This is a genomic window from Methylobacterium sp. J-043, assembly GCF_022829505.1.
Lineage (GTDB): Bacteria > Pseudomonadota > Alphaproteobacteria > Rhizobiales > Beijerinckiaceae > Methylobacterium > Methylobacterium extorquens_A.
The window spans coordinates 227,054-284,048 of sequence record NZ_JAKSYB010000034.1 but is presented as its reverse complement, the minus strand read 5'-3'; the positions used below and the strand labels follow the sequence as shown (position 1 = coordinate 284,048).

At 69.6% G+C, this 56,995-nt stretch carries 48 protein-coding genes and 1 pseudogene (2 of these 49 cut by a window edge); 33 read left to right on the top strand and 16 right to left on the bottom strand.

Annotated features, from left to right (window positions below; genetic code table 11):
• The 7 genes from MKK50_RS08000 to MKK50_RS07970 form a co-directional block, all read right to left on the bottom strand.
• Positions 1-89, bottom strand: partial view of an alpha/beta fold hydrolase gene (locus MKK50_RS08000; RefSeq protein WP_499021583.1) — the 5' end (the start) only. It extends 928 nt beyond the left edge of the window; 89 of the gene's 1,017 nt are visible here — the first part of the coding sequence; the start codon lies at positions 87-89; the stop codon falls past the left edge of the window.
• Between the two features lie 11 nt (positions 90-100).
• Positions 101-790, bottom strand: coding sequence for an urea ABC transporter ATP-binding subunit UrtE (gene urtE / locus MKK50_RS07995; protein WP_499021609.1), 690 nt, complete (start codon positions 788-790; stop codon positions 101-103).
• A 133-nt stretch (positions 791-923) separates the two neighbouring features.
• Positions 924-1,712: an urea ABC transporter ATP-binding protein UrtD gene (gene urtD, locus MKK50_RS07990; protein WP_253370805.1), complete on the bottom strand. Its 789-nt coding sequence runs from the start codon at positions 1,710-1,712 to the stop codon at positions 924-926.
• 10 nt (positions 1,713-1,722) lie between these two features.
• A complete protein-coding gene (urtC, locus tag MKK50_RS07985; protein WP_499021581.1) occupies positions 1,723-2,892 on the bottom strand; it encodes an urea ABC transporter permease subunit UrtC in 1,170 nt (389 codons plus the stop codon).
• A 13-nt stretch (positions 2,893-2,905) separates the two neighbouring features.
• Entirely contained in the window at positions 2,906-3,832 is a 927-nt protein-coding gene (gene urtB / locus MKK50_RS07980; protein ID WP_253370801.1) for an urea ABC transporter permease subunit UrtB, read from the bottom strand.
• A 109-nt stretch (positions 3,833-3,941) separates the two neighbouring features.
• Positions 3,942-5,195, bottom strand: a complete 1,254-nt coding sequence (gene urtA, locus MKK50_RS07975; protein WP_253370799.1) for an urea ABC transporter substrate-binding protein — start codon at positions 5,193-5,195, stop codon at positions 3,942-3,944.
• Positions 5,196-5,539: 344 nt separating this feature from the next.
• Positions 5,540-5,665, bottom strand: coding sequence for a hypothetical protein (locus tag MKK50_RS07970; protein ID WP_499021578.1), 126 nt, complete (start codon positions 5,663-5,665; stop codon positions 5,540-5,542).
• On the opposite strand from MKK50_RS07970, the gene MKK50_RS07965 reads away from it, so the two are divergent.
• Together MKK50_RS07965 and MKK50_RS07960 are read left to right on the top strand one after the other, a co-directional pair.
• Positions 5,655-8,870, top strand: coding sequence for a hybrid sensor histidine kinase/response regulator (locus tag MKK50_RS07965; protein WP_499021575.1), 3,216 nt, complete (start codon positions 5,655-5,657; stop codon positions 8,868-8,870). The genes MKK50_RS07970 and MKK50_RS07965 overlap by 11 nt on opposite strands.
• The gene (locus MKK50_RS07960) at positions 8,863-9,765 is read left to right on the top strand and encodes a response regulator transcription factor (protein WP_253370794.1); all 903 of its coding nucleotides are present in this window, start codon (positions 8,863-8,865) and stop codon (positions 9,763-9,765) included. Before MKK50_RS07965 ends, MKK50_RS07960 begins: the two co-directional genes overlap by 8 nt.
• Positions 9,766-9,825: 60 nt before the next feature.
• Here MKK50_RS07960 and budC read toward each other — a convergent pair whose 3' ends face one another.
• Entirely contained in the window at positions 9,826-10,590 is a 765-nt protein-coding gene (gene budC, locus MKK50_RS07955) for a meso-2,3-butanediol dehydrogenase (RefSeq protein WP_499021572.1), read from the bottom strand.
• Positions 10,591-11,013: 423 nt separating this feature from the next.
• Here budC and MKK50_RS07950 point away from each other — a divergent pair, with 423 nt between their 5' ends.
• The 3 genes from MKK50_RS07950 (at position 11,014) to MKK50_RS07940 (ending at position 14,730) form a co-directional block, all read left to right on the top strand.
• Complete coding sequence (locus MKK50_RS07950) at positions 11,014-11,817, top strand: invasion associated locus B family protein (protein WP_253370790.1); 804 nt, start codon at positions 11,014-11,016, stop codon at positions 11,815-11,817.
• Positions 11,818-12,371: 554 nt separating this feature from the next.
• A complete protein-coding gene (gene cobF, locus MKK50_RS07945; RefSeq protein WP_499021569.1) occupies positions 12,372-13,154 on the top strand; it encodes a precorrin-6A synthase (deacetylating) in 783 nt (260 codons plus the stop codon).
• A gap of 223 nt (positions 13,155-13,377) precedes the next feature.
• Positions 13,378-14,730, top strand: coding sequence for a COG3904 family protein (locus MKK50_RS07940; protein ID WP_499021567.1), 1,353 nt, complete (start codon positions 13,378-13,380; stop codon positions 14,728-14,730).
• 124 nt (positions 14,731-14,854) lie between these two features.
• On the opposite strand, the gene MKK50_RS07935 is transcribed toward MKK50_RS07940, so the two are convergent.
• On the bottom strand, positions 14,855-15,421 hold the full coding sequence (locus MKK50_RS07935; RefSeq protein WP_499021565.1) for a hypothetical protein: 567 nt from the start codon (positions 15,419-15,421) through the stop codon (positions 14,855-14,857).
• A gap of 359 nt (positions 15,422-15,780) precedes the next feature.
• Here MKK50_RS07935 and MKK50_RS07930 point away from each other — a divergent pair, with 359 nt between their 5' ends.
• The 3 genes from MKK50_RS07930 to MKK50_RS07920 all read left to right on the top strand — a co-directional run bounded on the left by MKK50_RS07930 (position 15,781) and on the right by MKK50_RS07920 (position 18,448).
• Entirely contained in the window at positions 15,781-16,461 is a 681-nt protein-coding gene (locus MKK50_RS07930) for a division plane positioning ATPase MipZ (RefSeq protein ID WP_253370782.1), read from the top strand.
• The gene (locus MKK50_RS07925; RefSeq protein WP_253370780.1) at positions 16,445-16,798 is read left to right on the top strand and encodes a ribbon-helix-helix domain-containing protein; all 354 of its coding nucleotides are present in this window, start codon (positions 16,445-16,447) and stop codon (positions 16,796-16,798) included. Before MKK50_RS07930 ends, MKK50_RS07925 begins: the two co-directional genes overlap by 17 nt.
• A 234-nt stretch (positions 16,799-17,032) precedes the next feature.
• Positions 17,033-18,448 carry a septal ring lytic transglycosylase RlpA family protein gene (locus MKK50_RS07920; protein ID WP_499021562.1) on the top strand — a complete coding sequence of 472 codons (1,416 nt, stop codon included), beginning with the start codon at positions 17,033-17,035 and terminating at the stop codon, positions 18,446-18,448.
• A 412-nt stretch (positions 18,449-18,860) separates the two neighbouring features.
• Here MKK50_RS07920 and MKK50_RS07915 read toward each other — a convergent pair whose 3' ends face one another.
• Together MKK50_RS07915 and MKK50_RS07910 are read right to left on the bottom strand one after the other, a co-directional pair.
• Entirely contained in the window at positions 18,861-20,759 is a 1,899-nt protein-coding gene (locus MKK50_RS07915) for an aq_1923 C-terminal domain (protein WP_499021560.1), read from the bottom strand.
• A gap of 298 nt (positions 20,760-21,057) precedes the next feature.
• Positions 21,058-21,384 (bottom strand): HesB/IscA family protein, encoded by a 327-nt coding sequence (locus MKK50_RS07910; RefSeq protein WP_004447459.1) that lies wholly within the window; start codon positions 21,382-21,384, stop codon positions 21,058-21,060.
• A gap of 132 nt (positions 21,385-21,516) precedes the next feature.
• Here MKK50_RS07910 and MKK50_RS07905 point away from each other — a divergent pair, with 132 nt between their 5' ends.
• Positions 21,517-22,764: a deoxyguanosinetriphosphate triphosphohydrolase gene (locus MKK50_RS07905; protein ID WP_499021558.1), complete on the top strand. Its 1,248-nt coding sequence runs from the start codon at positions 21,517-21,519 to the stop codon at positions 22,762-22,764.
• A 27-nt stretch (positions 22,765-22,791) separates the two neighbouring features.
• Here the strand turns inward: MKK50_RS07905 and MKK50_RS07900 are convergent, their stop codons facing one another.
• Complete coding sequence (locus MKK50_RS07900; RefSeq protein ID WP_499021556.1) at positions 22,792-23,319, bottom strand: hypothetical protein; 528 nt, start codon at positions 23,317-23,319, stop codon at positions 22,792-22,794.
• A 145-nt stretch (positions 23,320-23,464) separates the two neighbouring features.
• Here MKK50_RS07900 and MKK50_RS07895 point away from each other — a divergent pair, with 145 nt between their 5' ends.
• From MKK50_RS07895 to MKK50_RS07860, 8 genes are all read left to right on the top strand, one after another.
• On the top strand, positions 23,465-23,926 hold the full coding sequence (locus tag MKK50_RS07895) for an acyl-CoA thioesterase (protein WP_499021555.1): 462 nt from the start codon (positions 23,465-23,467) through the stop codon (positions 23,924-23,926).
• Between the two features lie 95 nt (positions 23,927-24,021).
• Entirely contained in the window at positions 24,022-25,791 is a 1,770-nt protein-coding gene (gene argS, locus MKK50_RS07890) for an arginine--tRNA ligase (protein WP_499021554.1), read from the top strand.
• A 29-nt stretch (positions 25,792-25,820) separates the two neighbouring features.
• Positions 25,821-27,254 (top strand): SPOR domain-containing protein, encoded by a 1,434-nt coding sequence (locus tag MKK50_RS07885; protein WP_499021552.1) that lies wholly within the window; start codon positions 25,821-25,823, stop codon positions 27,252-27,254.
• A 207-nt stretch (positions 27,255-27,461) separates the two neighbouring features.
• Positions 27,462-28,490: a beta-N-acetylhexosaminidase gene (nagZ, locus tag MKK50_RS07880; RefSeq protein ID WP_499021551.1), complete on the top strand. Its 1,029-nt coding sequence runs from the start codon at positions 27,462-27,464 to the stop codon at positions 28,488-28,490.
• A gap of 266 nt (positions 28,491-28,756) precedes the next feature.
• Positions 28,757-29,044, top strand: coding sequence for a twin-arginine translocase TatA/TatE family subunit (locus MKK50_RS07875; RefSeq protein ID WP_012254652.1), 288 nt, complete (start codon positions 28,757-28,759; stop codon positions 29,042-29,044).
• A gap of 132 nt (positions 29,045-29,176) precedes the next feature.
• Entirely contained in the window at positions 29,177-29,656 is a 480-nt protein-coding gene (gene tatB, locus MKK50_RS07870; protein ID WP_499021549.1) for a Sec-independent protein translocase protein TatB, read from the top strand.
• Complete coding sequence (gene tatC / locus MKK50_RS07865; RefSeq protein WP_253370761.1) at positions 29,653-30,453, top strand: twin-arginine translocase subunit TatC; 801 nt, start codon at positions 29,653-29,655, stop codon at positions 30,451-30,453. Before tatB ends, tatC begins: the two co-directional genes overlap by 4 nt.
• 127 nt (positions 30,454-30,580) lie before the next feature.
• Positions 30,581-31,291, top strand: coding sequence for a metal ABC transporter permease (locus tag MKK50_RS07860; protein ID WP_499021547.1), 711 nt, complete (start codon positions 30,581-30,583; stop codon positions 31,289-31,291).
• Between the two features lie 7 nt (positions 31,292-31,298).
• On the opposite strand, the gene MKK50_RS07855 is transcribed toward MKK50_RS07860, so the two are convergent.
• A complete protein-coding gene (locus tag MKK50_RS07855; RefSeq protein ID WP_499021545.1) occupies positions 31,299-32,474 on the bottom strand; it encodes an MFS transporter in 1,176 nt (391 codons plus the stop codon).
• Between the two features lie 420 nt (positions 32,475-32,894).
• Between MKK50_RS07855 and msuE the strand changes: the two genes are divergently transcribed.
• The 10 genes and pseudogenes from msuE (at position 32,895) to MKK50_RS07805 (ending at position 42,222) form a co-directional block, all read left to right on the top strand.
• A complete protein-coding gene (gene msuE, locus MKK50_RS07850) occupies positions 32,895-33,464 on the top strand; it encodes an FMN reductase (protein WP_499021544.1) in 570 nt (189 codons plus the stop codon).
• Position 33,465: 1 nt separating this feature from the next.
• Positions 33,466-34,450, top strand: a pseudogene (locus MKK50_RS07845) (aliphatic sulfonate ABC transporter substrate-binding protein).
• 8 nt (positions 34,451-34,458) lie between these two features.
• Entirely contained in the window at positions 34,459-35,307 is an 849-nt protein-coding gene (locus tag MKK50_RS07840) for an ABC transporter permease subunit (RefSeq protein ID WP_499021543.1), read from the top strand.
• 20 nt (positions 35,308-35,327) lie between these two features.
• On the top strand, positions 35,328-36,098 hold the full coding sequence (locus MKK50_RS07835; RefSeq protein ID WP_499021541.1) for an ATP-binding cassette domain-containing protein: 771 nt from the start codon (positions 35,328-35,330) through the stop codon (positions 36,096-36,098).
• Positions 36,099-36,129: 31 nt separating this feature from the next.
• Complete coding sequence (gene ssuD, locus MKK50_RS07830; protein WP_253370748.1) at positions 36,130-37,317, top strand: FMNH2-dependent alkanesulfonate monooxygenase; 1,188 nt, start codon at positions 36,130-36,132, stop codon at positions 37,315-37,317.
• Positions 37,318-37,334: 17 nt separating this feature from the next.
• Positions 37,335-38,312 (top strand): sulfonate ABC transporter substrate-binding protein, encoded by a 978-nt coding sequence (locus MKK50_RS07825; protein ID WP_499021540.1) that lies wholly within the window; start codon positions 37,335-37,337, stop codon positions 38,310-38,312.
• Positions 38,313-38,373: 61 nt separating this feature from the next.
• Positions 38,374-39,336, top strand: coding sequence for an aliphatic sulfonate ABC transporter substrate-binding protein (locus tag MKK50_RS07820; protein ID WP_499021538.1), 963 nt, complete (start codon positions 38,374-38,376; stop codon positions 39,334-39,336).
• A 42-nt stretch (positions 39,337-39,378) separates the two neighbouring features.
• A complete protein-coding gene (locus tag MKK50_RS07815; protein WP_253370743.1) occupies positions 39,379-40,761 on the top strand; it encodes an FAD/NAD(P)-binding protein in 1,383 nt (460 codons plus the stop codon).
• 331 nt (positions 40,762-41,092) lie between these two features.
• Positions 41,093-41,302 carry a hypothetical protein gene (locus MKK50_RS07810; protein ID WP_253370741.1) on the top strand — a complete coding sequence of 70 codons (210 nt, stop codon included), beginning with the start codon at positions 41,093-41,095 and terminating at the stop codon, positions 41,300-41,302.
• Between the two features lie 236 nt (positions 41,303-41,538).
• On the top strand, positions 41,539-42,222 hold the full coding sequence (locus MKK50_RS07805; protein ID WP_499021535.1) for a DUF2147 domain-containing protein: 684 nt from the start codon (positions 41,539-41,541) through the stop codon (positions 42,220-42,222).
• Between the two features lie 74 nt (positions 42,223-42,296).
• Here MKK50_RS07805 and MKK50_RS07800 read toward each other — a convergent pair whose 3' ends face one another.
• Positions 42,297-43,457 carry a zinc-binding metallopeptidase family protein gene (locus tag MKK50_RS07800; protein WP_253370737.1) on the bottom strand — a complete coding sequence of 387 codons (1,161 nt, stop codon included), beginning with the start codon at positions 43,455-43,457 and terminating at the stop codon, positions 42,297-42,299.
• Between the two features lie 188 nt (positions 43,458-43,645).
• Between MKK50_RS07800 and MKK50_RS07795 the strand changes: the two genes are divergently transcribed.
• From MKK50_RS07795 to MKK50_RS07785, 3 genes are read left to right on the top strand one after another with little or no spacing between them, the layout of a single operon-like run.
• On the top strand, positions 43,646-46,996 hold the full coding sequence (locus MKK50_RS07795) for a transglutaminase family protein (protein ID WP_499021534.1): 3,351 nt from the start codon (positions 43,646-43,648) through the stop codon (positions 46,994-46,996).
• Complete coding sequence (locus tag MKK50_RS07790; protein WP_499021532.1) at positions 46,993-49,611, top strand: circularly permuted type 2 ATP-grasp protein; 2,619 nt, start codon at positions 46,993-46,995, stop codon at positions 49,609-49,611. The genes MKK50_RS07795 and MKK50_RS07790 overlap by 4 nt, the downstream gene beginning before the upstream one ends.
• Complete coding sequence (locus tag MKK50_RS07785) at positions 49,608-50,504, top strand: transglutaminase family protein (RefSeq protein WP_499021531.1); 897 nt, start codon at positions 49,608-49,610, stop codon at positions 50,502-50,504. The genes MKK50_RS07790 and MKK50_RS07785 overlap by 4 nt, the downstream gene beginning before the upstream one ends.
• A 9-nt stretch (positions 50,505-50,513) precedes the next feature.
• On the opposite strand, the gene MKK50_RS07780 is transcribed toward MKK50_RS07785, so the two are convergent.
• Positions 50,514-51,680, bottom strand: coding sequence for a multidrug effflux MFS transporter (locus MKK50_RS07780; protein ID WP_499021606.1), 1,167 nt, complete (start codon positions 51,678-51,680; stop codon positions 50,514-50,516).
• A gap of 313 nt (positions 51,681-51,993) precedes the next feature.
• Positions 51,994-52,599: a hypothetical protein gene (locus MKK50_RS07775; RefSeq protein WP_499021529.1), complete on the bottom strand. Its 606-nt coding sequence runs from the start codon at positions 52,597-52,599 to the stop codon at positions 51,994-51,996.
• A gap of 236 nt (positions 52,600-52,835) precedes the next feature.
• Between MKK50_RS07775 and MKK50_RS07770 the strand changes: the two genes are divergently transcribed.
• The 3 genes from MKK50_RS07770 to MKK50_RS07760 form a co-directional block, all read left to right on the top strand.
• Positions 52,836-54,641, top strand: a complete 1,806-nt coding sequence (locus MKK50_RS07770; protein WP_499021527.1) for a serine hydrolase — start codon at positions 52,836-52,838, stop codon at positions 54,639-54,641.
• Between the two features lie 201 nt (positions 54,642-54,842).
• Positions 54,843-56,366, top strand: coding sequence for an aldehyde dehydrogenase (adh, locus tag MKK50_RS07765; RefSeq protein WP_499021526.1), 1,524 nt, complete (start codon positions 54,843-54,845; stop codon positions 56,364-56,366).
• 471 nt (positions 56,367-56,837) lie between these two features.
• A protein-coding gene (locus tag MKK50_RS07760; protein ID WP_499021525.1) for a methyl-accepting chemotaxis protein crosses the window boundary here: on the top strand, positions 56,838-56,995 show its start. It continues 1,519 nt past the right edge of the window; only the first 158 of its 1,677 coding nucleotides appear in the window; the start codon lies at positions 56,838-56,840; the stop codon falls past the right edge of the window.

The window sequence follows — 56,995 nt, the reverse complement described above, 5'->3', positions numbered from 1 at the left end:
TAGGTCTTGAAGGCGAGCCGAGCTCCGCGGATCGTCTGCTTCGACTGCAGGACGACGTCGCCGAGTTCGAAGGTCTCGTAATCGGCCATCGCAACACTCCTCAGACCGAGAGGAACCGGGCGACCTGCGCCTCGTCGATGTCGGCGCGCAAACTCTCGTGGACGATCGAGCCGTTCTCGATCACGAGAACCCGGTCGGCCACGTCCATGGCAAAGCTTAGCACCTGCTCGGAGACGACGATCGACAGACCGCGCTCGTCGCGAATCTTCTTCAGCGTACGCCCCATCTCGCGAATGATCGAGGGTTGAATGCCCTCGGTCGGCTCGTCGAGGAGCAGAACCTTCGGATTGCTGGCAAGCGCCCTCGCGATGGCGAGCTGCTGCTGCTGGCCGCCCGACAGGTTGCCGCCGCGCCGGCCCTTCATCTCCAGGAGCACCGGGAACATCGTGTAGAGATCCTGCGGCACCTTGCGCGAGCCGGTGACGGTGAGCCCCGTCTCGATGTTCTCCTGCACCGTCATGGTGGAGAAGATCATCCGGCCCTGCGGCACGTAAGCCAGACCCTTGGCCACGCGGGCATGGCTCTTCAGGGCGGTGACGTCGGTGCCGTCCACGGCGATCGTGCCGGACTTCGTCGACACGATCCCCATCAGCGTCTTCATGAGCGTGGATTTGCCCATGCCGTTGCGGCCCATCACGGCGACGATCTCGCCGGGCGCGACGTCGAGGTCGATGCCGTGCAGCACCTCGCTCTGGCCGTAGGCCGCGTGGAGATCCGAGATCGCGAGCATCGGTGCGGTGCCGGGCACGACCGGCGGCACAAGCGAGGAGGGAGAAGTCTGGAGCATGATCCGTTCGCCCTTAAAGCATCATCCCGAAAGGTGGTTGCCGGCTTTCGGAAGGAGATGATGCAAAAGCAATACTTTAGTGACCGAGATAGACTTCGATGACCTTCGGGTCGTTCTTGACCCGATCCATCGACCCTTCCGAGAGCACCTTGCCCTGGTGGAGCACGGTGACGCGGTGGGCGATGTCCTCGACGAACTTCATGTCGTGCTCGATCACGAGCACCGAGCGGCCCTTGATGATCTGGTTCAGGAGTTCAGCGGTCTTGATGCGCTCGCCGACGCTCATGCCGGCCACCGGCTCGTCGAGCATCAGCAGTTCCGGGTCCTGGATCAGCAACATGCCGATCTCCAGCCACTGCTTCTGGCCGTGGCTCAGGAACTCGGCTCGCTCGTCGAGCTGATCCTTCAGGAAGATCGTCTGGGCGATCTCGTGGATGCGGTCGCGCACCTCGGCGTCGCGCTTGAAGGTCAGCGCCCCGAACACCGAACGGCCGCGGGGGAACGAGATCTCGAGATTCTCGAACACCGTCAGGTCGTCGTAGATCGAGGGCGTCTGGAACTTGCGGCCGACACCGGCCTGGACGATCGCGCTTTCGGAGAGCTTCGTCAGTTCCTGGCCCTTGTACTTGATCGAGCCGGAGCTGGCCCGCGTCCGCCCGCAGATCAGGTCGAGCACCGTGGTCTTGCCGGCGCCGTTGGGGCCGATGATGACCCGGATCTCGTCCGGATCGACGTAGAACGAGACGTCGTTGACCGCCTTGAACCCGTCGAAGGAGACGGTGAGCGCTTCGACCGCCAGCAGGAAGTCCTTCTCATCGGCGGGCGTGCCGATGGGGGCGGAGGAGGGGAGGATGGCCGCGTTCATGGGTGTTTCCTCACTCGGCCGGGGTGCCGTGGGGCAGGACGGGGCCGGCGACGGGGGCCAGACCCTTGGCCTTGCGGAACAGGCGGGGTTCGATGTGCTCGCGCCAGATGCCGGCGAGACCGTTGGGGAAGATCAGCACCACGGCGATGAACAGGGCACCGAGGCCGAACAGCCAGAGGTCGGGGAAGCTCTCGGAGAACGAGGTCTTGGCCCAGTTGACGAGCAGCGTCCCCCAAACCGCGCCGAATAGCGACAGGCGCCCGCCGACCGCGGTGTAGATCACCATCTCGACCGAGGGCACGATGCCGACGAAGGAGGGGGACATGAACCCGACCTGCAGGGTGAACATCGCCCCGCCGATCGCCGCGAAAGCCGCCGCGAGGCAGTAGGCGAACACCTTGAAGCCCGCCACCGAGTAGCCCGAGAACCGGACCCGGTCCTCCTTCTCGCGCATGGCCACGAGAATGCGCCCGAGCTTCGACTTCTTCACGTACTGCGCCATCAGGATACAGCCGATCAGCAGGCCGCCGTTGACGAAGTAGAGGATGAACTTCGCGCTATCCTGGCGGATGTCCCAGCCGTGGAGGGTACGCAGATCGGTGATGCCGTTGATGCCCCCCGTATAGCCCTGCTGGCCGACGATCAGGATCGTCAGGATCGCGGCGATGGCTTGGGTGATGATGGCGAAGTAGGTGCCGCCGACGCGGCGCTTGAACATCGCCACCGAGATGAGGAAAGCGAAGGCCACCGGCACCGCGACGACGAGGAGCAGCGTCAGCGGCAGACTCTGGAACGGGTGCCAGAACCAGGGAAGCTCCGTGATCTGGTTCCAATCCATGAAGTCGGGAATGCCCGGCGTCGACTGGATCTTCGTGTTCTCGACGCTGGACGCCTCCAGCTTCAAGTACATCGCCATGCAGTAGCCACCGAGCCCGAAGAACACGCCCTGGCCGAGCGACAGGATGCCGGCATAGCCCCAGCAGATGACGAGGCCGAGGGCGACGAAGGCGTAGGTGAGATACTTGCCGACGAGGTTGAGGCGGAAGCCGTCGAGCACGAGCGGCAGGACCACCAGGATCACGCCGGCCAGCAGCGCGAGGCTGACCCACTCGACCGGCTTCATGAAGGGGTTGTCGTTGACGGTGACCGCCTTCGACAGAGACTGAACTGGGCTCGTCATTGGGGCGCGCTCCTCAGCGACGGACCTTGAGGGTGAACAGGCCCTGCGGCCGCAGCATCAGGATTCCCACCACCGCGAGCAGGGTGAGCACCTTGGCCATCGAGCCGGAGAGGAAGAATTCGAGGGTGGATTGGGTCTGTGAGATCGAGAAGGCCGAGGCGATGGTGCCGAGCAGGCTTGCCGCGCCCCCGAAAACCACGATCAGGAAGGTGTCGACGATGTAGAGCTGGCCCGAGGTCGGCCCGGTCGAGCCGATCATGGTGAAGGCCGAGCCGGCGATGCCGGCGATGCCGCAACCGAGGCCGAAGGTAGTGCGATCGACCTTCTCGGTATCGATGCCGACGGCACCCGCCATCGGGCGGTTGCTCATCACCGCGCGGATCTGCGCGCCGAAGCGCGAGCGGTACATGATCACCGCGACACCCACGGTGATGACGGTGGTGACCGCGATCACGAACAGGCCGTTGATCTGCACCTCGATGGAATCGGTGACGGGGATCGAGCCCATCATCCACGAAGGCAGTTCGACGCCGACCTCGCGCGGGCCGAAGATTGTGCGGTAGGCCTGCTGCAGGATCAGCGAGAGGCCCCAGGTCGCGAGAAGCGTGTCGAGCGGGCGCTTGTAGAGGTGGCGGATCAGCGCCCATTCCACCAGCATCCCCATCGCCCCGGACGCCAGGAAGGCCAGCGCCATGGCGACGAAGAAGTACGCGCCGAACAGCGAGGGCAGGTAGGTCTGGAAGAAGCTCGAGCAGAGATAGGTGACGTAGGCGCCCAGGATCATGAACTCGCCGTGGGCCATGTTGATGACGCCCATCTGGCCGAAGATGATCGCCAGACCGAGCGCCATCAGCACGTAGACGGAAAACAGGATCAGACCTGCGAAGCCCTGCATCACGAAGATCGAGCTGAGGTCTGCGAGCGAATAGTCGCCGAACATGGCTTGTGACTCCGGCGGAATTTTCTGGGAGAGCGCAGCAAGTGTCGGGCCACGCCCGTCATGTCGCGGATGTCCCCTCCCGCGAGGGAGGGGACCGGAGCGCCCGCGACTACTGGTAGCCCTTCGGGAAGGGGTTCGGCTCGATCAGCTCGGGGCTCTCGTAGACCACCTCGAACTGGCCGCTCGGCAGGGCCTTGGCGACGCGGGTCTTCGACCAGAGGTGATGGTTCGGGTGGATCTTCACGTAGCCTTCCGGCGCCTCCTTGAACTCAATGTCGGCGGACGCCGCGGCGACCTTGTCAACATCGAAGGAACCGGCCTTCTCCACCGCCATCTTCCACAGGAACGGGCCGAGATAGGCGGCCTGGGTCACGTCGCCGATGACGGTCTTGTCGCCCCACATCTTCTTGAAGGCGGCGACGAACTTCTCGTTGTTCGGGTTCTTCAGCGATTGGAAGTACTTCATGCAGGAATAGGCGCCGGCGATGTTGTCGCCGCCGATGCCGTCGATCTCGTCCTCGGTGACCGAGATCGTCAGCAGGGTCTGCTTGTTGAGATCGATGCCCGCCGCCTTGAGCTGCTTGTAGAACGCAACGTTCGAGCCGCCGACGACGTCGGCGAAGATCACGTCCGGCTTCTTGAGCTTGATCTTGTTGATGACCGAGTTGAACTGGGTGTGGCCGAGGGGGAAATATTCCTCGCCGGCAACCGTGCCCTTGAGGACGTTCTCGATGTGCTTGCGGGCGATCTTGTTCGAGGTGCGCGGCCAGATGTAGTCCGAGCCGACCATGAAGAACGACTTCGCGCCCTTCTCCTTGGCCACCCAATCGAGCGAGGCGAGGATCTGCTGCGTCGCCTCCTGGCCGGTGTAGATCACGTTCTTGGACTGCTCCAGACCCTCGTAGAAGGTCGGATAGTACAGGAGGCCGTTGTATTGCTCGAAGACCGGCAGCGCGGCCTTGCGCGAGGCCGAGGTCCAGCAGCCCATCACCGCGGCGCAATGATCGTTGACGAGGAGCTTCTTGGCCTTCTCGGCAAAGGTCGGCCAGTCGGAGGCGCCGTCCTCCTGGATCACCTTGATCTTGCGGCCGAGCACGCCGCCCATCTCGTTGATCTGGGCGATGGCGAGTTTCTCGGCCTGGATCGAGCCGGTCTCGGAGATCGCCATGGTGCCGGTGGCCGAGTGCAGGATGCCGACCGTGACCTCGCTATCGGTCACCGCGAGCCCGGTCGTGTTGACGGCCGAGGTCGGTGCGGCGGCAAACGCCATCCGCGGCATCATCGCCAGCGCGGGAAGCCCCGCGAGACCCATGAGAAGCTTGCGCCGCAGGGCCGAGTCCGGGCCCTTCTTGTCGTCCGCCATCGTGCCTCAACCCCTGTATCTTGTCTCGGCACGGCTCTGCCGGTCGGCGGCCGTGCTCGAACAGGGTGGAGGCTAGGCTTGATGGCGGGTCACGGCCCATACGCTGTTTTGCGTATGTCAGCGCGGCAGACCGGGCCGTAGCGTGCCGCTCTCGATTCCGTGAGCGCCGATCGTTAGGGTTCTCTTGTGCAGTGCCGTGACGGACGGTTGGACAGGTTCTTGGCCGGCACATCCGTTGCAAGCTGGTGATCCGCCCATCGTGAGGACGGCCCCCTGAGCGCCCGGTCCATCATCCCGATCCGTCGGGACTACAACCGCCTCGTCGCCGACGAGACGCTGGAAGACTATGCCCTGCGCTTCACCGCGAAGAAGGCGCGGCGCTGGTCGTCCTTCCGCATCGCGCAGACGGCGCTCGGCTCGCTCTCGTTCCTGGCGCTGGAAGCCATCGGCGGCACGCTGGTGCTCGCCACGGGCTTCACCAATACGTTCGCCGCCGTGCTCGTCGTCGGGCTCATCATCTTCGCCACCGCCGCGCCGATCACCATCTACGCCGCCCGCTACGGGGTCGATATCGACCTCCTCACCCGCGGCGCGGGCTTCGGCTATCTCGGCTCGACGATCACTTCGCTGATCTATGCCGGCTTCACCTTCCTGTTCTTCGCCATCGAAGCGGCGATCATGGCGCTGGCGCTGCAGCTCTGCTTCGGCCTGCCGCTCTGGATCGGCTACATCGTCAGCGCGGGGGCGGTGATCCCGCTGGTGATCTACGGCATCCGCCTCATCAGCCGTTTCCAGCTTTGGACGCAGCCGCTCTGGATCGGCCTCAACCTGCTGCCGCTCGTCTGCATCTGGCTCTCGGGGCCGGTGCCGTTCGAAGCCTTCACCGGCTATCCCGGCCTGGAAGCCGCGGGCGCGGGCTTCGATCTGCGCCTGTTCGGGCTCGCTTCCGGCATCCTGCTGGCACTGCTGGCGCAGGTCGGCGAGCAGGTGGACTTCTTGCGGTTCATGCCGCCGCCCCAAGGGAAGGGCGATTGGCGCTGGTGGATCGGGGTGCTCTCGGCGGGTGCGGGCTGGATCGTGCCCGGCATGCTCAAGATCCTGCTCGGCGCCTTCCTCACGGTGCTGGCGCTGGGCCACGGCATCTCGCCGGAGCGCGCCGCCGAGCCGACGCAGATGTACGCCGTCGCCTTCGGCTACGTCTCGGGTTCGCCCGGCGTCGCCCTGGCGCTGACCGGCCTGTTCGTGGTGATCTCGCAGCTCAAGATCAACGTGACCAACGCCTATGCCGGCTCGATCGCGTGGTCGAACTTCTTCTCGCGCCTCACCCACAGCCATCCGGGCCGAGTGGTGTGGCTCGTGTTCAACGTCGCCATCGCGCTCTTGCTGATGGAACTCGGCATCGACAAGACCATCGAGAGCACGCTGCCGCTCTATGCCTGCGTGGTCTCGGCCTGGGTCGGGGCGCTTGCCGCCGATCTCGCGGTCAACAAGCCGCTCGGGCTGTCGCCGCCGGGCATCGAGTTCAAGCGGGCGCATCTCTACGCCATCAACCCCGTCGGCACCGGGGCGATGGTGCTCTCGCTCATCGCCGGCTGCCTCGTCCATGCCGGCCTGTTCGGCGACGCGATTCAGCCCTTCGCGCCGATGCTGGCGCTCGCCACCGCCTTCGCCGCCGCACCCGCCATCGCGCTCGCGACCGGGGGCAAGCGCTACCTCGCCCGCGACCCACAGACCGCCTGGGATCGGGAGGAGATCACCTGCCGGGTCTGCGAGCACCCGTTCGAGGCCGAGGACATGGCCCAGTGCCCGGCCTATTCCGGGCCGATCTGCTCGCTGTGCTGCTCGCTCGATGCCCGCTGCGGCGACCTGTGCAAGGCGCACGGGCGGCTGGAGGTGCAGGCCCACGACGCGCTCTCCCGCGTGCTGCCCGCCCGCACCGCAGCCTGGATCGGCGCGCCGCTCGGCCGCTACCTCGCGCTGATGATGACCCTGATCACGGTGATCGGGCTGATCCTCGTCATCGTCCATGCGGGTGCGGCCGCCGCGCATCCGGAGCATGGCGAAACCCTGCGCGCGGCGCTCACTAGCCTGTTCTTCATCCTGATCGTCATTCTCGGCGTGGTCGCGTGGCTGTTCGTGCTGGCCCAGGAGAGCCGCCGTGTCGCGCAGGAGGAGACCGCGCGCCAGACCGCCCTCTACGAGGCCGAGATCGCCGCCCACAAGGTCACCGACGCCAAGCTGCAGCAGGCCAAGGAGACGGCGGAGGCCGCCAACCTCGCCAAGAGCCGCTACGTCGTCGGCATCAGCCACGAGTTGCGCACGCCGCTCAACGCCGTTCTCGGCTACGCGCAGTTGCTGGAGGGCGACCCCAGCATTCCGGAACCCCGCCGAAACGGCATCCGGGTGATCCGCCGCAGCGCCCAGCATCTTTCCGGACTGATCGACGGCCTGCTCGACATCTCGCGGATGGAGGCCGGCCGGCTCCAAACCCACCGCAACGAGATCCGGCTTGCCGACTTCCTCGCCCAGATCGTCGACATGGTGCGGCTGCAGGCCGAGGGCGCGGGGCTGCGTTTCCGCTTCACCCGGCCCGAGATTCTGCCGGCGGTGGTGGCGACGGACGAGAAGCGCCTGCGCCAGATCCTGCTCAACCTCCTCTCCAACGCCATCAAGTTCACGCCCGAGGGCGAGGTCGCCCTGGAGATGACCTATCGCGGGCAGGTCGCCGTCTTCACGATCCGCGACACCGGCCTCGGCATTCCGGAGGCCGATCTCGGCCGGATCTTCGAGCCGTTCGAGCGAGGCTCGATGCCCGCCGCCCGCGCGGCGCCCGGCACCGGGCTCGGGCTGACCATCGCGGGTCTGCTGGCGCAGGTGATGGGCGGCGAGATCACCGTCGAGAGCCGGGTCGGGGCCGGCACCTGCTTCCGGGTGCGGTTGATGCTGGCCTCGGTGAACCGCCCCGTGCCCGCCGCGATGCCGCCCCCCGCCGCCTGGGCACGCCCGGCCCCGACGGAGGCCGGCCGCCTCGTTCTCGTCGCCGACGACGATCCCGCCCACCGCGCGCTGATGCGCGAGATCCTCGAACCTCTCGGCTTCACGGTCGCCGAGGCGCCGGACGGCCCGGCCTGTCTTGCCTTGGCGAAGGCGCGCGAGCCGGCGCTGATCCTGCTCGACATCGCCATGCCGGGCATGAGCGGCTGGGAAGTGGCGCGAACGTTGCGCGAGACCGGCTTTGCCGCCCGGATCGCGATGATGTCGGCCAACGTCCACGAGATTAGCCCGAGCCGCGGAGCGGATGCGCCGCATGACGACATCATCGCCAAGCCGTTCGACATGCAGGACCTTCTGGAGAGGATCACGGGGCTTCTGGGTACCGCCCGCCCGATGCCCGGCCCCGCCCCGGAAACCCGCCCGATCATGGGGGCCGAGTGTCCGGCCGACGCCGCGAAGGACGGCGCGGCGCGCGGCGGAGCCGTGCCGGCCGAGCACGTCGCCGCCCTGCTGCGCCTCGGCCGCATCGGCCATGTGCGCGGCATCGAGGCCAAGCTCACCGAGTTGGAGACCGACGCCGCCGTGCCGCCCGCCTTCATCGCGCAGATGCGCGGGCTGGTGACGGCCTACGACATGCGCCGCTATGTCGGCGTTCTGGAGGGGCTGGCCCGCGATGCCTGACACGCGGCGCGACATCGTCCTCGTCGTCGACGATTCCCCCGATACGCTGAGCTTCCTCACCGAGGCGATCGAGCGCTCCGGCGCCACGGTACTGGTCGCGGTGGGCGGCGACCTCGCCCTCGACCTCGTGGAGGAGATCACCCCCGACATCATTCTGCTCGACGCGGTGATGCCGGGCATGGACGGGTTCGAGACCTGCCGCCGGCTCAAGGCCAAGGGACATCTCGCCCACGTTCCCGTGATCTTCATGACCGGGCTGTCGGAGACCGAGCACATCGTGAAGGGCCTCGGCGCGGGCGGGACCGACTACGTCACCAAGCCCATCGCCCCCGACGAGATTCTGGCGCGCATCCGCGTCCATCTCGCGAGCGCGCGGGCGGCCCAGAGCGCCCGGGCGGCGCTCGACACCGCCGGGCGCACCCTGTTCGCGGTGGATGCCGCGGGCGCGGTCCTGTGGTGTACGCCACAGGCCGCCCAGGTGCTTGCCGCGCTGGGGGCCAGCGAGCCGCTGAGCCTTCCCCCGAGCGGGCGCGACTGGCTCGCCAAATGCCTTGCCGGCGCCGCCGCGCCCCTTGCGCTCACCGATGCGCAGGGGCGCATCCATACCTTGAGCTTCATCGGCCGCACCGGGCCGGAGATCCTGCTGCGCCTCTCCGGCGATCCCGCCGCCGCCGGGCTGGAACGGCTGCGCGAGCGCCTACCGATCACCGGCCGCGAGGCGGAGGTGCTGCTCTGGCTCTCCCGCGGCAAGTCGAGCCGCGACATCGGCGAGATTTTAGGGTTGAGCCCCCGCACGGTGACGAAGCACCTGGAAGGCATCTACGCCAAGCTCGGCGTCGAGAACCGCACCGCCGCCTCGGCGGTCGCGGCGCGGCATCTGCGCGATCTGGATTGATCCGGCGCAGCACCGCCGTCGTCGCGAGGCGGCGCCGAAGCGATCCGTCGATAGGCGCCCTCAGCTCAAAGCCGGCTGGCCGTTCGAGGCCGATAGGCCGCCATCGACCGGCAGGTTCACCCCGGTGATGAAGTGCGCGTCCTCGCTCGCCAGAAAGGCGATGGCGCCGGAGATGTCGTCGGGCTGCGCGCCCCGGCCCATCGGGATGCGTTCCTCGAACTTGGCCACGAGCTCGGGCTGGTCCTGCATCCCGGCGGTGAACGGCGTGTAGACGAGGCTCGGATTGACCGCATTCACCCGCACGCCGCTCTTCGCCTCATCGAGCGCGACGGCGCGGGTGAAATTCGTCACCGCCCCCTTGGCCGCGCAGTAGAAGCTGTGGTTCCAATCGCCACCGAGCCCCGAGACCGACGAGACGTTGACGATGCAGCCGCGGGCCTCGCGCAGGTGCGGCAGGGCGAAGCGCGTCATGTAGAAGACGCCGTAGAGATCGGTCTCGATCACCGTCGAGAAGTCGCCGATGTCACCCTCGTCCACCCGGCCGAGATGATCCTTGCCGGCGTTGTTGATCAGCACGTCGAGCCGTCCGAACCGGGCCATCGCCGCCTCGATCACGCCCCGGCACGCGTCGGCCTTCGAGAGGTCGGCGGTCTCCGTGTGCACGTCCGCCGCCTCGATCTCGGCCGCGACGCGGCGCAGGCCGTCCGCGTTCCGGTCCGCGAGCACGAGGCTCGCCCCCTCCCGGCCGAAGCGGCGCGCGGCGGCCTCGCCGATTCCGGAGGCGGCCCCCGTGACGAGAACCACCTTGTTCGAAAACCGGCCCATGCGGCCTCCCGTGCTGTAGGCGAGGCGGCTGGCCTCGCCCGAAGCCCGGTCAACCGTCCCCGCCGGGGCGGGTTCCTGACAGTCCGGCAGGGCCCGAACACGACATCTCGATGCGTAAAACCAGTCAAACCGCCCCGCGATCTTCACGCGATCCGGGCCTGCGACTTGAGGCGGCGCATGCAGGCGTGTACGGCGCAGGCGTCATGCCTTCGCCGCATTCCGGGGGAAAGCAGGCCGCCGTCTCGTTCGGGTAGAAATCGTGCCGCGCCCGAGGCCGCATATGCCGATCCGGCGCACCGCGCCAGGAAGGCCGCGCCTCGGACCGATCGGCCGGGCCTGCGGCCCTCCCGCGGGGCCGCGGCGGACCGAGTGAGCACCGCGTCACGTATCTACGCGCCATCCGTTGAAGGGGTCATAACGCCGATGTTCCTTGCCAAGTTCTCCATGGCCAAGCCTTCCGCGCGCCCGCTGCGCGTGGCCGCGATCCTCGCCATGGCGGGCCTGGGCGCCGGCCTGGGCGGAACCGCCTTCGCGCAGAAGAAGCCGGCCGCTCCCGCCCCGGCCCCGGCCCCCGCGCAGGCCCAGCCGGCCGCGCCGGCCCAGCAGCAGGCCCAGGGCGCCGGCCCGCAGCTCATCAACGTGAAGTCCGAGCCGAGCCAGGCCGACTGGACCAAGGTCTGCGGCAAGGATCAGGGTTCGGGCACCGACGTCTGCTACACCACCCGCGACTTCGTGTCGGATAGCGGCCAGCCGGTGCTCGCCGTCGCGATCTACGACATGAAGAATGCTGCGACGAAGCAGGAGGTGAAGGTCGTCCGCTTCCTGCTGCCGCTCGGCCTGATGCTGGCACCCGGCATGCGCTTCGATGTCGACGGCAAGGAAGTGACCGGCGGCAAGTTCGCGGTCTGCTTCCCCAACGGCTGCTTCGCCGAGGCCGGCGGCGTCTCGAACGAGCTGATGAACGGCTTCAAGAAGGGCACCACGCTCAACGTCCGCGTCCAGAACCAGACCCAGCGCGAGGTGGTGTTCGCGGTGCCGCTCACCGGCTTCGGCAAGGCCTTCGACGGCCCGGCCATCGACCCGAAGGTGCTGGAAGAGCAGCAGAAGAAGCTCCAGGCCGAGATGGAGAAGCGCAGCGAGGACATGCGCAAGAAGCTGGAGCAGCAGGGCTCGGCCGGCGCCGCCCCGGCGCCCGCAGCCCCGGCCGCCAACGCCGCGCCGAAGTAAGTCGCGCCGTTCAACGGATTTCGGAAAGAAAGCCCCGCCGTGCTCGCCACGGCGGGGCTTTCTCGTTCTCGGAGCGGACCGCACGGCCGCTTCCCGATCGCCCAAAACGAAGGGCGGGCCGCAACCTCAAGGAGCGTCGTGCGTTCAGCCTGTCCCAGATCAGCCGGGCGGCCACAGTCAACCGCCAAGTTGTCGTTAAGGATGTTTCGCCGAGCCGCCTTCGGGATAGCGGGAGCAATGGTGACGAAACGCACCGCGCAATCCCACTGCACAAGGTTAGGGGTTATTTAACGGATCACGGCGGCCGCGAAGGAGCCGCAACGGAGTTCAGGCAATGAGCCAGCGCATCGAAGACATCAAGTTCATGGCGACGATGACCTTCGTCACCCTGTTCGGCACCTGCCTCACGGCGCTGGTGGGCTGAGCCTCAGCCGGTCCAGGCACCGTCCGATCCGGAGGCTCCTTTCATGGCCCGGATCCGTTAAGAAGCCGCTTCCACATTTTTCCCCTTGTGGGGATGTCGCCGGGACCAAGCCCGGCCGGAAGCGTGAACCGTGCGACACATCCACGTCATCGGCATCGGAACCGGCAACCCGGAGCACCTGACGATTCAGGGCATCCAGGCGCTGAAGGCGACCGATGCGGTCTTCGCCCTCGACAAGGGGGAAGCCAAAGCCGGCCTTCTCGGCGTGCGCCGCCAGATCTGCGACCGCTACATCGAAGGGCGGCCCTACCGCTTCGTCGAGGCTGCCGACCCCGAGCGCGACCGCCGCCCGGCGGATTACGGCGTGGCGGTGGAGGACTGGCACACGGCCCGCGCGGCCGTCTACGAGGGGCTGATCACCGAGCATCTGCGCGAGGACGAGCGGGGCGCTTTCCTCGTCTGGGGCGACCCGTCCCTCTACGACAGCACGCTGCGGATCCTGGAGCGCGTGCTCGTCCGCGGCCGCGTCGGCTTCACCTACGACGTGATCCCCGGCATCACCAGTGTGCAGGCGCTCGCCGCCGCCCACCGCATCCCGCTCCACCGCATCGGCGAACCGGTGCGGATCACCACCGGCCGGCGGCTTCGCGACGGCTTGGGAGATGGCTTGGGCGACGGCTTGGGCGAGGAGCCCGGCGCCACCGTTGTGATGCTCGATGGCGACCCGCGCTTCGAGGGGCTCGACCCCGCGCTGACGATCCACTGGGGCGCCTATCTCGGCACGCCGGACGAGTTGCTCGTCGCCGGCCGGCTCGGCGACGTGGCCGAGGAGATCCGACGGGTGCGCGCGGAGGCCCGCGCCCGCCACGGCTGGATCATGGACATCTATCTGCTGCTCAAGCCCGCTCCCTGACACCACCGACGTCACCCCTCGCGCTGCGACATAATGTCGAGGCAGGAAAGCACTCTGCCGCGAACGGGCCGCTCGAAACCGATTTCTTCCGCCCCTGCCGTCCCCGGCAACAAGGGCCGCCTCCCGACGCTTTTTCGCCCTGGCAAAGGCCTTGCTTCGCCGCTCTCGCGATGGACACTTCTCGGATCGAACGAGAATCCGAACCATCCTGTGGGGGCGAAGTATGGCGGCTGGCTCGCGGCGGGTCATGCGCGGCGCTGCTTGGCGCGGGGTTGCCTGCGTCTCGGTGGGGCTGGCCGGGGCCCTGATGGCGGGAATCCTGCTCTCCGTCCCAGGCCGGCCGACAGGTCCGCGCGGAGCGATCGGCCCGGTCGGCGGCGGGCTTACCACCCGCACCGAACTCCACGCGACCGCGCCGGAAGCGCCCGCGACCCGCATCGTTCTCGGGCCCGGCGAACGCGACATACGCCTGTTCGGCGAGCTGACCGAGGGGGCGGCCGAGCGGCTCGCCGGGCTGCTTGCGGCTCACCGCGCGGTCGAACGCATCCATCTCACCAGCGAGGGCGGCCTGGTCGATGAGGGTGCGGCCATCGGGGCGCTGATCGCGGAGCACGGCCTCGTCACCTACGTGCCGGATTACTGCGTCTCCGCCTGCACCCTGGCCTTCGTGCGCGGGCGCGAGCGGCTGGTTCTGGCGGAGACGCGGCTCGGCTTCCACGCGCCCTACGAGACCGGTCCGTTCGGCGTCGAGATCGCGGCCGATAGCGCGCCCGAGCGCGCCGCCTACCTCGCCGCGGGCGTGAGCGCCGATTTCGTCGAGGCCGCCCTCAAGGTCCGGCCGGACGACCTGATGATCCCCGACACCGACACCCTGATGAGGGCCGGCGTCGCCACCGGCCGGGTCGATGCCTACCGCTTTCCCGATTCCACCCTCGACGCCGGCGCCGACCCGGAGCGGGCCCGCTCCGCGATCCTGCGCGACGTGCCGCTGCTGGACGCGGTGGAGGCCGACGCGCCGGGGACGATCGCGCCGATCGCCGCATGGTATCTCGACGGCTATCGCCGGGGCCGCTCGGAGGGGGACGCCGTCGATGGTGTCCGCCGGATGGCGGCGCAGGCCGTGGCGCGAAGCCTCACCGAGGCCGACCCGGCCGCCCTGACCGATCTTGGCCGGATGATCCTGCGGACGATGCAGCGTCAGAACCCGGATCGGAGGCGGATCTGCGCGTCGGCCGAGGACGGGGTCGGCGCGGTGCTGACGCGGCCACGCCTCGGCGCCGGACAGCTCGCCGAGGGACGGGCGGTCCTGTCGCGGGCTCTCGGATTGAGGGCGACGGAGGCTGCGCTTCAGCCCCTCCGGGAGACGCCACCGAGGCAGGTCGCAAGCGCGGCGGCGACGGTGGGGGCCTCACCAAAGCCGGCGCGCGGGCGCGGCTGCTCGGCCCTGCGAAAAGCCTTCGCCGCAGCCCTGGCCCGCCCCATGCCGGAGGCGGCGCAGGCCCTGCGCCCGCTCCTCTTCCCCGCGCCGCCGGCACGCCTGCGCCCCGCGCTCGAAGCCTCCGCGCAACCGCGATAGATCCCGGCGGCCGCGCCGGTCATACCAAATTCGGTTGCTCCCTTCGGGATGGCGAATTTGGGCTTCGCTCAAACGCCGCGCGGGCTTGCCGATACGGTTCCGCTTGAATCGAGCGGAAACCGTATCAGTGCACCTGCCGTCCGGTGCCGCGGAGATGGCGGGCAAGCTCGTGGCCGACCTCGACGGCGACCTCGTCGACGAGGCGGGCCAGGGGCGGGTTGCGCAGGCCCGCCACCAGCCCCTTCATCGCTGCCGCATGGTCAGCGAGACGGTTGGCCTGTCGCTGAGCTTGGTGGACCTCCGAATCGACCGGCCGGCGCCCTTCGGTCAGGTCGAAGGCGAGCCCCTGGGTCGTGAGGGCCCCCGTTTCGGGATCGCGCCCGCTCCGCCCCATCAGCCGCAGCCAGCGCGGACCGTCGGGGCCGGGCCGCGTGCGGAACTCGGCTTCGAACGGTCGCCCGTCCTCCCCCGCTGCCCGCAGCACGCTTTCCAGCCGGACTGCGTCCTCGGCCTCCACCGCCGCCAGCGCCAGCGTCAGAGGCGCTCCGGCCGCCAAGGCTGCCGGTACCGCCAGGAGGCGTGCCAGGACCGGAGACAGGGCGAGCCGGTTGGAATTCGGATCATGAGCCCAGGCACCGAGGCAGGCGGAGCCGGCGAAGGCGGAAGGAAGGTCAGGTTGAAAAGCCGTCATCTCAAGGCACCGGCATCACGTCCGCAGGCATGCGCAACCGCAGCCCGGGCCTCTCAGGGAGCCCCAGCATCGACCCGACGAACGCAGAATTTGCCGCCGATACGGCGAAAATTGCAATCTCAAGTGAATTTTCTGCGGCAAATCCTGCCTTAAGTTACGATAACGGAATGCAACCGCCCTCGTAAAGCGCTGAGGTAACGGAACTGGAAAAACCCAACCTCAAGTCAACAGAATGAGAGTCGAGGCCGGCCCCGGCCTTAACGGGTGGTTAACCATGTTGGGCGAAATCCGGGGTCTGGGCAGCCCCGGCATCACAGGACCGGCAGCCTGACGAAACCGAGAACGGTGGGGTGGCCGGCATGAAAGCGATCACGTTCGTCACGCAGAAGGGGGGCAGCGGCAAGAGCACCCTGTGCATCTCGCTCGCAGTCGCCGCACAGGAAGCCGGGCACGCAGTCTGCATCCTCGAGATGGACCGGCAGGCCACGATCACCGACTGGCTCGATCACCGCACCGCCGACGGCCCCGAAGTGGCCCAGATCGACGCCACGCAGATCGACCTCGTGATGGAGCGGCTGGCAGAGTCGTCCTACGACTACGTCTTCATCGATACCCCCGGCATCGATTCCAACGGCACGCTCTCCGCGATCCGCGCGGCGGATCTGTGCATCATTCCCTGCCGGCCGACCCCCGCCGACCTGCGCGCCTTCAAGCCGACGCTCGCCGCCGTCTACCGCCTGGAAAAGAAGTTCGCCTTCGTCCTGAACCAGACGCCGCCGCGCTCCTACCGCATCCGCGACGCCGCCGACGGGCTCGCGGTGCTCGGCATCCTGCCCGACGTCAACATCGTGGCACGCAACGACCATCAGGACGCCATCGGCGTCGGCCAGGGCGTCACCGAGTTCAATCCGAAGGGTCAGGCCGCGGGCGAGGTGCGCCGGCTGTGGAGCTGGATCGAGCGCCGCATGCAGGCGACCGGGCAGCGGACGAGCAAGGCCGTGACGGCCAAGGATACGAGAAAGCATGTCAAGGCCGCCTAAGCTCGACCTCGCCTCGATCGTCGCCTCCGCCGGCCCGGCCGGCGGGCCGCGGAAGGGCGCAGCCCGATCGGCCGCGAAGGCGAACGCCCCGACCGGAGCGGAGGTCGTCCGGCTCGATCTGGCGGCCTCGGCGCCTGCTGCACGGGCCGGCACCCTCAAGGAGCGCGCCAAGCAGATGTCGGTCTATCTGGAGCCCCCGGTCTACGACCAGCTCCGGGATCTGGCCTATGCCGAGCGCACCAAGATGCACGCCCTGATGCTCGAAGCCCTCGACCTGCTGTTCAAGCAGCGCGGCGCCCGCTCCATCGAGCAGGTGCTGGGCGAGAACCCGCGCTGAGAAACGGAACGCGCGGCGCAGCTTTCCGCTCGATTCCTTGAGAATTTTTGCGTGCGCAACGCCCCGGCTCACCCGCCGCCCGGCCACCCGTTCAGCCTTCCTTTACCGCGTCCGGACGATCCTCTGGGGACGGCCGGGCGTCTGTTCCGGCTCGGCGTAGCGTGATCCCCTGAGGCCCAGCTTTCCGCGGCCTTGAGGGAACTCTGTGGCGTAGGCGGGGAGCGGGCGAGCGACATGACTCATGTCATGCCACGGGATTTGGCATCGATCGGGACGGCCGCGGACGCTCCGACGCGGGGTGCGGCGGCGGTCCTGCGACCGGCCCTGCAGCTCCTGGCGGTCTGCGCGGTGGCGCTGACGACCGCCAACTGCGCCAACAACCCGGCCAAGCTCGCGGGCGGCGCGTCCTCGGGCAGCGAGATCGATCCGAAATACGGCGTGAAGGCGAGCCGCCGCCTCTACAACGAGGGCGACGTGATCCCGAAGGGGGGCGGGCGGCGCTTCTCGGGCAAGCCCTATGTGGTGGCGGGCAAGACCTACGTGCCGCGCGAGGATGCCCGCGGCTACATGCGCGAGGGTCTCGCCTCCTGGTACGGCAGCGCCTTCCACGGCCGGGTCACCGCCAACGGCGAAGTCTTCGACCGCCACTCCATCGCCGCCGCACACCCCACGCTGCCGCTGCCGAGCTATGTCCGGGTGACCAACCTCGACAACGGCCACTCGATGATCCTGCGCGTCAACGACCGCGGCCCCTACCATGCCAACCGTCTCATGGACGTGTCCGAGGAGGCGGCCCGCGCGCTCGAATTCCACCGCAAGGGCACGGCGCGGGTGCGCGTCGAGTATGCCGGCAAGGCCTCGGTCGCCGGCAGCGACGATCGCAAGCTTCTCGCGACCCTGCGCACCGACGGCCGCCCCGCCGCGATCGGGCGTGCGCCGGTCATGGTGGCCGATCTCGGCCCCTCCGAGCCCGAGGCCGCGCCCGAGCGGCTCGAACGCGCCTCCCGCGCACTCGCCTTCCGTCCGGCGGGCGAGCGCGACGACGACGCGCCGGAAACCGCAGCCCCGGTCGCGCGCCCGGCCCGGTCCGCGCCGATCGTGCTCGCCAGCGCGGCGGTGGCCGTCCCGGCCGCCCTGCAGCCGACCGCCGCCCGCGCCGCGCCGTTCCGCCCGGCTCCGGTGGCGCTCGCCGCCGCCTCGGCCAAGCCTGCCCCCGAACCGCGCCGCATGATGGCCGAAGCCGGCCGCTCCGCACAGCCGGCACAGGGCCGGCACAAGGATGCGACCGCTCCAGCCCCGGCGCGCGTGGCCTCCACTCCGGTGAAGGGCACCTCCATGCCCGTCCGTACTGCGCAAGCGGTGCCGATGAAGGCGGCGCCGGTTCAGCAGGTCGCCACCAGGGTCGCCTTGAAGCCCGTCGGCAGAACCGTAGCGCCCGAACCGGCCCAGCGCGTGGCGGCGATGCCCCCCACTGCGAAGCAGGCGATGGCCAAGCTCGCCGGCGGCGTACCGGCCGGCACCGCGTCGAAGCCGGGGATCAAGCCCGCCGCCAAGACGGCCGGCCAGACGGCCAGCAAGACCGCCGTGGCGCAGGCCCCCGGCCATTCCGGCCTCAAGCCGAAGCGCTCGCAGGTCGCGGCGGCGAACTGATACGGTTTCCGCTTGATTCAAGCGGGACGCTGATCAGTGAGCCCGCGCGGCGCCTGAGGAGAGTACCCATCGCGCGAGAGCATCGTCCTGGATATCGGATCCACTACGATGCTCTAGACTTTTGTTTTTGCATCATCTTCTTCCGAAAACCGGCAATCCGCTTTCGGGATGATGCTTTAGCGCGATGGGATCCCGCCGAAGCCCAAATCCGCTATCCCGACGGGATCAATCGGATTTGGCATGACACCGCTTTGCCGGCAGGGCCGTCGCTCGCTGCGATCGGCCCGCAGCTTCCTCGAACAACGGCGCCCCAGCCTCCGCAGACCGTCGTCTGTGATGTTCGACGCCGCCCAGGCGGCTTCGAGCGAAGGCCCGGCTTCGCCGAGCCGAGGCGTAACGCGGGCCGAGAAGACTACTCGGCCTTGGCGTTCACCTCGAGCTTGTCGAGGACCGCCGCCGGGGTCGGGGCGGTGCTGACATCGACCATGCCAAGGCCCTCGCCGCTCTTCGCCTTGGCGCTGATCGAGAGGCTGCCGGGCTTGGCGACGAACTTGCCCATCGCCGCGCCGATCGCCTTGGCGGCGGCCGAGTTGCCGAGGATCACCGGCACGCCGATCACGCTCGCCGTGACGTATTCCTTGCGCAGTTCGTCGGGCTTGAGGCTCAGCACCTTCGCCTGGGCGTCGATGAAGCGCTCGAACAGGCCGCCATTCTCCAGCGTCAGGTCCAGCGCCTTGGCGGTGGCCGAGAGCATGGCAAAGCCCGAGACCGCAGCATCGGGATCGAACACCTCGGGGCCGATGCCGCCGAGCGTGGCGTTGAGATGCAGCCGGCCCATATCCTTGCCGGAGAGCGACAGCGCCTTGAAGCTCAGCTCGCGCTTGTCCTCGCTCCAGGCGGTGTCGGCCGTGGCATCGAGATCGAGGTCGCGGTAGCCGTAGAGCCCGAGCGAGCCGAGACCGGGAACGCCCTCGACGGCGGAAGTCGGCATGGTGAGGCCGCTCAGGGTGAAGCGGGTCTCGGTCGGCACGCCATCCTTGGGCGGCCCAAAGCTCATGCTGGCGCCGCGCAGGCCGATATGGAGCGGCGGGAGCGGAACCCGATTCGGCGCCTTGAGCGGATCACCCGAGGCGGCCGGGGGCACGACCGCCACCTGCGCGAGATCGAGCCCGAGATCGGACAGGGTCAGCGTGCCGATGACCGGCGTCAGGCGGCGCAACTCCGCCTCCTGCAGGTCCGGCGCCGGAGCCGCCCCCTTCCCGAGATCGGTACCGGCGGGGAGCGGTGCCTTCGCGAGACGGCGAAGGGCGGCGATGGTCGGCTCCAGGGAGAAGCCGGTTAGGGAAAGGCGGGCGATCTTGCCCTGCGCCTCCTTGGCTCCGAAGCCGATCTCGGCAAGCGTGATGCCGGCCTCAGCTCCGCCGGCATAGCTCATGCGGCCGATGCTGAAGGAGAGCGGGTCATCGCCCTTCACCTCCTTCACGGTCAGGTCCGTCGCCTCCAGGCTGCCGACCGAGACCGATTCGGCGAGATCCGCGAGCAGGCCGGCCGAGCGGGCGCGCTTGGCCCGGTCGTCCTCGGCCAGCCCGCCATCGCCCAAGGCCTCCACGGCGCCGCGCCAGGTTGCCGCCGTCTGGCGTCCGGCGAGGTCGCGGCCGGTCAGACGGGCGATCGACACCGTGGTGCCGCGCTCGTCGATGAAGGCGATGCTTTCGACGGCGAGTGCCACGTAGAGGCGCTGGAGCGGGCTGCTCGCGTCGCCGGCCTCGCTGTAGAGGCGTGCCAGTGCGGTGAGATCGACCTCCTCGGCGCGGATGCGGCCGTAGCTGCCGCTGCCCGCCTGGGGCGCGCCCTCGACGGAGAGCGTCGCACCGGCCGCCGTCAGTTCGCTGATGCGCCCCGCCCGGATCGTGCGCGCGGCCACGTCGCGGTAGGTGACGACCTGCCGCCGGTCGCCGTCGCGGCGCTCGACGCGCAACTCCGGCATGGTGAGGCTGCCGGCATCGAGGCGCTGAAGCCGAGCCGGCCAGAGATCCTTGACCGGATCCTTCGCGTCTTTCGCGTCGGCCTTGAAGATCGCAAGCAGGTCGTCGCGGGAGAGGCGCGTGCCGCTCACCGTGACCTTCGGCGCGGTGACGAGCGTGTCGCCGAAGGCGAGGCTCACGTTGTCGAGCACAAGATCCTGGACCGCGGACGCCGCCTCCTGTGCCACGGCCGGCGCCGAGGGCGCGGGCCCTGTCAGCAGCGCGACCGCGCAAGCCGAGGCGAGCAGTGCCCGCATGAGGACGGGACGGCGCGTCGATGACGTCATGGCTGGATCGGATCGCAGGCTGGCGGGAGATCGGAAAAGGGCCGTGAGACTTCCATCCCTGCCGGTTTTCCACAGGCGTGGCAATTGCGCCGGTGCCACGGCAGGTCAGTCACTCGACGCCGCTTGCGCGGGCCCATGGCGCGAAGAGCGTCGCGCGGAGCGGGCTTTTCGGGGCTTGAGCCCCGGAAAGCGTCGAGCGGAGCGACAGCCCAAAGCGTCGAGACTGTCGGCGGAGGCGGTCACCGGCGCCTGAGGCCCGAATGGTGATCGCCCCGCCCGCGATTTTCGGATCGCGTCCTCAGATCGCGAAGGAGGTGCCGCAGCCGCAGGAGGCGGTGGCGAGCGGGTTCTCGATCTTGAAGGACTGGCCGATCAGGTCGTTCACGAAGTCGATGGTCGCGCCGCCCATATATTCGAGCGAGACCGGATCGACGAGCACGGTGGCGCCGTCGCGCTCGATCACCACGTCGTCGCCCTCGCGGGCGCTGGTGATGTCGAAGGCATACGAGAAGCCCGAGCAGCCGCCGCCGTTCACGCTGATGCGCAGCGACGAACCGGGGGGCTCGGCACCCATGATCTCGTTGATCCGCTTGGCGGCGCGGGCGGTGAGGTTGATGTCGGCCATCGTGGCGCGGCCCCGTTTCTCGAACCGGTGTCGTGAAGGTGAGGGCCCGCGATTGTCGCGGGCTCCCCCTTACCCAAGATATGGGGTGCAACGGCCGGCCGCAACGCGGCTGCGGAAGGAAGGGTTGAGCAGGTGCGGCAGAACGGCGAGCGCTGGCGGGCGCCCTACGCCACCGATCCGGCGGCGACCCGCGGGCGGCTGATCCCCGAGGCGTTCTCGCCCACCCGCAGCGACTTCCAGCGCGACCGCGACCGGATCATCCACTCCACCGCCTTCCGGCGGCTGAAGCACAAGACGCAAGTCTTCGTGCATCACGAGGGGGACCATTACCGCACGCGGCTCACCCACAGCCTGGAGGTGAGCCAGATCGCCCGGGCGCTCGCCCGCGCGCTCGGCCTCGACGAGGATCTCGCCGAGGCGCTGGCGCTGAGCCACGACCTCGGCCACACCTGTTTCGGGCATACCGGCGAGGACGCGCTGCATGCCTGCATGGCCGATTACGGCGGCTTCGACCACAACGCCCAGGCGTTGCGCATCGTTACCCGGCTGGAGCGGCGCTATGCCGGCTTCGACGGGCTCAACCTGACCTGGGAGACGCTGGAGGGGCTGGTCAAGCATAACGGCCCGCTGCTCGACGCCTCCGGTGCGCCGATCCCGCGCTACGCCGCCGACGGCATCCCAGCGGCCGTGCTGGAATACAATGCGGCCAACGACCTCGAACTGTCGCGCTTCGCCGGGCCGGAGGCGCAGGGCGCGGCGCTCGCCGACGACATCGCCTACGACGCCCACGACCTCGATGACGGCCTGCGGGCCGGGCTGTTCGATCTTTCCGACCTTGCGGCCGTACCGTTCCTGTCCGGGCTGCTCGACGAGATCGACACCCTGCATCCCGGCCTGGAGCCGTCGCGAAAGATCCATGAGCTGGCGCGGCGCGTCATCACGCGCTTCGTCGAGGACGTGATCCGCGAGGGCGAGGCGCGCATCGCCGCGCTGGCGCCGGGAAGCGTCGGCGACATTCGGGCCGCGCACGAGCCGGTCATCGCCTTCTCGCCCGCCATCGCCACGGCGGACGCGGACATCAAGCGCTTCCTGTTCGCGCGGATGTACCGCCACCCGGAAGTGATGGCGGTGCGGGCCAAGGCCGCGACCATCGTCGACGACCTGTTCTCGGCCTTCCGTGCCGACCCCGCACGGATGCCGGCCGAATGGTCGGAAGGTCTGGGGAATGCCAGCGAGGCCCGCCTTGCCCGGCGCATCGCAGACTACATCGCCGGCATGACCGACACCTACGCGGTGCTGGAGCACGGCCGGCTGTTTACCGCGACACCCAACCTGCATTGGAGCCCGCCGAGCCGCGGCCTGCCGCTGACCGAGCCGTGAGGCGCCGCCAGCCGAAGGCTCACGATCTCATTCGCAGACGCAGCCCGCGCCGTAGCCGGTGTTGTAGACCGGCGCGTAACCGGTGGTGACGGGCGCGTAGCCGTAGCCATAGGCCGGTGCCGCGTAGCCGTAGGCGGGCGCGCCGTAGCCGTAACCACCCCAGCCGCCGCCCAGCGCGCCCCCGGCGAGCCCGAGGCCCAGCCCGAGCCCGGCACCGGCCAGACCGATCCCGGCCCCCGCAAGGCCGAGGCCGGCACTCCGTCCGTAGCCGCGGCCGTAGAAGCCGCGCGCGGCATGGCTGCGATAGGCGTAACCACCACCATAGCCGAAGCCGCGATGCCGGAAGCCGCCGCGATGGCCGGCGAACCCGCCGCGATAACCACCGAAGCGGCCGGCGTGACCGAAGCGGGCGCCATAACCGTGATGACCGTAGCCGCCATGATGGCGCCCGCCGCCGACATAGCCGCCATGGCCGCCGAACTCGCGGGCCTCGACGGTTGCGGGAGCGAAGGCCAAGGCGGCGAGAGCGGTAGCGGCGAGGGCGAAGGACTTCATCGGGCGGTCTCCATGCAGGATCTTGCTCCGACAACGCCGCCGTTCGCGCCCTGCGTGCAACGGTGCATTCTACCGAGAGAGCGCCCTGTCCCCGCACGAAAGGCAGCAGGGTGCCACGCAGGGGCCAGATATGACGGAGGACCGATTGAGCACCGACCGCACCACCGCGCGCGATACCCGCGTCGCCTATTCCCGGCTCGTGCCGCTGACGACGCGCTGGGGTGACAACGACGTCTACGGGCACGTCAACAATGTCGTCTACTACGCCTTCTTCGACACGGCGGTGAACGGGATCCTGGTGGAGGTGGGCGCCCTCGACATCGCCCGTTCCCCCGTCATCGGCCTCGTGGTGGAGACGGGCTGCCGCTACTTCGCTCCGGTCGCCTTCCCCGACCGGATCACCGCCGGCGTGCGGGTGGCCCATCTCGGCCGCAGCAGCGTACGCTACGAGATCGCGATCTTTCGCGATGACGAGGCGGAGGCGGCCGCGCAGGGGCACTTCGTCCACGTGTATGTCGACCGGGAGACGCGCCGGCCGGTGCCGCTGCCGGAGCGGCTGCGGGCGGTGCTGGCGGAACTCGCGGTCGGCCCGGAGGAGGCGCCGTGACACTCCCGCCCGCCATTGCTATGCCGCCCCGGACGGTTCCGGCCGCCCGACGCGCGGGTGGGCCGGCTCGCGGCAACGACGAACACCTGAGCCTCATGAACATCTTCGCCCTCTTCGAGACGCGCGTGCGCGAGGCGCTCGAATCCCTCACCCGCTCCGGCCGGCTGCCCGAGGGGCTCGACCTGTCGCGCGTCGTGGTCGAGCCGCCGCGCGACGCCTCGCACGGGGATCTCGCCACCAACGCCGCCCTGGTGCTGGCGAAGGAGGCCAAGCAGAACCCGAAGGCGCTCGGCGAGGCGCTGGCTGAAGAACTGCGCACCGATCCCCGCATCGTCGAGGCGAGCGTAGCAGGGCCCGGCTTCATCAACCTGCGGCTCGCGCCGGAGGTTTTTCAGGATGTGATCCGTACGGCGCTTCGCGAGGGCGAGGCGTTCGGGCGCGGACACATGCCGGGCGGCCCGGTCAACATCGAGTACGTCTCGGCCAACCCCACCGGGCCGATGCATGTCGGCCACGGGCGGGGCGCGGTGTTCGGCGACGCGCTCGCCAACCTGCTGGCCGCCGCCGGCCGGCCGGTGACGCGCGAGTACTACATCAACGATGCCGGCGCGCAGGTCGATGTGCTCGCCCGCTCCGCCTACCTGCGCTATCGCGAGGCGCTGGGCGAGACGATCACGATCCCCGAGGGGCTCTATCCCGGCGACTACCTCAAGCCGGTGGGCGCGCAACTGGCGGAGACGCATGGCCGGGCGCTCCTCGACCGGCCCGAGCACGAATGGCTGCCGCAGGTGCGCCGCTTCGCCATCGACGCGATGATGGCGATGATCCGCGAGGATCTCGCGGCGATCGGCATCCGCCACGACGTGTTCTTCTCGGAAGCCACGCTTCAGGGCGAGAACGGCGGCCAAGGGGCCAACAAGGTTGCGGAGCTGCTCGCTGCGCTGCGGCAGAAGGGCCTCGTCTACGAGGGGCGCCTGCCGCCGCCCAAGGGCCAGTTGCCCGACGATTGGGAGGACCGGGAGCAGACCCTGTTCCGCTCATCCCAGTTCGGCGACGACGTGGACCGGGCGCTGCTGAAGTCCGACGGCTCCTTCACCTACTTCGCCTCCGACATCGCCTACCACCGCGACAAGTGGCTGCGCGGCGCCAACGAGCTCATCGACGTGCTCGGCGCCGACCATGGCGGCTACGTCAAGCGGATGCAGGCGGCGGTGAAGGCGGTCAGCGACGGGCAGGCCCGGCTCGACGTCAAGCTCTGCCAACTCGTGCGGCTCTTGCGCGCAGGTGAGCCGGTGAAGATGTCGAAGCGAGCCGGCGAGTTCGTGACGCTGCGCGACGTCATCGACGAGGTCGGCCGCGACGCGATCCGCTTCATGATGCTCTACCGCAAGAACGACGCGACGCTGGATTTCGACCTCGCCAAGGTGGTGGAGCAGTCGAAAGATAACCCGGTCTTCTACGTGCAGTACGGCCACGCCCGGCGCTTCTCGGTGCTGCGTCAGGCCCGCGAGGCGATGCCCGGCGAGGACCTTTCGCCCGCGGCGCTGCTCGCCGATGCGGACCTGTCGGTGCTCACCGATCCCGGCGAGATCGAGATGATGCGCCTGATTGCACAGTATCCGCGGGTGCTCGAATCAGCGGCAGCGGCGCATGAACCGCACCGAATTGCGTTCTATCTCTATGAAACGGCGAGTTCGCTGCATAGTTTCTGGAACAAGGGCAAAGACTTGCCGCAATTACGGATTGTTAATCCAACCGACAGAAAGTCCACCCGGGCCCGCTTGGCCCTCGTGGAGGCCTTGGGCGGCGTTCTTGCCTCCGGCCTCGCGGTTTTGGGCGTCTCCGCACCCGATGAGATGCGGTGACCGAGGACGGCTGTTGAGAGGATGAGGCCATGACGGGACACGCTTCGCGCGCGACGGTCGACTTCGATGCCTTCGAGCGCGAGCTGCGTCAGACGTCGCAGGAGGCGATCCGGGGCAAGGCTCCGCAGGCCGCCCCCAAGGGCGACCCGCTCGCCGAGCTTGCCCGCATCGTCGGGCAGGACGATCCCTTCCGCGCCCTGCTGGAAGCGCGGGAGAAGGGCGCCGCCCAGGAGGCGGCTCCCGTGACGCGCGGATCGGAGACGGGCCGTCCGGCCCGCGTCGAGCCGACCTTCGTGGACGAGCCCGCCCACGACCCGACCAGGAATCAAGCGCACAGCCAGGCGCATGCCGACGCGCAGACTCAGACCCCCGGCCAGTCCCAGAGCCCGGCGGACGCCTTCGACCAGTATCTCGCCTCCGTCGAACAGGGCATGTACGCCGACGGCACGACCGATCCGGCGGCCTTCGCCGAGGCCGACGAGACTTACCGGACGCGGTCAGCGGAGCGTCCGCGCGCCCGCAACCGCCTCGTCCAGGTCGGTGCCGGCCTCGCCGTGGTCGCCGTCTGCGTCGGCGGTGCCCTGGCGTGGCGCGGCACCCATGGCGGCGGCAGCGGCGGCCCGATCACCGTGCTCGCCGACAAGACCCCGCTGAAGGTGCAGCCGGCAGCGACCGACGGCGTCGAGATTCCCGACCAGAACAAGCAGATCTACGACCGCAACGCCAAGGACGGTCAGATCAAGATCGTCAACCGCGAAGAGCAGCCGCTCGACGTCAACCAAGCCGCCCGCACCGCGGCCGCCCGCAGCGACGGCGGCGAACCGGGGCAAGGCGGGGCGACACCCGGCAACACGTTGTCCGACACGTTCGGCGAGCCGCGCCGGGTACGCACCGTCTCGGTCAAGCCGGACACCCCGGTCCACCAGCCGCCTGCGCCCGCGGCCGAGACCGCCCAGGCGCCGGCTTCGGCGATCCCGACCATGACGATGCCCGACGCCTCCGCCGCGAACACCGCGACGCCGGCCTCGGAGCCCCGCCGTTCCGCCTCGCGCACCCTGGCCACGGCGCCGGCGACCACGCCCGTCGCCGAGGCACCGTCTGAGACGCCCGCGGCACCCGCCGCGCGCCCGAAGGCGCAGCAGCGCGTCGCCTCCGTCTCGCCCGAGACCACCGCCAGCACCTCCGAGCCGTCTCCCGCCTCCGGCTCGCTCACGGCGCCGGTCAGCGGCTACTCGGTCCAGCTCGGCGTGCGCGGCAGCGAGAGCGAAGCGCGGGCCGCCTTCCGTGAGATGCAGGGCAAGTACAGCCAGCTCTCCGGCAAGCCCGAGCTGATCCGGCAGGCCGAGGTGAACGGCAAGACCCTGTTCCGCGTCCGCGTCGGGCCGCTCGCCAAGAACGAAGCCTCCAGCCTGTGCAGCGCGCTGCAAGGTGCGGGCGGCCAGTGCTTCGTCGCCAAGAACTGAGCCGACATAACTGAGCTGACACTGCGCTTGTTATCGGCCGGTTTCGGCAAATCCCCGGAACCGGCTCGACTGCGCGCATCCCATCCGACTCCTCATCCTGAGGTGCCCGCTGACGCAGGCACCTCAGGATGAGGGCGTGAGTGGGATCGACGCCGTGCTCGGCAAGCCCTTTCGCCCGTTTCGCCCCGTCCGAGGAACGCCGGCTCCATGACCTCCGCGAGCATGACCTCCGCCAGCACGCCCCGCGCCGTCATCCTCGGCTGTTCCGGCACGGCGCTGACGCCCGAGGAGGCCGCCTTCTTCCGCGATCTGCGGCCCTGGGGCTTCATCCTGTTCAAGCGCAACATCGGCACGCCGGACGACGTGCGCGCCCTGACCGCCGCCTTGCGCGAGACGGTGGGGCGGGCGGATGCGCCGATCCTGATCGATCAGGAGGGCGGGCGGGTGCAGCGCATGGGCCCGCCGCACTGGCCGAAATATCCCGCGGGCGGCCGCTTCGGTGCCCTCGGCGATGACGCCGCCGACATCGCCCGGCTCGGCGCCCGGCTGATGGCGCACGACCTCGCGTCGGTCGGCATCAACGTCGATTGCGCGCCGATGCTCGACGTCCCCGTCGCGGGCTCGGACAACATCATCGGCGACCGGGCTTACGGCGACACGCCGGAGCGGGTGGTCGAACTCGGCCGCGCCGTGGCCGAGGGGCTGATGGCGGGCGGCGTGCTGCCGATTATCAAGCACATTCCCGGTCACGGCCGGGCGACCTGCGACAGCCATCTCGACCTGCCCGTGGTCGAGGCCGACCGGGCGAGCCTGGGCGCGAGCGACTTCCGCCCGTTCCGGGCGCTGGCCGACCTGCCGCTCGCCATGAGCGCACATGTGGTGTTCACCGCCCTCGATCCCGAGCAGCCCGCCACCCTGTCGGAGCGCGTGATCCGCGAGATCGTGCGCGGCGAGATCGGCTTCGACGGCCTTCTGATGACCGACGACCTGTCGATGCACGCGCTCCAGGGCCCGTTCCGCGCGCGTGCGGAAGCCGCCTACCGTGCCGGCATCGACGTCGTTCTCCATTGCAACGGACGCATGGACGAGATGCGGGCCGTCGCCGAGGGCGCGTCCGATCTCGCGGGGGAGGGCGCCCGCCGGGCCGAGGCCGCACTTGCCCGCCTCACGCCGCCGGACGCCCTCGACGTGGTGGAGGCCCGCGCCCGCTTCGAAGCAGCCTTCGCGATCGCATAACAGCGACCACACCGCCTCTTTTCCGGCCTCGAACGCCGGCAGCCGCTCCCGCGGCCTTGGCTTTCGCGCCGCGGCGCGCTCTACGCGCCCGATGGTCCAGCGATACGCCCGGCAACGAGGCGGAATGCGACAAAGAAGGGCAGGCCCTGCGCGGCCTTTGCCCGCCTGTGCGCCGGGCACTGCTTGTGTTCGCGCCACGCGATCCCTAGGTTCGCCCGAATTCAAGTGGAGGCGCCGCCGGAGTTGGTGCGGTGCAGGAGGTTGCCATGGGCAGCATGAGTGTCTGGCACTGGGTCATCGTGGCGGTCGTCGTCATGCTGCTGTTCGGCCGCGGCAAGGTGTCCGAGCTGATGGGCGACGTCGCCAAGGGCATCAAGGCCTTCAAGAAGGGCATGGCCGACGACGAGACCCAGCCGAATACGGCGACGAGCGTTCCCCCGGTGGGCCCGAACGATCCGGTCCGCACGCTGCCGCACCAGGGTGCGCCGGGTACGGCCCCGCAGCCGCCGCATGTTCAGCCGCACGTGCCGGCGGGCGACCACAAGGCCGTCTGACCGACAGGCTCAACAAGGGGCGTGCAAGGGCTGCAACGGCTTTCGGGCACGGTTGAAGATCGGCTCCGGGCAGGATAGCGCGGGCCGCTCGCCCGTCCTCGACAGGCGCGGCCCCGCGGGACGGACGACGCAATGCTGGACATGAGCTGGGGCGAGGTGATGCTGATCGGCGGCGTCGCCCTGATCGTCATCGGGCCGAAGGATCTGCCGAAGGCCCTGCGCACGCTGGGCCAGATCACCACCAAGGTCCGGCGCATGGCCGGCGAGTTCCAGTCGCAATTCAACGAGGCGATCCGCGAAGCGGAGCTGGAAGAGGTCCGCCGCGACGTCGAGGGCGTCAAGCGCACCGTCGACGCCGCGCGCCCGACCTTCAACCCCGTGGACACGATCCGCAACGAGATCCGCAGCGCGGTCGAGAGCCGCCCCGGCTCCGGCAGCAAGGATGCCGGCGCGAAAGATGCCGATGTGAAGGACGCGGGCCGCTTCGACGTGCCGCGGCCGACGCCCGGCCAGCAGGCCGAACAGATGCACGCTGCGCCGGCACCCGCTGCCCCCGTCGAGACCTCTCCCATCACCCCCGGCACCAAGCCCGAAACAGGCCCGACTCCATGAGCGACGAGCGCGATGAGGCCGAGATCGAGGCCTCGCGGGCCCCCCTTCTGGAGCACCTGATCGAACTGCGCTCGCGACTGATCAAGTCGCTGATCGCGTTCATCGTGATGTTCTTCGGCTGCTTCTTTTTCTCGAAGCAGATCTACAACATCCTGGTGCACCCCTACGTCTCGATCGTGGGGCCGCAGAACGCCGAGCTGATCGCGACCCACTTCCTCGAACAGGTCTTCACCAACATCAAACTCAGCGTGTTCGGCGCGGGCTTCCTGGCCTTCCCCGTCATCGCCACGCAGGTCTACGCCTTCGTCGCGCCGGGCCTCTACCGCAACGAGCGCCAGGCCTTCCTGCCCTACCTCGTCGCGACGCCGATCTTCTTCCTCCTCGGCGCGCTGGTCGTCTTCTTCCTGGCGATGCCGCTCCTGATCCAGTTCTCGGTCTCGCTGCAGCAGATCGGGCAGCCGGGCGAGGCGACGATCAAGCTCCTGCCGAAGGTCGACGAGTACCTCTCGCTGATCATGACGCTGATCTTCGCCTTCGGGCTCGCGTTCCAGATGCCGGTGATCCTCACGCTTCTGGGGCAGATCGGCGTGATCGACGCGGCCTTCCTGCGGGAGAAGCGGCGCTACGCCATCGTGCTTGTGTTCGTCGCCGCCGCGGTGCTGACGCCGCCGGACGTGATCTCGCAGCTCTCGCTGGCGATCCCGATGCTGCTTCTCTACGAGGCCTCGGTGTTCTCGGTCGCGCGCATGGAGAAGATCCGCGCCGCCCGGCGCCGGGCGCAAGGAATTGAGGACTGATCGAACGCCTGCCGGAACCGGCATCTGAGGAGAATATAAGCAAGATTGCGCATCACCATTTTGCGCGCAATCTTGAAAGACTTCCGCCCCGCACCACCCTTCTCCGACCTCAAACGGAGAGAGTCTCATGTTCCAGACGATGCGGACTGCCCTTGTAGTCGCGGCCCTGACCACGTTGGCGGGTGCGGCCCAGGCGGCGGAGCTTCAGCGGGTGCGCGGCACGATCGAGAAAAGCGACGCCGGCACGGTCACGATCAAGACCACCGACGGCACGTCCGAGACGGTGCAGGTCGGCGGCGCCAAGTTCGCCTGGGTGGTGAAGTCGAGCCTCGACCAGATCAAGGAAGGCACCTTCATCGGCACCGCCACCAAGGGTGAGAACCCGATGACGGCGCTCGAAGTGGTGCTGTTCCCCGAATCCATGCGCGGCACGGCCGAGGGCCATTACGGCTGGGACGCGATCCCCGACCACACGGCGGGCGGTAGCGGGCCGGTGGTGAAGAGCTCCATGACCAACGGCACCGTGAAGGCCTCCGGTGCGGGCGCCAGCGCGGGCGGCGCGCCGAAGGTGAAGAGCTCGATGACCAACGCCACCGTGGCCAGCAGCAATGCCGGCTCCGGCAGCGGCGGCGAGCGCACGCTCACCGTGACCTACGACAAGGACGGCTCGAAGACGATCGTGGTGCCGCCCAAGGCGCCGATCGTCGCCTTCGACCCCGCCGACAAGTCGATCCTGACGCCGGGCGCGAAGATCTTCGTGGTTACGGCCAAGGACGGGGCTAAGCTCGAAGGCAAGCTGGTCGCCGTCGGCAAGGACGGCCTCACCCCACCGATGTAATTCCGAGTCACGACCGTCCCTGGCTTGGCGCCAGGGACGGCCACAGGGGCCGCGCCGCCGCCGTTGCAGCGAGGGCGAGTCCGAGGAGCGAGACGAGGGCGGCCAGGGCCGGCAGCTCCGCATAGCCCGCGCCCAAAGTCAGCGCCGTGCCGCCGAGCCAGGCGCCCATGGCGTTGCCGAGATTGAACGCCCCCTGGTTCAAGGTCGAGGCGAGGTTCGGGGCGTCGCTGGCCGCCTCCAACACCCAGACCTGAAGCGGTGAAACCAGGGCGAAGGCGAGCCCGCTCCACAGCACCAGCACCGCGAGCGCAGGCCAGGTAAAGGGCGCGACCAGCGAGAACACGACGAGCACCGCGATGAGGCCGGCAAAGCTGCCGAGCACCGTGCGCATCAGGCCGCGGTCGGCGAGCCAGCCGCCGGCGAGATTGCCGACGGTGAGGCCGAGACCGGCCGCGAACAGCGCCCCCGTCACGCCGCCGGGCGTCAGATGCGTCACGGTGAGCAGGAACGGCGCGATATAGGTGAAAACGGTGAAGAAGCTCACCGAGGACAGGGTCGAGACCAGCATCGGCCGCAGCACCGGCCAGCGCCCGAGCGCCCGGAATTCCCGTCCGAGGCCGCCCCGCGTGCCGGGCATCCCGCCGGGCAGGGCAAGCGCGATGGCCGCCCCCGCCACGAGCCCGATGCCGACCACCGCCCAGAAGGTCGAGCGCCAGCCGAACGCCTGTCCGAGCGCCGTTCCGAGGGGCACGCCGAGAACGTTGGCGAGCGTCAGCCCGGCGAACATCAACGAGACGGCCTGCGTGCGCTTCTCCCGCGGCACGAGGTTGCGCGCGACGATGGCGCCGATGCCGAAGAAGGCGCCGTGCGCGAAGGCGGTGGCGACCCGCGCGGCCATCAGCCATTCGTAGCTCGGCGCCAGGGCGCAGGCGAGGTTGCCGAGGGTGAACACCGCCATCAAGGCCAGCAGGGCGGCTTTGCGCGGCAGGCGCGCGGTCGCCATCGCCACGAGCGGCGCGCCGATCACCACACCGAGCGCGTAGCCGGACACGAGGTGGCCCGCCTGCGGAATCGAGACATCGAAGTCGCGCGCCATCTCCGGCAGGAGGCCCATGATGACGAACTCGGTGGTGCCGATGCCGAAGGAGGCGACGGCGAGCGCGAGGATCGGCAGGGATACCATGCAGTATGCTCCGGGCGGCGCACGTGTTGCGCCGCAATACAAGCGCCGCAACATGGTCATCCCGGACAGACGCGACAGGCGCGTGACCGGGAGGCAGCCCTGCGCTCACATCAGAACGGCCGCGCCACAGGGCCCGGACCCAGCTTGGACAGCATGCCCTCCAATGCGCTGCCAAATGTCGATGAGTGCAAAAATAATCTCCCTGCCTTGACGTGGATTGCGAGAGAACTTTCCTCCGACCCAGAAAAACAACGCAAAAACAATCCGTTGATTTGCCCCACCCCAGATCCCTAAATTTCAGGACAACAACGTCCCCACAACGCTCCGCAGCTTTTCGAAGATTCGAGGCCTGAAACGCTCCGTCCGGAGAGTTCTGGCACCGCTCTTTTTTGTCTGCGGTCCTGCCTTGGATCTTTCGCGATGCCCGCACGGATCGTTGCCTTCTCCGGCAACACGCACCGCCCCTCCCGCACCCGCACCCTGGTCGAGGCGGTCGCTGCCGAATTGTCGCGCCAGCGCTCGATCGACCTGAAGGTCTACGATCTCGTCGATGCGGGCACCGGCATCGCGGTTGCAAGCCGTTCGGCCCTGCCGCTGCCGGCGGCACGGATCGTCGAGGCGATCGAGACGGCCGACGCGCTGATCGTCGGCTCGCCGGTCTACAAGGGAAGCTATGCGGGGCTGTTCAAGCACCTGATCGACTTCGTCGCCCCCGAGGCGCTGATCGGCAAGCCGGTGGTGCTCACCGCGACCGGTGGCGGGCCGCGCCACGCGCTGGTGGTCGAGCACAGCTTGCGCCCGCTCTTCGGCTTCTTCTCGGCGCAGACCGCGCCGACTGCGGTCTATGCCGGCGACACCGAAATCGTGGAGGGCCGGGTCGCCGACGAGATCGTGCGCAACCGCGTGGCGCAGGCCGCCGCCGAACTCGCCCGGCTCCTCGACGTCGCGCAGGCCGCCTCTGCGCCGCTGGCGACGGCCGCAGCACGCTGAGATGGCAATGCTCGACCGCCGCCGCCTTCTCGCGGCCGGCCTTGCCGCGGCCGGCTCCGCGCTCCCGCTCCGCCGTGCCCGCGCAAGCGAGCCGGGCGTGCTGCGCATCGGCTACCAGAAGAACGGCATCCTCGCCGTCGCCCGCGAGCAGGCTGCGATCGAGGCCGCGCTGAAGCCGCAGAACATGGCCGTGCGCTGGGTCGAGTTCTCCTTCGGCCCGCCGCTTCTGGAAGCCCTGAACCTCGGCGCGATCGATTTCGGCCAGACCGGCGACGCCCCGCCGATCTTCGCCCAGGCCGCGGGCGCGGGTCTCGTCTACGCGGCGGCACAGCCGGGCGGCGGCTCGGGCTCGGCGATCCTGCTGCCGAAGGGCTCCGCGATCGCCTCGCTCGCCGACCTCAAGGGCAAGCGCGTCGCCTTCGCCAAGGGGTCGAGCGCGCACAACCTCACCGTCGCCGCCCTGGAGAAGGCGGGTCTCGGCTACCGCGACATCACCCCGGTGCTGCTCGCGCCGGCCGACGGCGCCGCGGCGTTTGCCGGCGGGACGATCGACGCCTGGACGGTGTGGGATCCCTACTTCGCCATCGCCGAAGAGGGCCAAGGCGCACGCATCCTGGTACAGGCCCCGGACATCGCGCCGACAAACAACTTCTTCCTGGCCAACAAGACCTTCGCCGAGGAACGAGCCGACGTGCTCAAGGCGGCCATCGCCGCGCTCGGCACGGTCGCAGTCTGGTGCGAGGGCAACCGCGCCAGCGTCGCGGCGAGCCTGTCGAAGATCACCGGCGTGCCGCTCGCCGCCACGCGCCGCGCGGTGGATCGCATCCACTTCGTCATCGCGCCGATGGATGCGGCGGTGACCGCCGAGCAGCAACGCATCGCCGACCGCTTCCACGCCATCGGCGTGATCCCCCGCCCCGTGCGGGTGTCCGACATCGTCTGGACGCCGCCCGAGACCGCCAACAAGACCTAAGAACAACGGGTGAGCCGAACCATGGCCGATTCCGCCGCGATCCGATCGCTCCCCGGCCGCGCAGACCGCGCCGAGGCCGCCGCACCGCTCCAGCGCAGGTCGTCGCGCCTACCGACGGCTAAGCTGCTGCCCTGGCTGGTGCCGACCCTCGTCATCCTCGGCTGGCAGGCGGCGGCCTCGTTCGGGCTCGTCTCGACCCGCTTCATGCCCGCTCCCCTCGATGTCGCCGCCGCGGGCTGGCGCCTCGCCCAGACCGGCGAACTCTGGGAGAACCTGTGGGTCAGCTTCGCCCGGGCGGCCGCGGGCTTCCTCATCGGCGGCGGCATCGGGCTGACCTTCGGTCTGGCCAACGGCCTGTCGAACCTCTCGGAAAAGCTCACCGACACCACGCTGCAGATGGTGCGCAACGTGCCCCACCTGTCGCTGATCCCGCTGGTGATCCTGTGGTTCGGCATCGACGAGGGGGCCAAGCTCTTCCTCGTGGCGCTCGGCGTGTTCTTCCCCGTCTACGCCAACACCCTGCACGGCATCCGCTCGGTCGATCCGCAACTGATCGAGATGGGCCGGGTCTACGGCATGAACCGGCGCGAGCTGTTCTGGCGCGTGGTGCTGCCGGGCGCGCTGCCCTCGATCTTCGTCGGCGTGCGCTACGCCCTGGGCATCATGTGGCTGACGCTCATCGTCGCCGAGACGATCTCGGCCAATTCCGGCCTCGGCTACATGGCGATGCAGGCCCGCGAGTTCATGCTGGTCGATGTCGTGGTGCTGGCGATCCTGATCTACGCCGGGCTCGGCAAGATCGCCGACAGCCTGACCCGGGCGCTGGAACGCACCTGCCTCGCCTGGAACCCGGCCTACCGCAACGCCTGATTTTTCCGCGAGTGAACCCCATGTCCGCTGCCCTGCGCGTCGAGGACGCATCTGCGAGAGACCGCGACGCCGGCCTCGCCATCACCCTGCGCGGCCTCTCGAAAAGCTTCGACGGGGGGGCGCCCGTCATCCGCGGGCTCGACCTGCACGTGCCCGCCGGCCAGTTCGTTGCCGTGGTCGGCCGCTCCGGCTGCGGCAAGAGCACCCTGCTGCGCCTGATCCTCGGCCTCGAGGAGCCGAGCGCCGGCCGCGTGACCATCAATGGCGACCGGAATTCGAAAAGAATCATGTTCCAGGAGCCGCGGCTGCTGCCTTGGGCGCGGGTCTCCGACAACGTCGCGGTCGGGCTCGGGCGGGAAATCGGCCGTGCCGAGCGGCGCAAGCGGGCGCTCGCCGTCCTCGACGAGGTCGGGCTGGCCGACAAAGCCGGCAACTGGCCCGCGACGCTCTCCGGCGGCCAGCGCCAGCGTGTCGCGCTCGCCCGCGCCCTGGTGAGCCGCCCGGCGCTGCTGGCCCTGGACGAGCCGCTCGGGGCGCTGGACGCGCTCACCCGCATCGAGATGCAGGCGATGATCGAGCGGATCTGGGCGGACCAGGGCTTCACCGCGATCCTCGTCACCCACGATGTCGGCGAGGCGGTGGCGATGGCCGACCGCATCCTCGTGGTCGAGGAGGGCGCCATCGCGCTGGACGTCGCCGTGGACGTGCCCCGTCCGCGCCGCCGCGGTGACCCGGCGCTGGCCGAACTCGAAGGCCGCATCCTCGACCGGCTTCTCGGCCACGGCGCCTGACCTCTTCTTTCGTTTATTCGGAGCGTACCCCATGACCGCCCAGAGCCGCCCCCCCGCCGACGGCAAGACCGACGTCCTCTGGTTCCTGCCGACCCATGGCGACGGCCGCTATCTCGGTGCCTCGGAAGGCGCCCGCGACGTCTCGCTGCCCTATCTGCGCCAGATCGCGCAGGCCGCGGACGACCTCGGCTATTACGGCGTGCTGCTGCCGACCGGCCGTTCCTGCGAGGATTCCTGGGTCGTCGCCTCCGCGCTGGCCCCACTGACGCAGCGCCTGCGCTTCCTCGTCGCCGTGCGCCCCGGCCTTCAGGAGCCCTCGGTCGCCGCGCGCATGGCAGCGACCCTGGACCGGATCTCGGACGGGCGCCTCCTCATCAACGTCGTCACCGGGGGTGATCCGGTGGAGCTGAAGGGCGACGGCGTCTTCCTCGACCACGACGAGCGCTACGCCGTCACCGACGAGTTCCTGCACATCTGGCGCGGACTGATGGCCGGCGAGACCGTGAACTTCGCCGGTCAGCACCTGCGCTCGGAGAACGGCCGGGTGATCTTCCGCCCCGTCCAGGCGCCCTATCCGCCGCTCTATTTCGGCGGCTCCTCGCCCGCCGGCATCGAGGTCGCGGCCGAGCATTGCGAGGTCTACCTGACCTGGGGCGAGCCCCCGGCCGGCGTCGCCGAGAAGATCGCCAAGGCGCGCGAGGCCGCCGAGAAAAAGGGCAAGACCTTCTCCTACGGCATCCGTCTGCACGTCATCGTCCGCGAGACGGAAGGCGAGGCCTGGGAGGCGGCGGACCGTCTGATCTCGCGGCTCGACGACGCCACCATCGCCCAGGCGCAAGCCACCCTGAAGCGCCAGGATTCCGTCGGCCAGAGCCGGATGATGGCGCTGCACGGCGGTGACCGGAACAAGCTCGTCGTCTCGCCTAACCTCTGGGCCGGCGTCGGCCTCGTGCGCGGCGGGGCGGGCACGGCTCTGGTCGGCTCGGCGGATCAGGTCGCCGACCGGATGAAGGAGTACATCGATCTCGGCATCGATCGCTTCATCCTCTCCGGCTACCCACATCTGGAAGAGGCCTACCGCTTCGCCGAGCTGGTCTTCCCCAAGCTCCCCTTGCGCGCGACCACCGGCACGGCGCCGAGCACGGCCCGCAACAACGGCCCGTTCGGCGAGGTCATCGCCAACGACATCGTGCCGACCCGCCGCGTCAGCGCCCACTGATCGGGGAGTTTCGTCCGATGAATGCTCGCACCCGCTCCGCTTCCATCCCGGCGTCGCTGCTGCCGCGCCTGTGGCTGGCGCTCGCCGCGCTGATCTTTGCCAGCCTGACGCTCGCCGCCCATGCTGACGAGCGGACGGTGCGGATCGGCTACCAGAAGTACGGTACGCTGGTGCTGCTGAAGGGCCGCGGCAGCCTTGAGCCGAAGCTGAAGGCGCTGGGCTACCGGGTGCAGTGGTCGGAGTTTCCCTCCGGCCCGCCGCTGATGGAGGCGCTGAACGCGGGCGCGGTCGATTTCGGCTCGGCGGGCGAGACCCCGCCGATCTTCGCCCAGGCCGCGAGCGACGTGCTCGCTTACGTCGCCCACGAGCCCGCCGCGCCGAAGGGCGAGGCGATCCTGGTGCCGAAGGCGAGCCCGATCCAATCGGTCGCGGACCTGCGCGGCAAGAAGGTCGCGCTCAACAAGGGCTCGAACGTCCACTACCTGCTGGTGCGCGCGATCGAGGCGGCAGGCCTGACGCTCGCCGACATCACCCCGGTCTACCTTGCGCCCGCCGATGCGCGGGCGGCGTTCGAGCGCGGCGCGGTCGATGCCTGGGTGATCTGGGATCCGTACTTCGCGGCGGCCGAAGCCGGCGGCAACGCCCGGGTGCTCGCCGACGGCACCGGTCTCGTGCCGAACCACCAGTTCTACCTCTCCTCCAAGAGCTTCGCCGCCGAGAACGGCCCGGCGCTCGACGCCATCGTCGCCGCGGTCGCCGAGGTCGATGCCTGGGCCAAGGACAACACCGATGCGGTGGCCAAGGAACTGAGCCCCTCCGTCGGCATCCCGGCGCCGATCCTGAGCCTTGCCCTCAAGCGTCAGACCTACGGCATCCGCCCCCTCGACGAGGCGGTGACGCGGGAACAACAGCGCATCGCCGACACCTTCCACGGGCTCAAACTCGTGCCGAAGACGGTCGACATCGCCGGGGCCGTTCGCAAGCCGGGCAGCTGATCTTTCGGTACGCGCGGCCTCGCTACGACCCTCTCCTCCCGAGCAAACCCGAAAAGTCCCCATGAACCGCCGGTCCGCCGCCCGCCTCGTCCTCGCCGGCCTGACGCTGGGTCTCGCCCTCGGCCGCGATCCGGCCGCAGCGGAGGAATCCACCCTGCGCATCGGCTATCAGCGCTCCTCGGCGCTGATCGCGCTGCTGCGCGAGGACGCGGCGCTGGAGACGGCCCTGAAACCGCTTGGCGTCACCGTCTCCTGGCACGAGTTCACCAGCGGCCTGCCGATCATGGAGGCGCTGAACGTCGGCCGCATCGACGTCTCGGCGGATGTCGCCGACACCGTGCCGGTCTTCGCACAGGCGGCGAATGCCCGGATCACCTACATCGCGCAGGAGGCCGCCTCGCCGGAAGCTCAGGCGATCCTCGTGGCGGGCGATTCCCCGCTGAAGACGGTCGCCGACCTCAAGGGCCGCAAGGTCGCGGTCACCAAGGGCGCCGGCAGCCACTACCTGCTGCTCGCCGCGCTGAAGGCGGAGGGGCTGCCCTTCAAGAGCATCAACCCGGCCTACCTCACCCCGGCGGACGGGCGCAGCGCGCTGGCCGGCGGCAGCGTCGATGCCTGGGTGGCGTGGGACCCGTTCCTCTCCGCCGCGCAGATCCAGGCCGGGGCGCGCATCCTGCGGGACGGCACCGGCCTCTCGGCCTACAAGCGCTACTATCTCGCCTCCGACACCTACGCCGAAAAGCGCGCCGACGTGCTGACCCTGCTCGTCGCCAAGCTGCGCGAGGCCGGTGACTGGGTAAAGGCCAACCCGGACCCGGCCGCCGCGCGGCTCGGCGCCCTGTGGAAGATCGAGCCCGAAATCGTCAAAAGGGCCAATGCCCGCCGCTCCTACCGGGTCGAGCCGGTAAGCCGCGCGGGGTTGGCCGAGCAGCAGACCATCGCCGACGCCTTCCGCGCCGAGGGGCTGCTGCCGCGCGCCGTGGATGCGTCCGCGCTGCCGGTCTGGGAATCGCCGTCACGCTGATCGAGGGAGCGTCACGCAAGAGATCGAACAGGATCGAACACGATGACCCGTCAGGCAAGCCTGCCCCCCATCGCCGTGATCGGCGCGGGGTTCAGCGGCACCATGGCCGCGCTCCAGCTCCTCTCGGCCCTGCCGCCGGAGCAGCCGGTGCTGCTGTGCGAGCGCGGCGGCAGCTTCGCGCGTGGGCTCGCCTACGGCACCGGTAACCCGGCCCACCTCCTCAACGTGCGCGCCGCCAATATGAGCGCCTTTCCGGACCGACCGGGCCATTTCGAGGAGTGGCTCTCCGGCGCCGATCTCGGCGAGGGCGTCGTGACGACGTCGGCCGGCACCTTCGTGGCGCGGGGCCACTACGGCAGCTACCTCACCGACCTGCTGACCGCGGCCGTCACCGGGCCGGGGCTGCCGCGTCTGCGCCTCGTCAACGACGCGGTGACCGATCTGGAGCCGCGGGCCGGCGGCTTCCTGCTGCACACCGAAGGCGGACAGACCCACCGGGTCGCCGGCGCCGTGCTCGCCATGGGCAACCTGGCCTCGGCCGCACCCAAGAGCCGCCACAGCCTCGACCCCTGGGCCCCGGAAAGCTTCGGCCGCCTGCACCCGCACGCGCCGGTCCTGATCGTCGGAACCGGCCTCACCATGCTCGACGCCGTGGCGAGCCTGCGGGCGCAGGGCTTTACCGGCGCGATCCTCGCCCTGTCGCGCCGGGGCCTGCTGCCGAACGCCCACGCCCCCGCCGACCTCTGGCCTACGCCGAACCTGAGGCCGGCCGACTTCGCCTCCCTGAGGCGGCTCCTCGCCCGCATCCGCTCGGACGTCGCGCGGGCCGCTGAACTGGGTATCGGCTGGCACGGCGTCATCGACGCCCTGCGTCCGCTCACCGATACGATCTGGCGCAGCCTGCCGCCGCGGGAGCAGGCCCGGTTCCAGCGCCACCTGCGCCCGTTCTGGGATGTGCATCGTCACCGCACCGCCCCACCGGCCGCGCAGACCATTGCCGACGAGATCGCCCGCGGCGCCCTGACGGTACGGGCCGGGCGCCTGATCGAGATCGAGGACGAGGCGTCGCAGGCGGTGGTGACGCTGCGCCTGCGCGGGGCCGAGCGCCCGGAGCGCCTCGCCGTCCAAGCGATGATCGACGCCACCGGCTTCGGTCATCTCAAAGAGAACCGCGACCCGTTGCTGCGGCGCCTGTTCGAGCGTGGCCTCGTGCGTCCCGGCCCGTTCGGGCTCGGCCTCGATGCGGGGGTGGATTACCGGGCGGTCCACACCGCGGCGGGGGAGGGCGGGGGACCGCTCTGGATCCTGGGGCCGCTCCTGCGCGGCATCCTGTGGGAATGCACCGCTGTGCCCGACATCCGCAACGAGGCCGCGGAACTCGCCGGCCTCGTCGCCGCAGCCCTCGACCGCGCGGCGGCGGCGTAGCGCACCCTCCTTCACGTCGTTCGGCAAAGCGTCCCGAAGCGCCGGAGAGCCTCGCCTCACCGGCGCTTCACGCATTCGTGAGGTGTGGTCGGGTCCCTGTCCGATCGCCCCGCATTCTCCGCTTCCAGCGCAAACCTCTGCCCGGCCTACGGTTTCTCGCGCTGCAGGCATGGGCCCTCTCGCGCCGGCTCACAATTCGGAATCGTTCTAAAGAGCTTGATCCAAGTTTGGAGTTGTTCTAATTAAAGGTCGTGACGGCGGGACGTCTGGCGCCGAACGGCCCCGACGGCAGACCTGCCAACGAGCAACGAACGAAAACCGGAGAGACATCATGGCCACCTCGAGCAACGCTGCCTGCCAGAGCTGCCGCTTCTTCGACGACCACAAGACCAACGGCGCCCAGGCCGCGGGCGACCAGGGCCTTTGCCGCTTCAACCCGCCGGTGAGCCAGCCCGACGCGCAGAGCCAGGGCCTGTGGCCGGTCGTCGCCTCCAAGGATTGGTGCGGCCACTTCACCGCCGACCTCGCCCCGGCCGAGTAAGCTCGGTTCGACCAGACTAATCCGAAAGGGCCGGTGCCACGTGCACCGGCCCTTTTCGTATGCGTGGTGCGAAGACGGGCGAATTGCGTCGCAACCGCCCCGCGGCGGTCATGATCCGGTCACCTTCCGATTCGATGGCTGCGGCGAAGGGGCAACGGTCCGTGAGCGGGCGGCCCAATCGTCAGAATGAACGGTGCGGCCCGTAACCGCCGCCGCGCCCGAGTGGGGATGTTTGCATGATCTTCGGACCGATCGGTGCGCGCGCGCCTTTCCTCCGCACCGGCCGCGTCGTGGCCCTCGCCGCCGGCCTGGCTGCCCTGTCGGCGGTTCCCGCCCCGGCCGCCGCGCCCGCGCATGACCCGAGCGGCACCTGGCTGACACAGGACGGCAAGGCGCGTATCCGCGTCGAGAAGTGCGGCCCGCAGGAGAAGAACCTGTGCGGCTACGCCGTGTGGCTGAAGACGCCGCTCAACGACGAGGGCAAGCCGCGCATCGATTTCCGCAACCCCGATGCAAAGAAGCGCACCCGTGCCGCGCTCGGGCATCAGCTCATCCTCGGGCTCAAGCTGAACGAGGATGCCCGCTACGAGGGCAAGATCTACAACGCCGAGGACGGCAAGTTCTACGACGTCACGATCTGGTCGGACGAGCCGGAGGAGCTGACGGTCAAGGGCTGCCTGATCGCCTTCCTGTGCCAGTCGCAGACCTGGAAGAAGGTGACCGACGCCCAGCCCGGCCAGCTCACCGGCCCGACCAATGGGTCGAACGGCCCCCGCGCCGATGCCGAGTGGGCGCCCAAGGCCGCCCCCGGCACGGCCGCCAATGCGCCCGCCGCCACCGGCAGCGCGGGCCCGGCGACGAAGCCCGCGCCGAAGCCCGCCGCCCCCAAGACCCCGGCGGCACCGGCCCCGGCGCAGTAACCGGCCCCCAAGAACCGCTCAGAAGACTGCCGCGATCGGAATGCCGGATCGCTTTCGCAGCCCGCGAAATCGGCTCAGGACGTCGGGGCCGCCACCCGCTGGCGCAACCCCGCGATCACCGCCTTCAGCATCTCGGCGCTCGCCTCCTCCGTGATGCCGCCGGGTGCGCGCGCGGCGTAGATCCGCTCGTGCACGAAGGCGAGCTTGGCGATCACCGACGGCGTCAGCGTGAACGGATAGAGTGGTGGCTGCCCCATGGAGCGGCTGAGCGAGTTCACCGCGTAGGTGAGCGGGATCCACGCCTCGACCACCCGCTCGAAATCCGGCGTCTCGTAAGGGTCGAAATCGATGCAGGTGGCCGGGGCCGCCGGCTCGGCCTTGGCCCGAAGCTTCGGCTTCAGGCGAATCTCGAAGGCGCTGCCGGTCTCCAGCGTGTCGATGATGTGGAGGTAGTGGGCGAAGGTCTCGGCGAAATCCTCCCACGGATGGGCGGTGGCGTAGGACGAGACGAACGACTCCTCCCAACGCGGCGGCGGCCCCTCGGCGTGATGGCGCTGGAGCGCGGCCCCGTAATCGGCGCTCTCGTCGCCGAACAGGGCGCGAAAGGTCGGCAGGCTCGCGTCGTAACGCACCATCAAGTTCCAGAAGTAATGCCCGATCTCGTGGCGGAAATGGCCGAGCAGGGTGCGGTAATACTCGCCGAACAGCTTGCGGCGGCGTTCCCGCTCGACGTCGTCGGCCTCGGCGATGGACAGGGTGATGAGCCCGTCGAGATGGCCGGTCATCACCGGCGGTCCGGCGGATTCGGCCAGGAAATCGAAGGCGAGCCCGTCGGAGTATTGCTCCCGCGTCACCAGCGGAAGGTCGAGGCGCAGGAGCGAGTAGAACAACCGGTGCTTGGCCGCCTCGATCCGGCGCCAGCGGTCGAGATTGGTCCCGACGCCCAGGTCCGGCACCATCCGGTTGTGGCGGCAGGCGACGCAGAACGCTTCACCGGATTCCGCCGGCACCATCCAGTTGCAGGCGTCGTGGGCCGCGTTGGCGCAGAGTCGGTACTTGCGGCCCGGATGCGCGTAGGCGCGGAACAACGGCCCGCGCCCGTCCTCTCCGCTGGGCTCCAGCGCCGAGATCTCGTGCCGGTCGCAGACATAGCCGAGCCGCCGCTCACAGCTCTCGCAGACGGTGCTCTCGAACGACACCGGCTGGTCGCAGGCTTGGCACTGGAAGATTTTCATGGGAGGCCCCCGCTCCGGCCGCCGCGGGATGCCTACAAGAACCGGGCCGCACCGTCGCTCCCGCGGCTTCCGCGGCTTCCGCACTTACCAAGGGTGCGAGCCGGACGAAGTTCCATGCCGGCCGGCGGCCACTGCACGGTTCTTGCTATCCCGATTGCTCCTTCCGGCCGCATGAACTGTAGTAAGGCATGCAATCGGCGGCCGAGCGCACCGCCCGCTCGTTCGAGACCATCGCAGAAGCCTTCGGAGCCTCCGTGTCGATCCAAGCCGCCCTGCACCACGTCACGCATTACCGCTACGACCGGCCGATCGCGCTGGGGCCGCAGACGATCCGGCTGCGCCCGGCGCCGCATGCGCGGACCCGGGTGCCGGCCTACGCGTTGAAGGTGACGCCGGAGAACCACTTCATCAACTGGCAGCAGGATCCGGCCGGCAACTGGCTCGCCCGCCTCGTCTTCCCGGAAAAGACCACGGAACTGCGCATCGAGGTCGATCTCACCGCCGACCTCGCGGTCATCAATCCGTTCGACTTCTTCGTCGAGCCCTACGCCGAGCGCCATCCCTTCGACTACGAGTCGGATCTGAAGGTCGCGCTCGCGCCCTACCTCGTCCTCGACGACGCGCACGGGCCGGAGATCGACGCCTTCCTGACGCGCATCCCCGAGGAGACCCACACGGTCACCTTCCTCGTGGCGCTCAACGCATTGCTGCGGGCGGAGGTGAATTACGGCGTGCGCATGGAGCCCGGCGTGCAGACGCCCGCCGAGACGCTGAACCTGCAGAGCGGCTCGTGCCGCGATTCCGCGTGGCTGCTGGTGCAGGTGCTGCGGCGCCTCGGCTTTGCCGCCCGCTTCGTCTCGGGCTACCTGATCCAGCTCGTGCCCGACACCACCGCCGTGGATGGCCCGACCGGCACCACGACCGACTTCACCGATCTCCACGCCTGGGCCGAGGTCTACCTTCCCGGCGCGGGCTGGATCGGCTTCGACGCCACCTCCGGCCTGCTCACGGGCGAGGGGCACATCCCTCTGGTCGCCACCGCACATTACAACGCCGCCGCGCCGATCTCGGGGCTGGCCGAGCCGGCCAAGGTCGAGTTCGCCTACGAGATGACGGTCAGCCGCGTGGCTGAAGCCCCGCGCATCACCAAGCCGTTCTCGGACGAGGTCTGGACCTCGATGGACGCGCTCGGCGAGCGCATCGACGCGGATCTCGCCGAGCAGGACGTGCGCCTGACCATGGGCGGCGAGCCGACCTTCGTTTCGGTGGACGACTTCGAGTCGCCCGAATGGAACGTCGCCGCCGTGGGGCCGACCAAGCGGGGCCTCGCCGACCAACTGATCCGCCGCCTGCGGAACCGCTTCGCGCCCGGCGGCATGCTGCATTACGGCCAGGGCAAGTGGTATCCCGGCGAGAGCCTGCCGCGCTGGGCCTTCGCCCTCTACTGGCGCAAGGACGGCGTGCCGATCTGGAAGAACGCCGACTTGATCGCCGTCGAGGACGGCCCAAAGACCGCCACCATCACGGATGCCGAGCGGCTGATCGGCACGCTCGCCGAGCGACTCGAACTCGCCCGCTTCGTCTTCCCGGCCTACGAGGACGCCGTGTACTGGCGGACCCGCGAGAGCGAGCTGCCGGCCAACGTCACGACCGCGGAACCACGGACCGGCAGCCCGGAGACCGATGCCCGGTTCGCGCGCGTGTTCGGGCGCGGCCTCGACGCGCCCGTCGGCTACGTGCTGCCGCTGGCCAACCTCGCGGCGGGGGAGGGCCGTGCCTGGATCTCGGAGACCTGGAAGTTCCGCCGCGGCGGTGCCTACCTCAACCCCGGCGACTCGCCGCTGGGCTTCCGCCTGCCGCTCGGCTCGCTGCCCTACGTTCCGCCGGATTCCTACCCCTACTACCACCCGCAGGACCCGCTCGAAGCCCGCGGCGACCTGCCCGTCGAACCGGGCGGCCCCCGGGACGCCCCCCTGACGAAGGGCGCCGACCGGGCCAACGGCGCCGGCATCGAGGGCGTGGCCGTGCGCACCGCGCTGTCGGTCGAGCCGCGCGACGGCGTGCTCTGCGTGTTCATGCCGCCCGTGGAGCGGGCCGACGACTACATCGACCTCGTCGGACATCTCGAACGCGCCGCCGAGAGCATCGGCCAGCCGATCCACATCGAGGGCTACGAGCCGGCCTACGATCCGCGTCTGTCGGTCATCAAGGTCACGCCCGATCCCGGCGTGATCGAGGTCAACGTCCACCCCGCCGGCTCCTGGCGCGAGGCGGTCGCGATCACCCGCGGCCTCTATGAGGAGGCGCGCCAAACGCGCCTGGGCGCCGAGAAGTTCATGATCGACGGGCGCCATACCGGCACCGGCGGCGGCAACCACGTCGTGCTCGGCGGCGCGACCCCGTCCGACTCGCCGTTCCTGCGCCGGCCGGATCTCCTGAAGAGCCTCGTGCTGTTCTGGCAGCGGCACCCGTGCCTGTCGTACCTGTTCGCCGGCCTCTATGTCGGCCCGACGAGCCAGGCGCCGCGCATGGACGAGGCCCGCCATGACGGGCTCTACGAATTGGAGATCGCGCTGGCGCAGGTGCCGGAGCCGGATGGGGCCAACATCCCGCACTGGCTGGTGGACCGGTTGTTCCGCAACATCCTCGCCGACGTCACCGGCAACACCCATCGCGCCGAGATCTGCATCGACAAGCTGTTCTCGCCGGACGGCGCCACGGGCCGGCTCGGCCTGCTCGAATTCCGCTCCTTCGAGATGCCGCCGGACGCGCGCATGAGCCTTGCCCAGCAGGTGCTGTTGCGGGCCATCGTGGCGTGGCTCTGGCGCGAGCCGCAGACGGGCGGCTGTGTCCGCTGGGGCACGGCGCTGCACGATCGCTTCATGCTGCCGCATTTCCTCTGGGCGGACTTCCTCTCCGTGCTGGAAGACCTGCGCGGCGGCGGCTACGACTTCGACCCTCAGGCCTTCGCGGCGCAAGCCGAGTTCCGCTTCCCCGTCTTCGGCCGGGTGGAGCAGGGCGGCGTCGGCCTCGAATTGCGCCAAGCGCTGGAGCCGTGGCACGTGCTGGGCGAAGAGGGGGCCGCCGGGGGAACCGTGCGCTTCGTGGATGCATCCGTCGAACGGCTTCAGGTGAAGGTCGAGGGCTTCGTTCCCGGCCGGCACGTCATCGCCTGCAATGGCCGACGCCTGCCGATGACGCCGACCGGCGCCAGCGGCGAGGCGGTCGCGGGCCTGCGCTTCAAGGCGTGGCAGCCCGCCTCCTCGATGCACCCGACGATCCCGCCGCACGGGCCGCTGACCTTCGACATCTTCGATGCCTGGAGCGGCCGTTCGATCGGCGGCTGCCGCTACCATGTCAGCCATCCGGGCGGGCGCAACTACGACAGCTTTCCCGTCAACGCCTACGAGGCGGAGGGGCGCCGCCTCGCCCGGTTCGAGGCCATGGGCCACACACCCGGCCGCCTCGCGATGCCGGCCGAGGAGCGTACGGGCGACTTCCCCCTGACCCTCGACCTGCGCACGCCCGCCCCCCGATGACCGCCGGAGCGCTCTCCGTCGAAGTGGTCACCGGTTCGTCGCAAGAGAGCGCGGCAAGACAAGAATCCGGAGGCGCCCTCGCGGACGGGCCAACGCCCGACGCCTCCGCCTGGGCGGCCGACGACGCGGCCGCACGCATGCGCCGCTGGACGGAAGGCTACGCGCCCCGCCCCGGCCTCGCCGACGAACTGGTCGATGCGGGGGGCAACCTGCGCGGCGGCTGGCCGCGCTTTCTGGAGCGTCTCGCCCGGCTCGACGACCGCGAGGTGGCCGCCCGCTTCCTCTCCGCCGAGCGGCATATCCGCGACGCGGGCATCTCCTACCGGGTCTACGGCGACGGGCGCGAGCATCCCTGGCCGCTGGGCTCGCTGCCGCTCGTCATCGACGCCGCCGACTGGGCGGAGCTGTCAGCGGGAATCGTCCAGCGCGCCGGCCTGATGGAGCGCATCGTCGCCGACATCTACGGCGCGGGCCGGCTCGTCGCGGACGGGTTTCTGCCCGCGGGCGTGGTCGCGGGGCATCCCGAATATCTCCGGCCCGTCCACGGCATCGCCCCGCCCGGCGGGCGCTGGCTGCCGATCTACGCGGCGGATGTCGGACGCGGCCCCGACGGGCGCTGGCAGGTGCTGGCCGACCGCACCCAGGCGCCCTCCGGCCTCGGCTACGCGCTGGAGAACCGGATGGTGCTCGCCCGCGCCTTCCCGGACCTGTTCGCCGACCTTCATGTCGAGCGCCTGCCCGGCTTCTTCCAAGCGTTCCGCGCCGGATTGGCGGCGGCCTGCGCCCGCACCGACCCGCGCATCTGCCTGCTGACCTCGGGGCCCTACAGCAGCACCTATGTCGAGCAGGCCGCGCTCGCGCGCTATCTCGGCTTCCTGCTGGTGGAGGGCGACGACCTCGTGGTGCGGGACGGGCTCCTGCATGTCCGGACCATCGCCGGGCTCAAGCGCACCGATGCGGTCTGGCGCCGGATCGATGCCGATTATCTCGATCCGATGGAGCTGCGCTCGGATTCGCGCCTCGGCGTGCCCGGCATCCTCCAAGTGCTACGCCGGGGCGGTGCCGTGGTCGGCAACATGCCGGGCTCCGGCGTGCTCGAATCGGCCGCGCTCTCACCCTACCTGCCCGCCATCGCCCGGCGGCTCACCGGCGAGGAATTGCGGCTCACGGGGCCCCGCACCTGGTGGTGCGGCGATCCGGACGGCCTCGACCACGCGCTGGCCAACCTCGACCGCCTGACGCTGCGCGCCGCCGCGACCCCGGTGCGCGGCCCGGAGCGCGACGCGATGCTGGCCGGCCCGGCACTCGACGCCGCCCGCGCCCGCGCCGTCGCGTCCCTCCGCGAGCGGCCGTTCGACTGGGTGGCGCAGGAGCCCGCGCCGCTCTCGACCATGCCTGCGTGGCAGGACGGGCGGCTCGTCGCCCGCCCCTTCGTCATGCGCGTCTTTGCCGCCGCCACGCCCGACGGCTGGCGCGTGCTGCCGAGCGCCTTCTGCCGCGTCGCCGAGCACGAGGGTGCCGACCCGAGCGAGATGCGCGCCGGCATCCGCTCTGCCGACGTCTGGGTCCTGTCCGACACGCCCGTGGATACGCCGACCCTCGTGCACACGAGCGCGCCGCGCATCCGCCGCATCGCCGGCCACCTGCCATCGCGGGCGGCCGACAACCTGTTCTGGTTCGGGCGCTACCTCGAGCGGGCGGAAGCGGTGATCCGCCTCGTCCAGGCCCATCTCGGGGTGTTCAGCGAGGCGATCGCGGCCGACGCCTCCGGGGCGGAGGGCGCGCCGACGGCGCTCGCCATCCGCGCGCTGCTCAAGGATTGGGGCGCGGTGAGCGCGGTCGATCTCTCACCCGCGGCCGTGGCCGGGGAGGCGCTTTCCGGCAAGACACTTCCCGGCAAGACGCTCCACGGCTCGGGCCTCGCCCATGTGCTGGAGGCCCGGCGCATCGCCGCCTCCCTGCGCGAGCGGCTGCCGGCCGAATCCTGGCGGGCGCTGGCCGACCTGCGCGACACCCTGGCCTACACGGAAGCCTGGGCGCCCACCGAGGCGCAGCTCTTCGGCAAGGCCGAGCGGGCGCTCGGCCATCTCGCCGCGCTCACCGGCCTGATCCACGAGAATATGGGCCACGCCGCCGGCTGGCGCTTCGCCGATATGGGCCGGCGCATCGAGCGGGCGATCAACACCTGCGGTTTCGCGGTCCGCTTCTGCGGCGAGGAAGCCGGCGCCGAGGATCTCGGCGTGATGCTCTCGCTCGCGGATTCGCAGATCGCCTACGGGGCGCGCTACCTCGTCGGCGTGAGCCGCGATGCGGTCTGCGACATGGCGGTGCTCGATCCCCACAACCCCCGTTCCGTCGCCTACCAGATTCAGGCGATGGTCGCCCATCTCGACGCCCTGCCGGCGCTCGCCGCCGACGGGCTGCCCGAGCCGCACCGCCGCCGGGCGCTGGCGCTGGCGGCCACGCTCCAGACGGCGGAGGCCGCCGCGTTCGACGCCGAGACCATGGAGCGGTTCGAGGCGGATCTGGAAGGCCTCGCCGACGGGATCGCCGGCCGCTACTTCCCCAACGGCCCCAATGCCCTGCGGCCCGAGAAGCTCACGGGTCTCGCTTGATCTACAGCCTGCGTCACCTGACGACCTATCGCTATGCGCGAGCCGTCCGCTTCGCGCGCTGCAACCTGCGCCTTCGCCCCCGCGACGGCGAGGGGCAGCGGGTGCTGGACAGCGCGCTTCACGTCACGCCCACGCCGACCAGCCGTCTCGAGCGGCGCGACTTCTTCGGTCTCGATACGCTGACCCTGACCCTCGACGAGCCTCACCGCGAATTCACGGTCGAGGCGGTCTCACGCGTCGCCGTAGAGCGGCCGGCTCCCCCGCCGCCCGAGGCGGGCCAGCCCTGGGAGGCCGTGCGCGCGGCGGCCGTTGCGCTCCCCTCGCTGGGGCCGGACGGGCCGGCGCATTTCCAGTTCCGCAGCCAGCGGGTGCCGCTCGAACCGGCAGTGACGGACTATGCCCGCGTCAGCTTTCCGCCGGGGCGCAGCGCCTATGGCGGTGCGGTCGAGCTGATGCATCGCATCCGCGAAGATTTCCGTTTCGACGCCAAGGCGACCACCGTCTCGACGCCGCTGGCGGAAGCCTTCGCCCTGCGAGCCGGCGTCTGCCAGGACTTCACGCACGTCATGATCGCCGGCCTTCGCGGCCTCGGCCTGCCGGCCGCCTATGTCAGCGGCTACCTGCGCACCCGGCCGCCGGCCGGGCGGCCGCGCCTGCGCGGGGCGGATGCCAGCCACGCCTGGGTCGCGCTGTGGTGCGGGCCGGAGGTGGGGGAGAGCGGCTGGATCGGCCTCGACCCGACCAATGCCTGCGTCGTACGCGACGACCACATCGTCGTGGCACGCGGGCGGGATTACACCGACGTCGCGCCGATCGACGGGATGGTCGCTTCCGCCGGGGCACAGAAGCTCACCGTCGAGGTCGACGTCATCCCCGAGGACGAGGCAGCCTGAGGGGCGTTCTCAGCCGGAGACACCGGCCCGGAAGAGCCGCCCGTGCTCGGTCCAGGCCACGACCAGCAGGGCGAGGCCGCCGAGCAGAGCGTAGCCGTAGGCCACCGGCATCACCGTGCCGTCGAAGGCGTGCCCGATGATGAAGCCGCAGAAGGCGCCGAGGATCGTGGTGTAGAAGCCGAGGAACGAGGACGCCGTGCCGGCGATGGCCCCGAGCGGCTGGAGCGCCAGCGCGTTGAAGTTCGGCAGGGCGAAGCTGATCAGGAACTGGTTGAGCGCCAGAACCGACAGGAACAGCACCAGCGGCGGATGCCCCTGATAGTGCAGGCCGATGCCGACCTGCACGAGGCCGACCGCGGTGAAGGCGGTGACGCCCGCGTGCGAGAGCGTGCGCATCCCGAGCCGGCGCACGAGGCGGGAATTGATCAGCGTCGCCGCACCCATCGCGCCGGCCACGACGCCGAAGGCGACGGGAAACAGGCCGCCGAGATGGTAGAGCCCGGTGTCGAACACCTGCTGGGCCGAGCCGACATAGCCCATGATGCAGCCCGTCAGCAGGCCGAGCGCCGTGGCGTAGCCGATCGCCGCGCGGGTGCGCAGCACCGTCAGCAGCGCCTGCCCCGTCGCCCCCAGCGAGAGCGGGCGGCGGTACTCGGGATGCAGCGTCTCGGGCATGCGCAGGGCGAACCACAGGGTGAGCACGCCGCCGAGCACCAGCATCGAGACGAACACCCAGATCCACGAGCCGAGCAGCAGCATGGTCGCGCCGATCGCCGGCCCGAGCATCGGCACGATCAGGAACACCATCATGATGAGCGACATCACGCTCGCCATCTCGCGCCCCGAGAAGCGGTCACGCACGATCGCCGTCGAGAGCACCCGGCCGCCGGCCGCGCCCATGCCCTGGATGACGCGGGAGGCGAGCAGCCACTCGTAGCTCGGCGCCAGCATCGAGAGGATGCAGCCTGCGGTGTAGATGCCGAGGCTGATCAGCAGCGTCGGCCGCCGCCCGAGCGCATCCGAGACCGGCCCGTAGACGATCTGCGCCACCCCGAAGCCGATCATGTAGACGTAGACGAGGAGCTGCAGGCTGTTGGGGTCGGCGACCGAAAACCGCTCCTGGATCGCGGGGAAGGCCGGCAGCAGGTTGTCGATCGACATGGCGGTGACCGCCATCATCAGCGCGACGATGCCGACGAACTCGGCAAAGCCCGGCCCGGCCCAAGGCGATGGACTCGAAGGGGACGGGCTCGCCGGCGTGCCCGCGGGCACACGCGGGGCCGCCCCCGGCAAACCGCCCGGCGAGGCTTCGGAGGCGGGGCTTCCGAGGGTGGGCCGAGGGGAGGGTGTCACGGTCGCGGATGCTCTCAGGGGCAGCACCCGGCTCGAGACCGGGCGCAGCGGGACAAACGGTGGCCTGTCGTAACGCGGAGGGGGCTGGTGCTATCCCTCCCTCGTACGGGTGGGAGGGTCGCCTGCGACGGCGCGCCTATTTCGGCGTCCCGTCGCCCGCGGCCATCGCCGCACTGAGCCGGGCGTAGTTCTGGGTCACGAGGGCGATGTTGGCCGGCGACGGCTTTTCGGGCTCGCCCGCCGCGAGCGCCGCCTTGATCTCCTCGACCGCCTCGGCCTTCTCCTTGGCGGGCATCGCCTTGTCGGCCTGGAGCGCGGCCAGTTGCTTCTTCAGCAACGGCGTTGCGCCGACATAGCTCTTCGTGTCGGGATCGATCCCGCCGAGCACCGCATCGACGGTGTCGCTGGCGTCCTGAAACGCTTCGAGGCTGGCAAAGCCGTTCCGCTTCACGATCGCCTCGGCCTGGGCTTGCGCCTGTTCCTCGGCCTTCGGATCAGGCTTGTCGGGCGCCGTGCCGGGCAGCCTCGCGAGTTCGGGCTGGGCGACGAGGAGGCCGTCGATCTGTCCTTGCGTCAGCGCGATCGCCTTGCCCGGCTCCGGCGCGGCGGTCTCGACGGGTGCCTTGCCCTGCGGCGAGGCGGTCGGCTTCGCCTGGGCGAACGCGACGCCCGGAACCAGGGTGGTTCCGGCGAGGAGGGCGGAGAAGGACGCGGCGAACAGGCTGCGCGATCGGATCGTCATCATCGTCTGCCTCTGGTGTCTCGTCGGCGGCGCCGAGGAAAACCCCGCAAGCGCGGCGGCTTTCGCCCGCGCCGGGGGCTTGTCGCAACGGGTCGCGGCGAAAGCGTGATGGCATCCGGGGGATGGCCCGCTCCGTGCGCTGCCGCATTTGCCACGCCGCAGCCGCAAAGCCGGCCTCTGCTTTGCGGCCAAGTTCGTTGCCAAGTTCGTTGCCGATCGTGAGGAGACAGGAGCCCGTGAGCGATGCCCCTGTGAACCATATCCCCGTAAGCCCGCGCCGCGCGCGGCACGCCCGTGCAGCCTGGCTCGCCGTCGCGATCGCGCTGGCCACCCTGGGCCCGGCGCGCGCCGAAAACGATGACGCGGCGCGGAACCTCGTCGCCCCTTACGTCGAGGCGGGCCTGTTCTCGGGCGTCATCCTCGTGGCCCGGGACGGGCGTCCGGTCTTCCGCCAAGCCTACGGACTTGCCGACCGCGAGTGGGAGATCCCCAACACGCCCCAGACCCATTTCCGCATCGGCTCGCTGACCAAGGCCTTCACCGCCGCCGCCGTGCTGAAGCTCGCCGAGGCCGGCCGGCTCGGGCTCGACGATCCCGTCCGCCGCTGGGTTCCGTCCGTGCCGGAGGCCTGGGCGGGGGTGAGCCTGCGCCACCTGCTCCAGCACCGCTCCGGCATCATCAACTTCACGGCGCTGCCGAACTACTACGACCAGATCGCGCGGGTCGATCACACGCCCGCGCAGATCGTGGCGCTGACGGCGGGCGACCCGCTGCTGTTCTCGCCGGGCGAACGGTTCGAGTACAGCAACACCAACTACGTGCTGCTCGGGATGGTGATCGAGGCCGCCTCGGGCCTCTCCTACGAAGGATACCTGCGCGAAACCCTCCTCGCCCCGCTGGGGCTGAAGGCGACGGGCTACGACGACCTCACCGCGATCCTGCCGCGGCGGGCCGCCGGCTACCGGCGGGGGCGGGCGCAGTGGCGCAACGCGGTGCCGATGGCGGCGAGTTCGGCCTATGCCGCGGGCGCGCTCTATTCCACGGTCGACGACCTACTGGCCTGGGACGAGGCGCTCGCCGGCCCGCGCCTGCTCTCCGAGGCCTCGCGTGCGGCGATGTTCGATGATCGCGGCACCGGCTACGGCCTCGGCTGGTTCGTCTCCCGCGCCTTCGGCAAGCCGGGGGACAAGGCGAGCGGCCACCGCGTCTTCGGCCATGCCGGCGCGATCCCCGGCTTCCTCTCGATCAACGACGTCTATCCGGACGACCGGCTCACGGTGATCGTGCTCTCGAACACCGAGACCGCGCCGGCCCAGAAGATCGCCCGCGACCTCGCCGCGCTCCATCTCGGCCATTACGCGGCGCCGGAAGCCATCGTGCTGGAGGACGTGATCCTCGACCGTTACCCCGGCACCTACCGCCTTGGCCCCCGCGCCTTCCTCACCGTCGCCCGCGACGGCCGGGGCCTGACGGCGCGGGCGGAAGGGCCGGGAATGCGGGAGCCCGCCTTCCCCTTCGTGCCCGAGAGCGACCGCACCTTCGTCAGCCCCGTCGCCGACATGCGCCTCACCTTCGAGACGGAGCCCGACGGCACGCCCACGGGGGTGATCCTGCATCGCGACGGCCGCGACCGGACCGGGCCGCGCGTGACCGCGGAGGAGGCGCGAGCCGTGCTCGCCGAGCCGCCGCGGGAGCACCGCGAAGTCGCCATCGACCGCTCCGGCCTGGCGGCGCTCGCCGGCCGCTACGCCCTGGGGCCGGGCTCCGAGATCGCGGTGACCGTCGAGGACGGGCGGATCTTCGCGCAAGTCACGCGGCAGCCGCGCAACGAGCTGTTTCCGGAGGGCGAGCGTGCGTTCTTCCTGCGCGCGGTCGATGCGCAGATCCGCTTCACCGCCGACGAGACCGGCCGCGTCACCGGCCTGACCCTGCTCCAGAACGGCTACGAGACCGACGCGCCCCGACGGCCCGACGAGGGGGCCACGATCCCGCTTCTTGGACAAAGGGCGGGGTCGCCAGGGGACCCGAAAGGGTCTAACTGATGGAGCCGCAGCCGCCCCCGGCGGCCGGCAAAACAATTGCGAACACAGTCAAGTCGGCGGCCACCAGAAGCCGCGTTGGACAAAAGTCCACCTTGATCGGACGGGGCGACTGCTCTTGTCTCCCGCGGAGACGCGGCAACACCCGCGACACAAGACCGGCGACAAGAGCGGTCAACGAACAAGCGCAACGGAGGAAACGCGATGAACAAGCCCGAATTCCTGGCGGATGCCAAGACGAAGTCGCCGTTCTCGGCGCGCTACGACAACTTCATCGGCGGCCAGTGGGTCGCGCCGGCGAGCGGCCGCTATTTCGAGAACACCTCCCCCATCACCGGCAAGGTGATCTGCGAGGTCGCCCGCTCCGAGGCGCAGGACATCGAGCGGGCGCTCGACGCCGCGCACGCCGCCAAGGATGCCTGGGGCCGCACCGCGCCGGCCGAGCGCGCCCGCATCCTCAACAAGATCGCCGACCGGATGGAGGACAACCTCGATCTGATCGCGCTGGCCGAGACCTGGGACAACGGCAAGCCGATCCGCGAGACCACCGCCGCCGACATCCCGCTCGCCATCGACCACTGGCGCTACTTCGCGAGCTGCGTGCGGGCGCAGGAAGGCGCGATCTCCGAGATCGACCACGACACCGTGGCCTACCATTTCCACGAGCCGCTCGGCGTCGTCGGCCAGATTATTCCGTGGAATTTCCCGATCCTGATGGCGGTGTGGAAGCTGGCCCCCGCGCTCGCCGCCGGCAACTGCGTGGTGCTCAAGCCCGCCGAGCAGACCCCGGCCTCGATCCTCGTGGTGATGGAGCTGATCGGCGACCTGCTGCCGCCCGGCGTCATCAACGTCGTCAACGGCTTCGGCCTGGAGGCCGGCAAGCCGCTCGCCTCGAACCCGCGCATCGCCAAGATCGCCTTCACCGGTGAGACGACCACCGGCCGCCTCATCATGCAGTACGCTTCGCAGAACCTGATCCCGGTGACGCTGGAACTGGGCGGCAAGTCGCCGAACATCTTCTTTGGCGACGTCGCCAACGAGGACGACGACTTCTTCGACAAGGCGCTCGAAGGCTTCACCATGTTCGCCCTCAACCAGGGCGAAGTCTGCACCTGCCCGAGCCGCGCGCTCGTGCACGAGTCGATCTACGACCGTTTCATCGAGCGCGCGATCAAGCGCGTCGAGGCGATCACGCAAGGCTCGCCGCTCGATCCGGCGACGATGATCGGCGCGCAGGCCTCCTCGGAGCAGCTCGAGAAGATCCTGAGCTACGTCGATATCGGCCGCCAGGAGGGCGCCGAGTGCCTCACGGGCGGCGCCCGCGGCACCCGCGACGGTGAACTCGCCGACGGCTTCTACATGCAGCCGACGGTGTTCAAGGGCCACAACAAGATGCGGATCTTCCAGGAGGAGATCTTCGGGCCCGTCCTGTCGGTCACGACCTTCAAGGACGACGAGGAGGCGCTCTCGATCGCCAACGACACCCTCTACGGCCTCGGCGCCGGCGTATGGACCCGCGACGGCACCCGCGCCTACCGCTTCGGCCGTGCCATCCAGGCCGGCCGCGTCTGGACGAACTGCTACCACGCCTACCCGGCGCACGCGGCCTTCGGCGGCTACAAGCAGTCCGGCATCGGCCGTGAGACCCACAAGATGATGCTCGACCACTACCAGCAGACCAAGAACATGCTGGTCAGCTACTCCTCGAAGAAGCTCGGGTTCTTCTAAGCTTTCATTCGAAAAGTTCGAGACCGACTTCAGCCCCGGCCGCAAGGCCGGGGTTTTTTGCTTTTCGGGATGCGCTTGCGGAACGAGCCCGATGTCTCTGCCCGGTCGCGGGGGTGTCTTTTCACCGGCCCGCCCCGGAGCAGACCCTATCCCATCGAGGGCCCGGCGTCCCTACGATGCGGACGGCAGCGCCTCTCGTGCCGGAGCCCAGTCTCGAAGGCCGGTCGCTTCAGCAGCTCCCCGATCACTCCTCCGCGGAAGCGGCGGAAGGGCAAACCTCGATGTCATCGTCCGGTACCGGCCCGGCGGAAGAATATTTTCATACAACGAAATATAAGACCAGGGCTGCGTTCGATCGCGATCACTATAATTCTGAAAACAGGGATAAATAGCATCCGAATGTCCACTCGACTTTACGTTCCATTATCAAACGCAGGATAGACATCATAGGGGATTGACCTGGGGCGAAAAATGAAAATCAGCATCAAATCAATACTTGTCAGCATATTCGCTATCTTGACGATCGTATCCGCTATCCAGGGAATCGTTTCGATCAAAGCCCTTCAAACGAATGGCGAGAGCACGAACGTCATCATCACCAATGCAATTCCGTCTCTCAATCAGGCGGG

Bases quoted from the DNA above. Each gene is read 5' to 3' on its own strand.
- urtA (WP_253370799.1), bottom strand. From the start codon at position 5,195: ATGGCGGACGACAAGAAGGGCCCGGACTCGGCCCTGCGGCGCAAGCTT.
- urtB (WP_253370801.1), bottom strand. From the start codon at position 3,832: ATGTTCGGCGACTATTCGCTCGCAGACCTCAGCTCGATCTTCGTGATG.
- MKK50_RS07915 (WP_499021560.1), bottom strand. From the start codon at position 20,759: ATGACGTCATCGACGCGCCGTCCCGTCCTCATGCGGGCACTGCTCGCC.
- MKK50_RS07930 (WP_253370782.1), top strand. From the start codon at position 15,781: ATGAAAGCGATCACGTTCGTCACGCAGAAGGGGGGCAGCGGCAAGAGC.
- MKK50_RS07925 (WP_253370780.1), top strand. From the start codon at position 16,445: ATGTCAAGGCCGCCTAAGCTCGACCTCGCCTCGATCGTCGCCTCCGCC.
- msuE (WP_499021544.1), top strand. From the start codon at position 32,895: ATGCCCGCACGGATCGTTGCCTTCTCCGGCAACACGCACCGCCCCTCC.
- MKK50_RS07900 (WP_499021556.1), bottom strand. From the start codon at position 23,319: ATGAAGTCCTTCGCCCTCGCCGCTACCGCTCTCGCCGCCTTGGCCTTC.
- MKK50_RS07940 (WP_499021567.1), top strand. From the start codon at position 13,378: ATGGCGGCTGGCTCGCGGCGGGTCATGCGCGGCGCTGCTTGGCGCGGG.
- MKK50_RS07825 (WP_499021540.1), top strand. From the start codon at position 37,335: ATGAATGCTCGCACCCGCTCCGCTTCCATCCCGGCGTCGCTGCTGCCG.
- MKK50_RS07775 (WP_499021529.1), bottom strand. From the start codon at position 52,599: ATGACGATCCGATCGCGCAGCCTGTTCGCCGCGTCCTTCTCCGCCCTC.
- MKK50_RS07860 (WP_499021547.1), top strand. From the start codon at position 30,581: ATGTTCCAGACGATGCGGACTGCCCTTGTAGTCGCGGCCCTGACCACG.
- MKK50_RS07800 (WP_253370737.1), bottom strand. From the start codon at position 43,457: ATGAAAATCTTCCAGTGCCAAGCCTGCGACCAGCCGGTGTCGTTCGAG.
- adh (WP_499021526.1), top strand. From the start codon at position 54,843: ATGAACAAGCCCGAATTCCTGGCGGATGCCAAGACGAAGTCGCCGTTC.
- nagZ (WP_499021551.1), top strand. From the start codon at position 27,462: ATGACCTCCGCGAGCATGACCTCCGCCAGCACGCCCCGCGCCGTCATC.
- argS (WP_499021554.1), top strand. From the start codon at position 24,022: ATGAACATCTTCGCCCTCTTCGAGACGCGCGTGCGCGAGGCGCTCGAA.
- MKK50_RS07810 (WP_253370741.1), top strand. From the start codon at position 41,093: ATGGCCACCTCGAGCAACGCTGCCTGCCAGAGCTGCCGCTTCTTCGAC.
- MKK50_RS07920 (WP_499021562.1), top strand. From the start codon at position 17,033: ATGACTCATGTCATGCCACGGGATTTGGCATCGATCGGGACGGCCGCG.
- urtE (WP_499021609.1), bottom strand. From the start codon at position 790: ATGCTCGCGATCTCGGATCTCCACGCGGCCTACGGCCAGAGCGAGGTG.
- MKK50_RS07840 (WP_499021543.1), top strand. From the start codon at position 34,459: ATGGCCGATTCCGCCGCGATCCGATCGCTCCCCGGCCGCGCAGACCGC.
- MKK50_RS07815 (WP_253370743.1), top strand. From the start codon at position 39,379: ATGACCCGTCAGGCAAGCCTGCCCCCCATCGCCGTGATCGGCGCGGGG.
- MKK50_RS07795 (WP_499021534.1), top strand. From the start codon at position 43,646: ATGCAATCGGCGGCCGAGCGCACCGCCCGCTCGTTCGAGACCATCGCA.
- tatB (WP_499021549.1), top strand. From the start codon at position 29,177: ATGCTGGACATGAGCTGGGGCGAGGTGATGCTGATCGGCGGCGTCGCC.
- budC (WP_499021572.1), bottom strand. From the start codon at position 10,590: ATGGGCCGGTTTTCGAACAAGGTGGTTCTCGTCACGGGGGCCGCCTCC.
- MKK50_RS07790 (WP_499021532.1), top strand. From the start codon at position 46,993: ATGACCGCCGGAGCGCTCTCCGTCGAAGTGGTCACCGGTTCGTCGCAA.
- urtC (WP_499021581.1), bottom strand. From the start codon at position 2,892: ATGACGAGCCCAGTTCAGTCTCTGTCGAAGGCGGTCACCGTCAACGAC.
- MKK50_RS07805 (WP_499021535.1), top strand. From the start codon at position 41,539: ATGATCTTCGGACCGATCGGTGCGCGCGCGCCTTTCCTCCGCACCGGC.
- tatC (WP_253370761.1), top strand. From the start codon at position 29,653: ATGAGCGACGAGCGCGATGAGGCCGAGATCGAGGCCTCGCGGGCCCCC.
- MKK50_RS07935 (WP_499021565.1), bottom strand. From the start codon at position 15,421: ATGACGGCTTTTCAACCTGACCTTCCTTCCGCCTTCGCCGGCTCCGCC.
- ssuD (WP_253370748.1), top strand. From the start codon at position 36,130: ATGACCGCCCAGAGCCGCCCCCCCGCCGACGGCAAGACCGACGTCCTC.
- urtD (WP_253370805.1), bottom strand. From the start codon at position 1,712: ATGAACGCGGCCATCCTCCCCTCCTCCGCCCCCATCGGCACGCCCGCC.
- MKK50_RS07855 (WP_499021545.1), bottom strand. From the start codon at position 32,474: ATGGTATCCCTGCCGATCCTCGCGCTCGCCGTCGCCTCCTTCGGCATC.
- MKK50_RS07780 (WP_499021606.1), bottom strand. From the start codon at position 51,680: ATGGCGGTCACCGCCATGTCGATCGACAACCTGCTGCCGGCCTTCCCC.
- MKK50_RS07950 (WP_253370790.1), top strand. From the start codon at position 11,014: ATGTTCCTTGCCAAGTTCTCCATGGCCAAGCCTTCCGCGCGCCCGCTG.
- MKK50_RS07875 (WP_012254652.1), top strand. From the start codon at position 28,757: ATGGGCAGCATGAGTGTCTGGCACTGGGTCATCGTGGCGGTCGTCGTC.
- MKK50_RS07820 (WP_499021538.1), top strand. From the start codon at position 38,374: ATGAACCGCCGGTCCGCCGCCCGCCTCGTCCTCGCCGGCCTGACGCTG.
- MKK50_RS07835 (WP_499021541.1), top strand. From the start codon at position 35,328: ATGTCCGCTGCCCTGCGCGTCGAGGACGCATCTGCGAGAGACCGCGAC.
- MKK50_RS07910 (WP_004447459.1), bottom strand. From the start codon at position 21,384: ATGGCCGACATCAACCTCACCGCCCGCGCCGCCAAGCGGATCAACGAG.
- MKK50_RS07885 (WP_499021552.1), top strand. From the start codon at position 25,821: ATGACGGGACACGCTTCGCGCGCGACGGTCGACTTCGATGCCTTCGAG.
- MKK50_RS07960 (WP_253370794.1), top strand. From the start codon at position 8,863: ATGCCTGACACGCGGCGCGACATCGTCCTCGTCGTCGACGATTCCCCC.